Source organism: Mycobacterium sp. NGS64, assembly GCF_059812245.1.
The window spans coordinates 447,315-501,694 of the sequence record NZ_JCALCI010000001.1 but is presented as its reverse complement, the minus strand read 5'-3'; the positions used below and the strand labels follow the sequence as shown (position 1 = coordinate 501,694).

Here is a 54,380-nt window from a genome sequence, read left to right as displayed (position 1 = left end):
CGTGGACCATCGACGCCAACGTCTCGGCGCTTGCAGCGCTGCTCGACGACGCGGCCGCCTCTAAAGGAGGGGCGCCGGTGCTGGTGGTCGGGCACTCGTTCGGCGGGGCGCTGGCGCTGCAATTGGCCGCGGCTCACCCGGACCGGGTGGCGGCGCTGCTGCTGCTCGACCCGGCCGTCGGGCTGGACGGCGGCTGGATGCGCGACATCGCCGAGGCGATGTTCTCCTCCCCCGACTACCGCGGCGTCAGGGAGGCCCGCATGGAGAAGTCCGTCGGTTCCTGGTCGGACGTGGACCCCGCCTGGCTCGACACCGAGATCGACGAGCACCTGATCGAGCTGCCCAACGGGCGTTACGGCTGGCGCGTCAGCATGCCGGCCATGATGTCGTACTGGAGCGAGCTGGCCCGGGGGGCCGCGCTGCCGCGGGCCGGGACGGCGACGACGCTCGTGCGGGCCAAGCAGACGTCGCCGCCGTACGTCAGCGACGAGTTGATCGCGGGACTGCACGGGCGGCTGGGATCCGATTTTCGGCTGCTGGATTTCGACTGCGATCACATGGTGTCGCATTCCCGGCCCACCGAGGTCGCGGCGTTGATCCGCGAGCTGCTGGAAGACCACTGACCGTGGCGCCGGTGACCGACGAGCAGGTCGAGCGGGTGCGCGCGCTGGTCGCGGCGATCCCCTCCGGGCGGGTGGCCACCTACGGCGACATCGCCTCTGTCGCAGGGCTTTCCAGCCCCCGTATCGTCGGGTGGGTGATGCGGACCGACTCCTCGGACCTGCCCTGGCACCGGGTGATCACCGCGTCCGGGCGCCCCGCACGGCACCTGACCACCCGGCAGCTGGAGCTGCTGCGCGCCGAGGGTGTGCTGGCCGTCGACGGCAGGATCGCGCTGGACGAGGTCCGATACGATTTCCCGCGCGGGAGTTAGGCCGCCGCGCCGGGCACTTCTCGCTGAAGTCCAGTGTGCAATCACGGCTCTGAATGTGGGTCCACGGTGCAGATTTCGCGGATCTACCGCCCCCCAGACACACTCAAAGCCCTGGGTTCACACTCAAGCGAGTGACTAAGGCTAGAGCACCAGCCGGACCAGGGCCGCCGTGCGGGCCAGGCCCGGGAACGCCTCGGCCGTCGACCGCGGGTGCAGCGCATGCACCGCCAAGCGAAACATCAAGGCCCGCAACAACATCTGCGGCCACTCGGGCAGCGCGTTCCAGCGTTCGATGAGCCCGTCGTCGGCCTCGCCCCAGGACAGCGCGTCGACTACGACGACGCCCGCCGCCCACGACGCGGGCCGCCAGTAAGGGGTGATGTCGGTGATGCCCGGCGCCGCGGTTCCAATGAAAAGCACTGTGCCGTAAAGGTCTCCGTGGACCAGCTGGTTGGGGCTCTTGGTCGGCTTGCGCAGCGTGGCGAGCTGGTTGATCAGCTCGACCGACTTCTCGGCGTCCGATGACGGCGGTGCCGTGCGCGCGCCCGGCGGCACCGACGCCAGCGGCCGTTCTTCCCACGCGGCCCGGTCGGCGGCGATGAAGACGTCGACGTCTCCCCACGGCGCGGTCGGGCCCTGGGTCAGGAAGCGGGGGCGTTCCAGCTTGCCGGTCGCCTCGTGCAGGCGCACCGCGGCCGAGACGACCTCGTCATGCCGCGGTTCGGGCGTCCCCGCGACGAAGGTGTCGGCCCGCCACCCGGACACCACGTAGCGCCCGTCGGTGGAGCGAACCGGCCGGGCCAGCCGGACGCCGTCGACGAACAACGTCTCGCGCACCCGGGCCGACCAGGCCGCGCGGGCGTGGTCGGCGACGATCGACAGCACGACCTCGCCGCACCGCCAGCCGCCTTCCCAGCTCGCCCCCAGCGGGATGGGCTTCACGCCGGTCAAACCAAACGCCGCCAGCACATGCTCCGGCGGTGGCTCGACTGTCACACCGGTAGCGTAATGGAGCCGATCGGCGGTATCGGGTCAGTACATCACCATGTCGGGCTGCATCTGTTCGGCCCACGCCACGATGCCGCCCTGCAAATGCACCGCGTCCGAGAATCCGGCTTTCTTCACCGCGGCCAGCGCCTCGGCCGAGCGCACGCCGGTCTTGCAGTACAGCACCGCCTTGCGGTCGTGAGGCAGCCGCGCCAGGCCCTCACCGGAGCTGATCAGCGACTTCGGGATCAGCTGGGCGCCGTCGATGTGGTTGATGTCCCACTCCACCGGCTCGCGAACGTCGATCAGGGCCAGCTTCTCGCCGGAGTCCAGCAACGCGCGCAACTCTTGCGGGGTGATGGCCGATCCGCCGGCGGTGACGTCCGCGGGCGCCCCGCCGCAGAACTCCTCGTAGTCGGCGAGCCCGGTGATCGCGGGCGCCGTCGGGTCCTTGCGGATCTTGATGGTGCGGTAGGACATTTCGAGCGCGTCGTAGATCATCAGCCGGCCCAGCAGCGACTCGCCGATCCCGGTGATCAGCTTGATCGCCTCGGTGCCCATCACCGACGCGATGGACGCGCAGATGATGCCCAGCACCCCGCCCTCGGCGCAGGACGGGACCAGCCCGGGCGGCGGTGGCTCCGGATAGAGGTCGCGGTAGTTCAGGCCGCGCTTATTGCCGCCCTCATCGGCCGGCGCGTCCTCCCAGAACACCGACACCTGGCCCTCGAAGCGATAGATCGACCCCCAGACGTAGGGCTTGCCGGCCAGCACCGCCGCGTCGTTGACCAGATACCGGGTGGCGAAGTTGTCGGCGCCGTCCAGGATCAGGTCGTATTGGCGGAACAGGTCGACCGCGTTGGACGCGTCCAGCCGGAACTCGTGCAACCGCACGTCGACCAACGGGTTGATCGCGGCGATCGAGTCGCGCGCCGACTGAGCCTTGGACCGCCCGACGTCGGCGACGCCGTGGATGATCTGGCGCTGCAGGTTGGACTCGTCCACGACGTCGAAGTCGACGATGCCGATGGTGCCCACGCCCGCCGCGGCCAGGTAGAGCAACGCGGGGGCGCCGAGCCCGCCGGCGCCGATCACCAGCACCCGGGCGTTCTTCAGCCGCTTCTGACCGTCGACGCCCAGGTCGGGAATGATCAGGTGGCGGCTGTAGCGGGCCACCTCGTCGCGGCTCAGCTGGGCTGCGGGCTCGACCAGCGGCGGCAGTGACGTCTCGGATGTCGACACCGGACAACTCCTCGGTAGCTTCTCTTTTCCATCACAGCAGCTGGCCCAAGCAACGGCAAACAACCACGGTCGCTTCCCCGGGCGGGGCGCCGAGACTGCGTACAGATCGCGGTTTGCCGGCCAATTCACGCTCTGAGCGCAGTCTCGGCGACGTCGGCCGAGGCCCGACTCAGGCGATCGGATACGGCCAGGGGTTGAACCGGCAGGTCTTCCCGTCGGCCTTGACGAAATCGGGGTCGAACTTGGCGGCGTCGTCGTTCGACGTGGAGAACGTCTGCTGCATCATCACCGGCGCCAGGCCGCCCTGCTGCTCGCAGGGCTCGTGACGCACGTAGCCGATGGCGTGGCCGACCTCGTGGTTGATCACGTACTGCCGATACGAGCCGACGTCGCCCTCGAAGGGCACGGCGCCGCGCACCCACCGGGCCTCGTTGATGAAGACCCGCGCCTGCCGGTCGGGCCCGTAAACCGGGTTGTAGCAGGAGGTCTCCAGCCGGAATTCGTAGCCGCACCCGCCGCGCACTGTGACCGGGGACACCAGCGAGATCCGGAAGTCGGGCTTGCCGTTATCGATCCGGACGAAGGCGAACTGCGGGTTGTGCGTCCAGCCCTTGGGATTGGACAGCGTCTGGTCGACCATCTCGGCGAAGGCCTCGTCGCCGCCGAACATCGTTGGGTCGATGCCGTTTTCGACCTCGACGGTGTACTTAAACACCTTCGCGGTGCCCTGGCCCACCTGGGGCATCGTGCCGGGCACGACGTGCCAGGTCTTGTCGCCCGCCTCGGTGAACGGCCCGCCGTCCGGCAGCGTCCCGGCGGGCAGGTTGGCGTCGAAGGCGGCGAGCCCGCGGGGTGGCGCGTCGATGATCGACGTGCCCACCGCGCCGATGTCCGGTGTGCCCTGGATGGATTGCGCGGCCGTCGGTTTCGGCGCGCTGGTGCCGGTGACGGTCTGGTAGATCACCAGCCCGGTGAGCACCGTCAAAATGGGCAACGCGTACGCCCGCCAGCCGTAGGTGGAGACGAACCGACCCAGCCAGGTTTGCTTACGCCATTGGCGCGGCCGCTCGCGGTCGGCGCGGGCCCGTCCGACCCCCGGACCGATCGGGTCACGAAGCGCGCGAAGTGGTTCTCGCCACTCGTCGCGCACCATGGGAACCCGACCGGTGCCGCGCACAGGCCGCTGGGACGTCATTGCCCCAGGATTGCACAGCTGGCACGGTCACCGCCCTTGGCGCGCCCGAATGCGGCGCGCGACACCGTCTCTGCCAGCGGCGACGGCGGCGATGGCAATCGCGAACGGAGCACGGGTAGTAATGTCTTTGCGACGAGCCGCGAGCGGCGGCGACAAACCAGATGAGGACTCGATGAGCGATCTCGCCAAGCCGGCGGCGCGACGCGCCGTCCAACCGGCCGACCGTAGCCGGCCGGGCGATGGCGTCGTGGCCGCCAACCGGCGGGGCAACCGCTTGCCGCGCGACGAGCGGCGGGGCCAACTGCTGATCGTCGCCAGCGACGTCTTCGTCAACCGCGGCTATCACGCGGCCGGCATGGACGAAATCGCGGATCGGGCCGGTGTCAGCAAACCGGTTCTGTACCAACACTTTTCGAGCAAACTTGAGCTGTACCTGGCGGTGCTGCACCGGCATGTCGACAACCTGGTCTCCGGTGTGCAGCAGGCCCTGAGCACCACCACCGACAACCGGCGGCGGTTGCACGCGGCCGTGCAGGCGTTCTTCGACTTCATCGAGCACGACAGCCAGGGCTACCGGCTGATCTTCGAGAACGACTACGTCACCGAGCCCGAGGTCGCCGCGCAGGTGCGGGTCGCCACGGAATCCTGCACCGACGCCGTGTTCGATCTGATCAGCGCCGATTCGGGCCTCGACCCCCACCGCGCCCGGATGATCGCGGTGGGGCTGGTCGGCATCAGCGTCGACTGCGCCCGGTACTGGCTGGACTCCGACCGCCCGATCTCCAAGGCCGACGCCGTCGACGGCACGGTGCAGTTCGCCTGGGGCGGGCTGTCACACGTGCCGCTTACTCGCCCTTAGCGCCCTTTCCCGCGTGCTTGCCGGCCGTCTCGGCCCCGATCCCGAACCCGACCCGGCGGGCGTCCGCGACACCGATTTCGACGTAGGCGATCTTGGAGCTCTGAATCAGGAAGCGTCGGCCCCGCTCGTCGTTCAGGCTGAGCAGGCCCGAGCTGTCGCGCAGCGCGCCCGCCACGAGCTCTTCGACTTCGGCTTGCGTCTGCGTACTGGACAGGACCAGCTCCCGCGGACTGTCCGTGATACCAATCTTGACCTCCACGGTGGCCCCTTCCGTTCGTATCAATGGCGTTGAAGTCGTCAGACGTGTCAGCAGCAGGCTAGTGGACGCGCCTTCACCGCATGTCTCCCCGGCCCCCCGGTTCGCGGTAAGCGAACCGCGGCCCGACCGAAGATAACGATTCGCTCCCAGCTCGGCCAACATGGCGTTCGCCGCCCGGTCGCTCATAGTCACATCGGTAACATCGGCACCATCAGAAACATGCTCACCGATCGTCTCGGCCCCGTTTACGACTACCCCGACGACGACTACGACGGAGCCGACACCGAGGACCTGGGCGGCTACGACGACCTCGCCTGGCCGGCCGACACCCGCTGGCGCCCCGCCGCCGCGATCCTGGGCGCGGTGGTGGCCCTCGCGGCCGTCGCGACCGCCGTCATCATCAACAGCGGCGACAGCGCGTCGACGAAGGCGACCGTCGGGGCGCCGCCGCCCCGGACTTTGACCTCCGCGCCGCCCGCGCCCCGGCCCCCAGTCGCCCAGCCCAGTCCGTCGGCGACGCCGTTGCCGCCCGAGACGGTGACCACGCTGGCCCCACCGCCGAGCGCGTCCACCACCACGCTGCCGACGCCGACCCCGACCGCGGCACCGCCCCCGACGGGTGCGCCGCCGCCGGTCGCGCTGAACCCGCGCACCGTCATCTACAGCGTCACCGGCACGAAGCAGCTGTTGGACCTGGTCAACGTGGTGTACACCGACGCCCGGGGCTACCCGCAGACGGAGTTCAATGTGTCGCTGCCCTGGTCGAAGGTGGTCGTTTTGAACCCGGGTGTGACGACGGAGTCGGTGGTCGCGACCAGCTTCATGGGCCGGCTCAATTGCGTGATCGTGAACGCCGCCGGCCAGCCAGTGGTGGCGTCGGCCAATAACGGCGTGGTGGCGACCTGCACCCGCTAGATCAGCTCAGGCCGAGTTCGCGCATCCGCCGGTCGTGCGTCTGCTGCAGGCGGTCGAAGAACGCGCTGAGCTGACCCAGGCCGCCGGGGCCGGACACCACCAGGTCGACGAGCTCGTCGTGCTCGGCCAGCACGTACTGGGCCTGGGTGATCGCCTCCCCGAAGAGCCGGCGGGACCACAGCGCCAGCCGACTGCGCTGCTTGCCGCTGGCCGTCACCGCGGCCCGCACCTCGGCGACGACGAACTGCGAGTGCCCGGTTTCCGACAGCGCCGCCCGCACCACGTCGGCGATCTCGTCGGGCAGCCCGTCGGCGATCTCCAGGTACAGGTCGGCGGCCAGCGCGTCGCCCACGTAGGTCTTCACCAGCGCTTCCAGCCACGTGCTGGGCATGGTCAACCGGTGGTAGTTCTCCAGCGCCGAGACGTACTTCGCCATCGCCGACACCACGTCGACCCCGCGGCGTTCCAACGCGTCGCGCAGCAGCTCGTAGTGCTGCATCTCGGCGGCGGCCATGCTCGCCATCGAGATCCGTCCCCGCAGGTCGGGGGCCATCCGCGCCTCGTCGGTGAGCCGGTAGAACGCGGCGACCTCGCCGTAGGCAAGGACCGCGAACAACTCGTTGACGCCAGGGTGATCCGCCGACAGCCGGGAGGCGGGCGGACCGTCCACCTGATCGGCTTCCAGGTCGGCTCCGGAGGGCCCGGAAAGGGGCGGGGTCATGGCAACACTCTAGTCGGCGGGATTAGCAGGAAATGGGCGCCAGCTTTCGACCAGCTATCATGGATGCAGGTATTGGCTGAATTTTTATCGCCGCCAGTATCTGCGAAATGTGCGTGCACAGCTGGCCCAGGATCTTCGGGCCGCGACTCGGCGACGTATTCGTAGTCGGAACTCGTGCGCGCGTGACCGCGACAGAGAAACACCGACACAACAGGCGAATAGCGTCACCGAAAGGCTTTCATCCGCGTATGACCGCACCCACCAGCACAACTGAACTCACCTTTGCCAAACTCGGCGTCCGCGACGAAATCGTCCGCGCACTGTCGGAAAAGGGCATCGAGAGCCCGTTTGCCATCCAAGAACTGACCCTGCCGCTGGCCCTCGCCGGCGACGACGTGATCGGCCAGGCCCGCACCGGCATGGGCAAGACCCTCGCGTTCGGCGTGCCGCTGCTGCAGCGCATCACCGCCGGCGTCGGCGTCCGGCCGCTCAACGGCACCCCCCGCGCGCTGGTCGTGGTGCCCACCCGCGAGCTCTGCCTGCAGGTGACCGAGGACCTGGCGGCCGCCGCCAAATACCTGACCGCCGACGACGACCGCCGTCTTTCCGTCGTCTCGATCTATGGCGGGCGGGCCTACGAGCCACAAATCGAGGCGCTGCAGACCGGCGCCGACGTCGTGGTCGGCACCCCCGGCCGGCTGCTCGACCTGGCCCAGCAGGGCCACCTGCAGCTGGGCGGGCTGTCCATGCTGGTGCTCGACGAGGCCGACGAGATGCTCGACCTGGGCTTCCTGCCCGACATCGAGCGCATCCTGCGGCAAATCCCCGAGGACCGGCAATCCATGCTGTTCTCGGCGACCATGCCGGGCCCGATCATCACGCTGGCCCGCACCTTCATGAACCAGCCCACCCACATCCGCGCGGAGGCGCCGCACTCCGCGGCCACGCACGACACCACCGAGCAGTTCGTCTACCGGGCCCACGCGCTGGACAAGGTGGAGCTGGTCAGCCGCGTGCTGCAGGCCGATGGCCGGGGCGCGACGATGATCTTCACCCGCACCAAGCGCACCGCGCAGAAGGTCGCCGACGAGCTGGCCGAGCGGGGCTTCAAGGTCGGCGCCGTCCACGGCGACCTGGGTCAGATCGCCCGCGAGAAGGCGCTCAAGGCGTTCCGCACCGGCGACATCGACGTGCTGGTCGCCACCGACGTGGCCGCGCGCGGCATCGACATCGACGACGTCACCCACGTGATCAACTACCAGATCCCCGAGGACGAGCAGGCCTACGTGCACCGGATCGGCCGCACCGGGCGCGCCGGCAAGACCGGGGTCGCGGTCACCCTGGTGGACTGGGACGAGCTGCCCCGCTGGACGATGATCGACAAGGCCCTGGGCCTGGAGACCCCGGACCCCGCCGAGACCTACTCCAGCTCGCCGCACCTCTACGACGAGCTGGGCATCCCCACCGAGGCGCGCGGCACGGTCGGCTCGCCGCGCAAGTCACCGGTCAAGCGCCGCGAGACCGAACGCGACGGCCGCCAGGGGTCGGAAAAGGCGGAGAAGTCAGGCCGTCCGCGCTCCGGCGCGCGGCGACGGCGCACCCGCGGCGGCCAGCCCGTCACCGCGCACCCCGCCGCCACCAACGGCGAAGACCCCGCGGAGACGACTTCCGGCGCGCCCACCGGGACCTCCGGAAGCAGCCGGCGCCGCCGCCGGCGCCGCAAGCCCGCCGACACCCCAAGCACCGCAGCCGCCGCAGCCAACTGAGGCCCGCGCCGCCGCATGGTCAAACCGGAGCGCCGCACGAAGGGCGACATGTTGGCCGCGGCGGCGATCGCGGTCGTCGTGGCCGTGACGGCGGCGCTGATCTGGTGGACCAGCGACGCGCGGGCCACCATCAGCCGCCCCGCCGCCACCCCGGCACCGGCCCCAACGCCCGCCCGCGAAGTCCCGGCCACCCTGAAGCAGCTGTGGAGCGCGCGAAGCCCCGGCACCACCGCGCCCGTCGTGGTCAGCGGGACGATCGCCACCGCGGACGGCCGCCAGGTCGACGGGCGCGACCCCGGCACGGGCCAGTCCCGCTGGAGCTACGCGCGCGACACGGACCTGTGCGGGCTGTCCTGGGTCTACCACTACGCCGTCGCCGTCTATAAGGACGACCGCGGGTGCGGGCAGGTCAGCACGCTCGACGGCGCCACGGGCCGGCGCGGCGCCGCGCGCAGCGGCTACGCCGACCCAAGCGTGCGCCTTTCCTCCGACGGCACCACGGTGTTGTCGACCGGCGACACCCGGCTCGAGCTGTGGCGCTCCGACATGGTCCGGATGCTGGCCTACGGCGAGACCGACGCCCGGGTGAAGCCGTCGGCGCGCGGGCTGCACTCGGGGTGCCGGCTGATCTCGGCGGCGGCCAGCTCGTCGGCGGTGTCGGTGCTGGAGAGCTGCGCCCAGCAGGCCGACCTGCGGCTGGTCCTGCTGCGCCCGGGGAAGGAAGACGACGAGCCCCAGCAACATGTCGTGGCGGAACCCGGGATCGGGGCGAATTCGGGCGCCCGGGTGCTGACCGTCTGGGAGAACAACACCGCGGTGTATCTGCCGTCCCCGCAACCCAGGGTCGAGGTCGTCGACGACACCGGCACGACCGTGGCGAGCACGCTGCTGGCCAAGCCGCCGACGAAATCGGCGGCGGTGTCGCAGACGGGCAACCTGGTCACCTGGTGGACCGGCGATTCGTTGATGGTGTTCGAGGCGAGCAACCTGACCCTGCGCTACACGATCGCCGCAGGCGAGACGACCGCGCCGCTGGGCCCGGGCGTCATGATGGCCGGCCGGCTGCTGGTTCCGGTCACCGGGGCGATCGGCGTGTATGACCCGCTCAGCGGCGCGAACGAGCGCTACATCCCGGTGAACCGGGCGCCCGGCGCCGCCGCAGTGGTCCCGGCCGCTTCGGGATCGCGGGTGTTCGAGCAGCGCGGCGACACCGTGGTGGCGCTGGGCTGAGCCCGGCCGTTGCGTGTTAATCCTGGGCGGCGACACGCCGAGCGCCGGCGCCGTCAGCTCACCCTGAAAGCCGTCAGTTCACACTCAAGCTGTCAAATCTCGACGGCGAACGTCGGCAGCGGCTTGCCGGTCTTCCAGTGCTTGAGCAACGCCTTCGCCAACTCGGCGTACGCCACCGCGCCCTTGTTCTTGCGCCCCGCCATCACCGACGACCCCGAGGCGCTCGCCTCGGCGAACCGCACCGTGCGCGGGATCGGCGGGGCGAGCACCGGCATTTCGTAGCGGTCGGCGACGTCGAGCAACACGTCGCGGGTGTGGGTGGTGCGGGAGTCGTACAGCGTCGGCAAGGCGCCCAGCAGCCGCAGGTCCGGGTTGGTGATCTGCTGGACGTCGGCGACCGTGCGCAGGAATTGACCGACGCCGCGGTGCGCCAGCGTCTCGCACTGCAGCGGCACGATGACCTCGTCGGCCGCTGTCAGCCCGTTGAGGGTGAGCACGCCCAGCGACGGCGGGCAGTCGATGACGACCACGTCGAACTGGTCGGCGAGCTTGGCCAGCGCGCGTTTGAGCGCGTATTCGCGGCCGGCCCGCATCAGCAGCATCGCCTCGGCGCCCGCGAGGTCAATGTTGGCCGGCAGCAGCGTCATTCCCTCCATCGTGGTGACCAGCGCGGCGTTCGGTTCGACCTCACCGAGCAGGACCTCGTGCACCGACACCGGCAGCTTGTCGGGGTCCTGGCCGAGCGAGAAGGTCAGGCAACCCTGCGGATCCAGGTCCACGAGCAGCACCCGCCGGCCCTCGTCCGCCATCGCCGCCCCAATTGAGGCGACCGTGGTCGTCTTGGCGACCCCGCCCTTCTGGTTGGCCACCGCCAATACCCGGGTCTTACTCATGAGCGCGGCTCCTCCTCATCGCTTCGCTCTGCATCGTCACCGCGCGGTCACGAGCGCCCGCCCCTCCTTGTTGCCACGGTCACAGTGCCCATCCTGGCATGTTCGGTCGCCATGTGCTCTAAGCAACGGCCCGGGGATGTCGTCCGGCAGAATCGGTCGGCATGGGCATCTACAACCACCGGCTGGTGCTGCTCCGCCACGGCGAGACCCCGTGGTCCAAATCCGGCCAGCACACGGGTCGCACCGACCTCGAGCTCACCGATCACGGCCGGGTCCAGGCCGAGCTCGCCGGCCGCGTTCTCAGCGAACTGAACCTCGCCGACCCGCTCGTGGTCAGCAGCCCGCGCATCCGCGCGCTGACCACCGCCAAGTTGGCGGGCCTCACTGTCGATGAGGTGTCCCCCATGCTCGCCGAATGGGACTACGGCGACTACGAGGGGCTGACGACCCCGCAGATCCGCGAATCCGACCCCGATTGGCTGGTGTGGACGCACGGATGCCCGGGCGGCGAGAGCGTGGCGCAGGTCAGCGACCGCGCGGACAAGGCCGTCGAATTTGCGTTGGGGCACATGGGCACACGCGACGTGGTGTTCGTCGGCCACAGCCACTTCTCCCGCTCGGTGATCACGCGCTGGGTGGAATTGCCGCTCGTCGAGGGCAGCCGGTTCTGGATGCTCGCCGGGTCGATCGCCGTCTGCGGGTTCGAGCACGGCGTGCGACAGCTGGCCGCGCTCGGATTGACGGGCAACCCACAGGCGATCGCACCCGGGTGAGCGCCGAACCGCCGTTCGCGCTGTGCGGGCCCCGCGGGACGATGGTCGCCGACGGGGTGCTCACCAGCTACAGCGACGTCGCCGCCGCCCAGCAGGCGCTGCGCTCCGGATCCGCCCCAATAGTGTTGGGCGCGTTGCCTTTCGACGTGAGCCGGCCCGCGGCCCTGCTGGTGCCGGGCGCCGTGCGTTCCATCGACGGGCCGCCCGACTGGCCGGCGGGCCCGCTGCCGCCGGTGCGCGTCGCCGCCGCGGTGCCGCCGCCGGCCGACTACCGCGTCCGGATCATTCGCGCCCGCGACGAGTTGGCGGCAGAAGACAACCCGCTGCACAAGGTGGTGCTGGCCCGTGCCCTGCAACTGGTCGCCGACGCGCCGCTGGACGCGCGCGTGATCCTGCGCCGGCTGATCACCGCCGACCCCGCCGCCTACGGCTACCTCGTGGACCTGAGCGCCGCAGGCGACGACTACAGGGGCGTGGCCCTGGTGGGCGCCAGCCCCGAACTTCTGGTCGCGCGCACCGGCGATCGCGTGGTGTGCCAGCCGTTCGCCGGTTCGGCCCCGCGGGCCGCCGACCCGGAGGCCGACACGGCCAACGGGGCCGCGCTGGCCCGTTCCGCCAAGGACCGCCACGAACATCGTCTGGTGATCGACACCATGCGGGCGGCGCTGGAACCGCTGTGCGACGAAATGACCATCGCCGAAGAACCCCAGTTGAGCCGCACTGCCGCGGTCTGGCACCTGTGCACCCCGATCAGTGGCCGCCTGCGCGACAAGTCAACCACCGCAATCGATCTGGCGCTGGCGCTGCACCCGACCCCGGCGGTCGGCGGCGTTCCGACAAAGGCCGCGACCGAGCTCATCGCCGAGCTGGAGGGTGACCGCGGCTTCTACGCCGGCGCCGTGGGCTGGTGCGACGCCGGCGGCGACGGCCACTGGGTGGTGTCGCTGCGCTGCGCGCAACTGTCGGCCGACCGCCGCACCGCGCTCGCGCGCGCCGGTGGGGGCATCGTCGCCGAATCCGACCCCGACGCCGAAGTCGCAGAAACCACAACGAAATTCGCCACCATTTTGAACGCGCTGGGAGCCGGGCAATGACGGAAAACATCCGCCGCGCCAACACGGCGGACGCCGGCGATATTACCGACATGATTCACGCGCTCGCCGAATTCGAACGTGCCTCCGAGCAATGTACCGTCACCGAAACGCAAATTTCGACAGCGCTTTTCGGCCATTCACCCGTCGTGCACGGGCACGTGGCCGAGGTCGACGGCGAGGTCGCCGCGATGGCGTTGTGGTTCATGAGCTTCTCCACCTGGGACGGGGTGGCGGGCATTTACCTCGAAGACCTGTTCGTGCGGCCCGGTTTTCGCCGCCGCGGTCTGGCCCGCAAGCTCCTGTCGGCGCTGGCCCGCGAGTGCCTGGACAACGGCTACACCCGGTTGTCGTGGGCGGTGCTGAACTGGAACGTCGACGCGATCGCGCTGTACGACGGGGTCGGCGCCGCGCCGCAGCGCGAATGGACCACCTACCGGCTGTCGGGCCCGCCGTTGGCCGAGCTGGCGGGGCGGCCCTGATCGCGGCCGGCGGCCCAGCGCACGGCCGCCGGAGTGAAGAGCAAGACCAACACGCTCAGCGCCACGACGCCCAGCGGAACGCCGAACGCCGGCCGGTGCGAGCCGACCGCCAGGTACCACGCCACGGGTAGCAACAACAGTTGGGTGAAAACGCCCACCCCGCGGCCCCAGCGCTTGCCCAGGACCAGCGCGCGCCCCGCGGCAAGCACCACGGCTCCGACGAGGAGGAACCACACCGCCGTGCCCAGCCCGTTGACCACGCGTTGGTCGGCCCCCGCGATCCCCCGCACCACCAGCACCGCCGCCATGAGCAGCGCCGCCACACCCTCTACCGCGACGATCAAACCCGCCGCGCGGACGGTGGACGGGGCGCGCGGGTTCACAGCGCCAGCGTAGTCACGGGCCATTACCGCACAGCGTGGCCATAACGGGCCCGCCTCCCTTGATTGCGCTGCTCCTCCTCACGCCGACGAGCGGCGTGCATCGTCGCACCGCCTAAGCTCGTGGATCATGCGCGCCGTGCTGATCGTGAATCCCACAGCCACGTCCACCACCGCAGCCGGTCGCGACCTTCTCGCGCACGCGCTCAAGAGCCGCCTGCAGCTGACCGTCGAACACACCAGTCACCGGGGTCACGGCACCGAACTCGCGCACAAGGCGGTCGAGGACGGGGTCGACCTGGTCGTCGTGCACGGCGGCGACGGCACGGTGAGCGGCGTGGTGAACGGCCTGCTGGGCCGCCCCGGCACCGCGGCCTCGGGGCACGTGCCCGCCCTTGCGGTGGTGCCCGGCGGGTCGGCGAACGTGCTGGCCCGCTCGCTGGGCATTTCGCCCGACCCGGTCGCCGCGACCAACCAGCTCATCCAGCTGCTGGACGACTACCGCCGTCACCAGACGTGGCGTCGCATCAGCCTGATCGACTGCGGCGAGCAGTGGGCCGTGATCAACGCCGGGATGGGCGTCGATGCGGAGGTGGTGGCCGCGGTGGAAAGGCAGCGCGACAAGGGTGTCAAGGTCACCCCGTTGCGCTATTGGCGCGTGGCGATCCCCGTCACCTTGGCTTTTCGCCGTCGCGAGCCGATCCTGACGGTGGAGCTGGCCGGCCGCGAGCCCGTCAGCGGCGTGCACTTCGCGTGGGTGTCCAACACCAGCCCGTGGACCTACAGCAACAGCCGCCCGCTGGTCACCAACCCCGGCTGCAGCTTCGAATCGGGCCTCGGAGTGTTCGCGCTCACCGAGATGAAGGTGTTCCCCACGCTGCGGCTGGTCAGCCAACTACTGGGCAACGGCCCGAAGGGCGAACCGAAACAGCTCATCCGCGACGATGACGCCTCCTGCCTGCGGGTGACCTCGACCGATGGCCCGGTGGCGAGCCAGTTCGACGGGGATTACCTCGGCCTGCGCCAGACCATGACTTTCAGGACGGTCCCGGATGCGCTGCCGGTGGTCGCGCCGCCCGGGAAAAACCACCTCTGAGCTGCGGAGACGGGCCAACCGGACGAAAATCACAGCGGAGATCGCCGGGCAGTGTAGTACAACGGACTAAGGGCTCGAATAAGAAGTCTGTGAAGTGAGATAGCCCACGAGCTACGCACGACTATTGACATCTGTAGAGCCTGTGAAACGATCGAAAGGTTGCATGCAGAAATTCATGTAGGGGCGCGGACCCTTTTCTTGTGCACGCTTTAACAGCCGAAGAAAAAGACCGTGCGCCTTGCTGCGCACTCAGTGAGGAGTAACAACTTATGGATTGGCGCCACAAGGCGGTCTGTCGCGACGAGGACCCGGAGCTGTTCTTCCCGGTAGGGAACAGCGGCCCGGCGCTCGCGCAGATCGCTGACGCGAAACTGGTCTGCAATCGGTGCCAGGTGACCACGGAATGCTTGTCGTGGGCCCTGAACACCGGCCAGGACTCGGGCGTCTGGGGGGGCATGAGCGAAGATGAGCGGCGCGCACTCAAGCGTCGCAACGCCCGGACGAAGGCACGCAGCGGAGTCTGACGCAGTCTGCATACGGTGCGGCCCCGACGATTGTCGGGGCCGCACCGTTGTGTAGACCCAACTACAGCAGCAGCCGCGTCCGCCGCCCGATCGGCACCCGCAACACCACATCGGTGCCGCGGGCCGGGGCGTGCCGCATCCCCAGCGTGCCGTCCAGCTCCGCCGACACCAGGGTCCGCACGATCTGCAGGCCCAGGCTGTCGGAGTTGTCCAGGCTGAACCCGTCGGGCAGTCCGCGGCCGTCGTCGTGCACGACGACGTCGAGCCAGCGCGCCGAGCGCTCGGCGCGAATGGTGACGGACCCTTCCTGGGCGGCCGGGTCGAAGGCGTGCTCGATCGCGTTCTGGACGAGTTCGGTGATCACCATGATCAGGGCCGTCGCGCGGTCGGAGTCCAGCACGCCCAGGTCGCCGACCCGGTTGATGCGAATCGGCCGGTCTACCGACGCCACGTCGTTCATGATTGGCAGGATCCGGTCGATGACCTCGTCGAGGTTCACCTGCTCGTCCACCGACATCGACAGCGCGTCGTGGACCAGGGCGATCGACGACACCCGGCGCACCGACTCGATGAGCGCCTCCCGTCCCTCGGCATTGGCGGTGCGTCGGGCCTGCAGGCGCAGCAGCGCGGCCACCGTCTGCAGGTTGTTCTTCACCCGGTGGTGGATCTCGCGGATGGTCGCGTCCTTGGAGATCAGGGCCCGGTCGCGGCGCTTGACCTCGGTGATGTCGCGGATCAGCACCGCGGCACCGGCGCTGGCGCCGTGCACCACCAACGGCAGCGTCCGCAGCAACACCGTGGCTCCCCCGGCGTCGATCTCCATCCGCATGCTCCGCCCGCCGGCGAGCAGGTCGAGCACGTGCTCGGCCAGCTCCTGCGCCTCGAACGGGTCGGAGATCAGCGGCCGCGTCACCTTGACCAGGTTGCGGCCCTCCAACTCGGACGTCAGCCCCATCCGGTGGTACGCCGACAGCGCGTTGGGGCTGGCATAGGCGACGACGCCGTCGACGTCGAGGCGGATGAAGCCGTCGCCGGCCCGGGGGGTCGAGCGCGACATGACCACGTCGCCGACGTCGGGGAAGGTGCCCTCGGCGAGCATGTGCATGAGGTCCGTGGCGCACTCCTGGTAGGCGGTCTCCAGCTGGCCGGACGCGCGAACGGCAGCTTCCGCGGTTTGGTGCCGGGTCAGCACCGCGACCACGTTGCCGCCGTAGCGCACGGGGGACGCCTCGACGTGCGGGCCGGGCAGTTCCGACGAATGTTGTTGGCCCGCATGGTGTTCCTGCACGACGGCGCCGGTGTCGAAAGCCTCGGCGACAAGCGATAGCCGGTCGGCGGGGACGACGCTGCCCACGGCGTCGGTGAGCAGCACCGTGGGCGCGGTGTTCGGGCGGCACTGCGCCACGCACACGAGCACGCCGTCGTCGCGGCGAACCCACATCAGGTAGTCGGCGAACGACAGGTCGGCCAGCAGCTGCCACTCCCCCACCACCGCGTGCAGGTGGTCGACCGCGTTGCCCGGCAGCATCGTGTGTTCGGCGAGCAGATCACCGAGCGTGGACATCCATCACCCCCGCGTCGATTCCCGGCGGCAAAATACGAACGGCCCAAACGGCTAGCTGATGACGGCGATAAGGTCGCCCGCCTGAATGACGTCGCCCACCGACACGCTCACCTTGCTGACGGTGCCGTCGACTTCGGCCAGGACCGGGATCTCCATCTTCATCGACTCCAGCAGCACCACCGTGTCGCCCTTGCCGATCTGGTCACCCTCGCTGACAACGACCTCGAGCACGCTGGCCACGATCTCGGCGCGAACATCCTCCGCCATCTTCACCCCACTCATCCTGGCCGTTGGTGCATGCCGACTGCTGGTCTGTCGAGCTCATGTATATCGAACCACAGGACCGGTCGGGACCGCGGCACGCGGGGCGTGAGACAATGTGAGGCAAGCTAACGGGTGCGCGGCGCCCGACCAATCACGGAGGTTCGAAGAGATGGCCAAGCGTGGCCGAAAGAAGCGCGACCGCAAGTACAGCAAGGCCAACCACGGCAAGCGGCCCAACTCCTGACCGAGTAGCTACTCCCCGCCGCGGATGATGGTGGTCCGGCGGATTTCCAGCCGGAGGCGTTCCTTGAGGCCCTCGGGAGCCTTCTCGCCCGTGCACTTGGTCGCGATCAGCGCCTTGAGCCGCTCCTCGATGCCGTAATGCTGGAAGCATCCGGGGCACGCCTCGAGGTGCTGGCGCAGCCGCTCCTTCGCCTCGGGCGTGCACTCGCCATCGAGCAGGGTCCATACCTCGGCGATCACTTCGGCGCAGCCCAGGCCGTGGGAATGGCTGTCATCGGCGCGGGGCTCGGCAGGGCCGGCAGACTCGCTCATGACGGCACCTCCTCGTGCGCATGTTGGCCACGGTTGAATCCGCGCTCCTTGGCCACGTCGGCCAAGAGACCGCGCAGCTGACGTCTGCCGCGGTGCAGCCGAGACATTACCGTCCCGATCGGCGTGTCCATGATCTCGGCGATTTCCTTGTACGGGAAACCCTCGACGTCGGCGTAATAGACGGCCATCCGGAACTCCTCCGGCAACGCCTGCAGCGCCTCTTTGATCTCGTTGTCGGGCAGCGCCTCGAGCGCTTCGACCTCCGCCGAACGCAGGCCGGTCGAGGAATGCTCGGCGTTGGACGCCAACTGCCAGTCGGTGATCTCCTCGGTCGGGTACTCAGCCGGCTGGCGCTGCCGCTTGCGGTAGCTGTTGATGTAGGTGTTCGTCAGGATCCGGTACAACCAGGCCTTGAGGTTGGTGCCGGCCCGGAACGAGCGGAATCCCGCGTAGGCCTTCACCATCGTTTCCTGCAGCAGGTCCTCGGCGTCGGCGGGGTTGCGCGTCATGCGCAGCGCACCACCGTAGAGCTGGTCCAGCAGCGGAATCGCGTCGCGCTCGAATCGCGCCGTGAGTTCCTCGTCCGTCTCCTGCGGCGGTGCCGGTTCGGCAGCCCCCAGAGTCGCCTCGCCGTCGGTATCGGCCATCTTCAGTAACACGGTCCCTTCTGCAGCGATGTCGCCGGCCGGCACCCAGAAAGCCGCCGAGCTCGCAAGCGACCGGGTCAACTGCTCGTCCCGCTGGGCAGCGCCCATTAGGCACGTCGCGGTTGGCACCAGACTGCTCCTCCCAATCTAAAGGCTGCCCCTGACAGTGTCTGTCCGGGCCGCGCATCTGCATCAGAAACCGACTGTTTTAACAGCATGGGGCAGCCGGCTATTTCCCGGGCGGAATCGGGGCTGGTTCGGGCGTGGCGTTAATGTGACGCCATGTCCCTGAACGGCAAGACCATGTTCATCTCCGGTGCCAGTCGTGGAATCGGCCTGGCGATCGCCAAACGCGCCGCGCAGGACGGCGCCAACGTCGCGCTGATCGCCAAGACCGCCGAGCCGCACCCCAAGCTGCCGGGCACGGTATATACGGCCGCCAAGGAGCTCGAGGACGCGGGCGGGCAGGCCCTGCCGATCGTCGGGGACGTCCGCGACCCGGAATCGGTCGAGGCGGCGGTGGCCAAGACCGTCGAGCAGTTCGGCGGCATCGACATCTGCGTGAACAACGCGTCGGCGATCAACCTGGGCTCGATCACCGAGGTGCCGATGAAGCGGTTCGACCTGATGAACGGCATCCAGGTGCGCGGCACGTACGCCGTCTCGCAGGCCTGCCTGGCGCACATGAAGGGCCGGGAGAACCCGCACATCCTGACGCTGTCGCCGCCGGTGCTGCTCGGCAAGGAGTGGTTGAAGCCGACCGCCTACATGATGGCCAAGTTCGGCATGACGCTGTGCGCGCTGGGCATCGCCGAGGAGATGCGCGACGAGGGCATCGCGTCGAACACGCTGTGGCCGCGCACGCTGGTCGCCACGGCCGCGGTGCAAAACCTGCTCGGCGGCGACGAGGCGATGGGCCGGGCCCGCAAGCCCGAGGTGTACTCCGACGCGGCCTACGTCATCCTCAACAAGCCCGCCCGCGAGTACACCGGCAACATGCTGCTCTGCGAGGACGTGCTGGTGGAATCCGGCGTCACCGACCTGTCGGTGTACGACTGCATTCCCGGCTCCAAGCTCGGCGTCGACTTCTGGGTCGACGGCGTCAACCCGCCGGGGTATACGGGTCCCTAGCATGGCCGCCGCCGCCACACCGGGCATCGCGGCGCTCGTCAAAGCCGGTGTGCCGCATGAGATCGTCAAGTTCGGTCACGATCCGCGGGAAGCGTCGTTCGGCGTCGAGGCGGTCCACGCGCTGGGCCGCGCCGGCGTGGTGCCGGAGCAGATTTACAAGACGCTGATCATCGCCGTGCCGAACGGGCTGGCCGTCGCGATGGTGCCGGCGGCGTCGAGATTGTCGCTCAAGGCCGCGGCCGCGGCGCTGGGAGTGGCCAGGGCCGAGATGGCCGAACTCGGTGCCGCCCAACGGTCCACGGGATACATCGTCGGCGCGGTGTCGCCGTTCGGGCAACGCAAGCGCCTGCCCACGGTCGTCGACGCCGGCGCGCTCGCGTTCGACCGGGTGTACTGCAGCGCCGGCCGTCGGGGATGGGACGTCGCGGTGTCACCTCAGGACCTCATCCGGCTGACTGGCGCGGTCACCGCGGACATCCAGGCCTAGGCGCGTTCCCGGCTCCGCGAGCGTAACCGCACTGCGAAAATCCACGCCAAATTTCGCAGCCAGGTTACGCTCGCGCGCCAAAGGTGTTGCACCCTAGGCGCGTTCCCCCGGTTCGTCGAGGAACTTCTCGATGACGGGCGCGAGTTCGACCGCGTTGTGCACGACGTCGATGTGGCCGCCGGAATGCAGGTGCAGCCGCGAGTGCGGCAGCAACGCGTGCATGATGCGGGCGTTGACCACCGGGATGATCGGGTCGTCGGTGCCGGCCACGATCAGCGTCTCCTGCCGCAGCGCGGGCAGGGCGAACAGGCTGGTCCACACCGAGCCGGCGAGCAGCTGGTGCACGTAGCCGACCTTCGATCCGGCGTGCAGCTGCCGCACATACAGCCGCGCCACGTCTTCACCGTGAGCGCGGACGGTACCGCCGTAGAGCTCACTGGCGATGGCGGCGGCGTAGTCGGGATCCGAGAACCTTCGTGGCGTGGCCATTTTCGCCAGCACCGACGGGCGGGCCGGCACCATCAAGACGCCGGTGCCGGTTGCCACCAGCACCATCCGCCGGCAGCGGCGCGGGTTCTGGAACGCGAACTGCTGGGCGAGCGCGCCGCCCCAGGACAGCCCCAGAACGTCCACCACGCCGACGCCCAGCTTGGTCAGCACGCGGCCCAACACCCAGGCCAGGTAGGGGAAGCCGTACGGGAGCAGCGACGTCGGCGATCCCCCGGTCCCGGGCACGTCGAACCTGATGACCGTGCACTCCAACCGCTCCACCAGCGGATCGAGCACCTCGAGGCTTGCCCCAATGCCGTTGCACAGCACCAGCGGTACGCCCGTTCCCTGTCGCACGTTGACCCGGATCCGCTGGCCGCCCGCGGTGACATAGCGCTGTTCGCCGATCGTGCTGGGCGTTATCACGCGGAGGCGCCTTTGCGGTGCGCTGCGCTTCACTCACTTCTCCATCACGTAGCCGCCGGGGGCCGGCCCGAGCGGCGGGAGACCTTCTGCCCCAAGGGTTGTCGGTGCATCGACCTGCGCGCCGCTGCGCTCGGCGAGCCAGCCGGCGTAGTCCGGCCACCAGGAGTCGCTGGACTTCTGCGACGACTCCAGCCACTGCTTCGGGTCTTCGGCATCGACGGGACCGGTTCGGAAGGACGCCTTGGGGTTGCCGGGCGGGTTGACCAACGCGGCGATGTGGCCGCTGGTCGACAGCACAAAGCGGTTGTCCTTGCTGCCCAGCAGTCGCGCGCTGCGATAGGTGGCCTGCCACGGGCAGATGTGGTCGGCGATGCCCCCGACGACGTACGCGTCGGCGGTGACGTTCCCCAGGTCGACCGGGCTGCCCAGCATGGTGAGCGCGCCCGGGGTGACCAGGGCGTTGCGCTGCGCCATCAGGATCATGTCGCGGTGCAACGCGGCGGTCATCCGGGTGGTGTCGGCGTTCCAGAACAAGACGTCGAAAGCCGCCGGCTTGCGGCCCTGCACATAGTTGTTCACCCAGTAGCGCCACACCAGGTCGGTGGGCCGCAGCCAGGCAAACATTTCCGCCATGTCCCGCCCGTCCAGGTAGCCCTTCCGGCGCGAGACCCGGATCGCCGCCTGGGCCGCGCGGTCGCTCATCATGGCGGCCGCGAAACCGGCCCGGGTCTCGTCGAGCACGGTGACCGACAGGTTGAGGCCCGCGATCCGGTCGCCCTCTCCGATGTCTGCGAGGTGGGCCGCCGTCATCGCCGCCAGGATGCCACCCGAGCAGGTGGCCAGCAGGTGGGTGCTGTCGGTCCCGGCGGTCTTCTGCACCGCATCCATCGCCTCGACGATCGCGGCCCCGTACGCGTCGAAGCCCCAATCCCGGTGCCGCTTTTGCGGATTGCGCCACGAAATCGCGAAGACCTGTTGCCCTTGCTGGACGAAGTACTCGATCATGCTGCGCCCGGGGGCGATATCCATGATGTAGAACTTGTTGATCACCGGCGGCACCATCAACAACGGGATCTCGTTGACCTTCGGCGTTTGCGGCGCGTATTGGATCAGCTCGAACATCGACGTCCGCAGCACGACCGCCCCCTTCGTGACGGCCACGGTCTCGCCCACCACGAACGCGTCGGGCTCGACCATCGCGGGCACCCTGGGCTTCGAAAGCATGTCCCGCGCAAAGGCTTTCAGCCCGCGAACCGCGCTCAGCCCGCCGGTGTCGATCATCGCCTTCCAGCCCAGCGGGCTGATCAGCGGGTTGTTGCTCGGGGCCAGGCCCTCGACGAGGTTGTCGATGACGAACCGCATTCTCTCGTTGTCCCGCCAGTCCAGCTGGGCGTCGGCGAGCAGCCCCTCGGCGGCCTCGGCCGCCGCGAGGTAGGCCTGCATGATCCGGTGCAGGACCGGGTTGTCCTGCCAGGCGGGGTCGCTGAAGCGCTTGTCGGCCCGGGCCGGGACGCGCTCCGAATTGCCCGCCGCGACGGCGCCGAGCTCACGGGTGAGCGCGCCGACCCGGCCGGCGACCGCGCCGGGTTGCTTTGCGAGGTTGACACCGAAGCGGGTCCAGGTGTCGTCGGGCATCATCCGGCTGACGAACGGCTTGGTGGCGCTGGTCAGCAGCAGGTCGAGCGGGGCGGCGAGCTCGTCGGGTTTGGTCGTTTGGGTGGTCATGGCTATCGCGTGCTTTCGGTTGTCGGAGCGGTGATTTCGCGTTTGAGGAGCTTGCCGGTCGGTCCCTTGGGCAGCGCGTCGACGAGCCACACCAGGCGCGGGTACTTGTACGCGGCCACCCGCGCTTTGACGTAGTCGCGCAACTCTTCCGGCGTCGCGACCGCGCCCTGCTTGAGCGCAACCGCGGCGCCGACGTCCTCGCCGAGCGAATCGTGCGGGACGCCGATGACGGCGGCCTCGGCCACCGCGGGGTGCTCGTAGAGCACCTCCTCGATCTCGCGGGGATAGACGTTGTACCCGCCGCGGATGATCATGTCCTTGGTGCGGTCGACGATGTAGAAATAGCCGTCTTCGTCGACGCGCCCGACGTCGCCGGTGTTGAGCCAGCCGTCGGCGGTCACCGCGGCCCTCGTCGCGTCCGGAAGGTTCCAGTAGCCCTTCATCACGTTGTGGCCGCGGATCTGGATCTCGCCCGTCTCCCCCCGCGGGACCTCGACGCCGTCCGGGCCGACCACCCGCATCTCGACGCCCTCGATCGGGGTGCCGATCGAGCCCGCCTTGCGGGGCCGGTCCGGATGGTTGAACGCGGCCGCCGGGGAACTCTCGGAAAGCCCGTACCCCTCGAGAACCGTGCATCCGAAAGCCTTTTCGAAGTCGGTGAGGACCTGCAGAGGCAGCGCCGCGCCGCCCGAGACGCAGGTGCGCAGGCTCCGCGTCGCCCGGGACGCCGCCTCGTCCGCCACGCCGAGCAACGCCGAATACATGGTCGGCACGCCCTCGAACACCGTGACGGCGTCCCGCTCGATCACCTCGAGGGCCTTGGCCGGGTGGAAGCGCGGAATGAGCGTCAGCGTCGCACCGCTGAGGACGGAACCGTTGAGGGCGCACGTCAACCCGAAGACGTGGAACAACGGCAGGCACCCCATCACCACGTCGTCGGGGCCGAGCTTGACCAGCGTCCGGACACTGACCTCGGCGTTGCGGCCGAGGTTGCCGTGGGTCAGCATGGCGCCCTTGGGTTTACCCGTGGTCCCGGACGTGTGCAGGACGACCGCGACGTCGTCGTCGTCGCGCGGCACCGGGGCGTTCTGGGCGGGCAGGTCGGCGATGAGGTCCGCCAGCGCGGCGTCGTCGACGATCCAGCAGTGCGCCCCGGCCTCGGCCGCCCCGGCGGTCGCCTCCTCGGCGAAGGCCGGCGTGGCGAACAGCGCCTTGGCGGCGGTGTTGGACAGGTAGTAGGAGACCTCGCGGGCCTTGAGCAACGGGTTCATCGGGACCGCGACGGCGCCCCGATACATGATGCCGTAGAACGCGATGGCGAACGCCGGTGTATTGGGCAGCATCACGCCCACCCGGTCGCCCGGCCCGACTCCCGCGCGCTCGAGCAGCGTCGCGACCCGGGCCGCGGCGGCGTCGAATTCGGCGTAGCTGAACCGCAAGTCGTCGCAGCGCAGCGCCACCCGTTGCGGGTGACGATCTTTCGATGCGACGAGGTTGGCGCTCAACGTGGTCATGGGGTGCCTCCGGGACGTGGTTTCCTGCGTGCATCAAGCGTGATCCGGGCGGCCCGGGGGGACAATGTTTGCGGAAACAACGACCGTGCCGGTTGGCTGTGACCGGTCACATTCGCCGGCGCCCGGGCATAAGGTTTGCGGTATGGGCGTGGCATCGAAAAGCCGCGGCGTCCGGCCGGGCGCAACGGTGGACCCGCACGTCGTGGAACTCGGCAGGCTCATGCTGGCCCGCGCCCCGGCGTTGGGGACGGCGATGGCCGACCTGCTGTGCCGCGAGATCGCGGCCTATCGCGACGGCAGCGTCGTCACGAAGGAGCAAGTGGCCGAAAGCTGCGTCGCGAACGTGACGTTCATATTCGACTCGCTCACCGGCGGCGCCGATGTCGACGTCTCGCCCGCGGAGCGCACCGGCACCGAGCGCGCGCTCGCCGGTGTACCGCTGCCGGCGGTGATGACCGCCTACCGCATCGGTTTTCGTTCCGTGTGGGAGGAGACCCTGTCCGTCGCCCGTGCCGCGGCGATACCGACCGACGCCATCTTGGATGCCACCGCCCGGATCTTCTTCGCGCAGGACACCTTCACCCAGGCGATGGCCACCGCCTACCGCCAGCAGCTCACCACGCAGATTCTCGAGCGCGAGGAAGAACGGTCGGCGTTGGTGGAAGCGCTGCTGGCTCACCGGATCACCGACAGCCAAAGCCTTTGGGAGGCGGCGGATTTGCTGCGACTACCCACCTCGGGGCCCTACGCCGTGGTGGCGGCCGAGCTGCCCGCGATCGGGAAGCTGGGATTGCCGGCGATCGAAAACAAGCTGTCGGCCCGCGACATCCGGTCGGCGTGGCGGCTGCTGCCCGACCTGCAGGTGGGCATCGTCCACCTCCGGGGCCCCGAACCGACCGACGGGCTCAACGTCCTCGTCGAGGTGCTCCGCCAGGCCGCAACCGCGCGAGTCGGCATCAGCCCGGCGTTTAAGGAGCTTGCCGACACCAGCGACGCGCTGCGACTGGCCAGGGTCGCGGTCACCGGCAAACCCTCCGGCCAATCGCTGGTCTCCCTTTTCGATGACACCCCGCTCGCCGTCGCGGCGGTCAGCGCGCCCGAAGCGATGGCCAGGATCAAATCGATGGTGCTGTCGCGCGTCGACGAACTGCCCGACGAGGAACGCACCATCCTGATCGACACGTTCCGGGCCTGGGTCGAGGCGGGCGGCTCGGCCAACGACACCGCGACGAAGATCTTCTGCCATCCCAACACGGTGCGGCACCGGTTGCGCCGCATCGAGGAGCTGACGAGCCGATCCCTCTCGCGGCCAAGGGATCTCGCCGAGCTGTGCCTGGCCTTCGAGGTCGAACGGCGACTGCCCTAGCCGGTCAACGCCTTGGCCCGGCTGCGGGTTTGGAACGCCGTGATGACGTCCATGATGCCGATGACTATCAACCACCACCCGGCCACCAGGGTCAGGACCGCCATCGAATCGATCGGCGAGATGATCAGCACGCCGCCGCCGATCACGATGATCACACCGGAGAGCGCCTGCCAGCCGCGTCCGGGCATGTGATCGAAGGACAGCGCAGCGACGAGCAGGGTCATCCCCCGGAAAACCCAGCCAATGCCGATCCACAGCGCCAAGAGCCAGATCGCCTCGAATTTATCGCGGAAGCAGAAGAATCCCAGCACCAGCGACACGACGCCGGTGAGGAATGCCAGCACGCGCATTGCCGCGCCGGCGTGTGTGCCAAATGCAGCAAACATGTATCCGATGCCGGACACCACCAGGTAGATGCCGAACAGGACACCCGCCACCAGCAGTGTCTTGCCTGGCCAGACCAGCACGATGACGCCCAGGGCCACGGCAGCGAGGCCGATGAGCAGGAGCAGCTGCCACGCACTGCGAGCAAGCTGCCGTAACGGACCTTCAAACACGGTCTGATCGGTATTCGTCATGACAATATGATTCGCCCCCGTCGGCGTAAAGAAAATGTCTTTGGCAACACAATTCGGTATCGCACAATGGCGCGGCCAACACCGCGCAGCGCTCTGTGATAACGGATCGTCCGCGGCGCCCCATTGTCGCCGGAAGACAACAACGCGTCGCAAGTTCGTTGCTCGGCGACATCCGTGCGGCGCCGCAGCGCCGTTAAGTTCTGCCGCGAATCAGACCGCAACATCTTCGATTCCGCTCAGCGGGGAAACGCAGGCACATCATGTTCGAATCAATGCTGGTGATCGCGAGCTACGTGACGGCGGTCTTCGCCCCCGTGCTGATTCCGCTGACCGTCCACGCCGTCCACTTCTTCCGCGACCTGCGACCGACCTACCGGCCGATCCGTGCGGTCTCGGCGGTTCGCCTTCCGCGGCTCGCGGTGCCCCGTCGCGTCGCCGCTCCCGCGATGGGCTGACCCTCACGGCTGGCGCAGCACCGCGCTTCCGTACCAGTGGCAGGCGAGCAGCGCCACCTCCACGTCGAGCCGGTCGGTGCCGATCTCCCGCCCGCGCCTCGCGACGGCACGTCCGACCCGGTACTTGACCGAGTTGAAGTGCATGTTCAATTCCTCGGCGGCCAGCTTGTAGCTGGAACCGCAACCCAGAAAGACACGCAACGTCTCCCGCAGTCGCGCGTCGTTGTCGTTGTCGCTCGCGAGATCGCCGAGCACCGTGTCGACCCAGCCCCGCATCCGGTCGACGTCGCCGCCCAGTCCCGCCACGACCGACAGCCCCGGATCGGTGGCGGCGACCACCGTCGGAGCCGAAGCGTTCGGCCGCCGCCCGGCCGCCGCGACGCCGCGGGCCTCCATCGCGTCCCGGTGGGTGCGGCGAAAACCTTCGACACCGGCTCCGGCCGACCCGAGCGCCACGTTCGGCGAGTCCGGACGGGTCAGCACAAACCGGCGGATCTTCGTGACCACGTCGGCGGTGTCGGTCGGCGCGGCACGGTAGGGCAGCCACCCCCATGCGCAGCTTTGGTCGGCGGCCACGAACAGCGGCCCGGCGTCGACGGCGACGGCTTCGCCCAGCTCGCGCAGGAATCGTTGCAGCCTGGCCAGTTCGTCACCCGCGCCATCGCCCTCCGGGTACCACATGACGAGCCCCAGGTGGTACCAGCGCAACGGATAGCGGATCGCCGTGGTGGCCGCGTCGGCGTCGACGGCCTTGGTGGCGGCCAATACCTCGCGCACCCGCAGGCCGCGCAGGCTGTTCTGGTTCTCCAGCCACCGCTCGCGTTCGTCTTCGTAGACGGCGACGACCTGTTGGGACATCCAGTCGATGTAGGAGAACATCGCGGCGCTCATCGCCTCAATGACCGCCACCCGCAACCCGTCCGGGATATCGACCTCGCGCAACTCGGCGAAGATCAGCTCGTTCATCCGGCGCTGGCCGAGCCGGTAGGCCCGCACCAGCGCGTTGACGGGCACCCCGTGCTGCGCCAATCGGCGGGCATACTCCAGCGCCGCGGTGGGCGCCTCGACGCGCTCGACGGCGATGTCGTAGCGCAACGCGCGCAACATCGTGTCGACGTTGCCCTCGATGCTCGCACCGAGCAGCTCCATGATGCGAGGTTCCCGCGGCAGGTCCGGGATCTGGTTTTCCAGGGCGCGATGGATCTCCGCCGTCGCGTCGGCCAGCCGCCCGTGCAATCGGCTGGCGACCTCGGCGACGCAACCCCTCACCCCGACGACGTCGGCGTCCGGGGCGTCGACGTGCGATTTCTTCACCTCAATGACGTTAGACGCGACGTTGTCTTCTGGCGATAACTCCGGCGAGCGGTTTTGTCGATCGACGACTGTGTCCCGCCGCACACGGAACCTAGCGTTGCGGCCACGCTTACTCCCGACGCCGAAGGAGCGAAGGAAATGGGATTCACCAAGCCGGCTCTCCCAGCTGTCGACCCGGATAGCTTCCTCGGGAAGCCACTGACGGAGCGAATGCGGATCCTCGTCCTCGATTGGGGCGAAAACGGTTTCGGCGCACCGAGGATGGTGCACACCATCTACCTCCTGAAGTTGGTCGTGTTCTTCGCGATCGGAGGCATCACGGTCGCGACGGCGACCTCCGGGCTGCCCGCCTTCTGGGACGTCACCCAGTGGTGGAACCAACCGATCGTCTACCAGAAGGTGATCCTGTGGACGGTGCTGCTGGAAGCCATCGGCGTGGCCGGTTCATGGGGACCGCTGGCCGGCAAGGTCAAACCGATGACCGGCGGCATCCTGTTCTGGGCCCGGCCCGGCACCATCCGGCTGCGCCCGTGGAAGTGGGTGCCGTTCACCGCCGGTGACCGGCGGACCTGGTTCGACATCGCGGTGTACCTGGCGCTGCTGGGCAGCCTGGCCGTCGCGCTCCAGTCGCCCGGTGTGCACAGCGATTCGCTATCAAAGGCGTTGCCGCACAACACTTCCGGGCTGGTGAACCCCGCGCTGCTGGTCGCGCCGATCGCTCTGCTGATGCTGATCGGGCTGCGCGACAAAACCATCTTCCTCGGCGCCCGCGGCGAACAGTACTTGCCGGCGCTGTTCTTCTTCGCCGCATTGCCGTTCGTCAACATGATCATCGCGTGCAAGATGCTCATCGTGGTGGTGTGGATCGGCGCCGGGTTCTCGAAATTCGGCAAGCACTTCTCCAACGTCATCCCACCGATGGTTTCCAACACGATATTCACCCCCAAATGGGTGCGGCGGGCGCACTATCGCGACTTCGGGCGCGACATGCGGCCGTCACGGCTCGCGGACTTCATGGCGCACGTGAACGGCACCACCGTCGAGATCGCCGCTCCACTGGTGCTGTTCTTCTCGACGAACAAGTGGCTGACGCTGGCGGCGGTGATGCTGATGGTGGGATTCCACCTGTTCATCATCTCGACGTTCCCGCTGGCGGTGCCGCTGGAATGGAACGTCGCGTTCGCATACACCACGATCTTCCTGTTCCTCGGCTTCCCGAACTGGAACGGTTACGCCCCGTGGGACATGACCCCACCGTGGCTGGCCGCGGTCATCGCCGCCGCCCTGCTCGTCTACCCGGTGCTGGGCAACATCCGGCCCGACAAGGTTTCCTTCCTGCCGTCGCTGCGTCAGTACGCGGGCAACTGGGCGTCGGCGGTGTGGACCTTCACACCGGGCGCCGAACAGAAACTGAACCGGGTCACCCGCACCGCGTCCAACCAGATCGACCAGTTCATTGGGGCCGGCTACGAGCCGAAATGGGCGGAGATCACCCTGCAGAAGGTGGCCGCGTGGCGCTGCATGCACAGCCAGGGGCGCGGCCTGTACTCGCTGCTGTTGAGGCACCTGCCCGACGTCGACACCCGCGCCGTGCGCGACGGTGAGTTCGTCTGCAACTCTCTGATCGGCTTTAACTTTGGCGACGGTCACCTGCACAATGAAGACTTGATCAGTGCCGTGCAGAGTCAAGCCGCGTTCGAACCGGGCGAGTGTGTCATCGCCTGGGTCGAGTCGGAGGCCTTCGGCAGCGGTGTGCAGCACTACAAGCTGATCGACGCGGCGCTCGGGGTGTTGGAGCGCGGCACGTGGAAGGTGGCCGACGCGGTCGCCGAGCAGCCCTGGCTGCCGAACGGCCCGATCCCGACCGAGGCCGAATGGTCGCTGCACGACGCGGCCGTTGGGTCACTGCGCGGCCCGGCCGCGGTTAAGGAAAGTGCGCTGGCATGACTACCGCAGCGGTGGTGGGGGGCGGGCCGAACGGGCTCGCCGCCGCCATCTGCCTGGCCGCCGAGGGCGTGCAGGTCACCGTGCTCGAGGCCGCCGACGAGGTGGGCGGCGGTGCCCGCAGCAGCGAGGCGATTTTGCCGGGCCTGCTGCACGACCACTGCTCGGCGATTCACCCGATGGCCGTCGGCTCGCCGTTCCTGAGCCGTTTCGAGTTGGAGCGGTACGGCCTGACATGGCGATGGCCCGCAATCGATTGCGTGCATCCCCTCGACGGCGGCGGCGCCGGCGTCCTGCACCGCTCGGTGGGGCGGACCGCGGCCGGTCTCGGAGGCGACGGGTCGCGCTGGCGGCTCGCATTCGGCTATTCGGCGGCCCGGTTCGACGCGCTGAGTGAGGACATCATGCGGCCCCTGCTGCGGCCGCCGCATTACCCGTTGATGCTGGCCCGGTTCGGCGCACCCACCGTGCTACCGGGGTCGACGTTCGCCCGCTTCTTCCGCACCGACGAGGGGCGGGCGTTGTTCGGAGGCGTTGCCGCCCATGCCTTCAGGCCGCTGCACTACCCGATGACCTCGGCCATCGGGATGGGCATCCTCGCCGCCGGTCACCGGTACGGCTGGGCGGTCGCCGAAGGTGGGTCGCAGGCGATCACCAACGCGATGGTGGCGCTGCTGACCGACCTGGGCGGCAAGATCGAGACCGGCGTCCGGGTCCAGGCGGCGTCGGAGCTGCCGCCGGCGGACGTCACGCTGTTCGATCTCGCACCGGAGGCGGTGGCGGGTATTTTGGGCGAGCGGCTGCCGCGTCGAATCTCGCGCGCCTTCACCAAGTTTCGCCGCGGGCCGGGCGCGTTCAAGGTCGACTTCGCCGTCGAGGGCGGCGTGCCATGGACGAACCCCGATGCCCGTCGGGCGGGCACCGTTCACCTCGCCGGCACCTACTCCGAACTGGCGGCGACCGAGCGGGACATCCATGCCGGCCGCATGCCCGAGCGGCCGTTCGTGTTGGTGGGCCAGCAGTACCTGGCGGATCCGCAACGCTCGGTGGGCAATACGCATCCCGTGTGGAGCTACGCCCACGTGCCCAACGGCTATGCGGGCGACGCGACCGAGGCGATCATCGCCCAGATCGAGCGCTTCGCCCCCGGCTTCCGGGAGCGCATCGTCGGCCACGCGGTGCGCTCGACGACGCAGATGGCGACCTACAACGCAAACTATGCCGGCGGCGACATCATGACCGGCGCCAAGGACATTCGCCAGTTGACGTTTGGGCCGCGAATAACGTTGTCTCCCTATACTATTGGCGTGCCCGGCATGTACATCTGCTCGGCCGCCACCCCACCGGGGCCTGGAGCGCACGGAATGTGCGGCGCCAATGCCGCGGCGCAGGCGCTCGCCTACCTGCGCACCGGCGCCTGATCGCCGCCCCGCGACGCCAAGATCACCCAGATCTCCGAGGGCACCAACCAGATTCAGCGCGTCGTCGTGGCGCGCGCGTTGCTGGCGTGACGCTTCACTGGGCCGACTATTGCGCTAATGTAGTCGATTGACTACAGTACGCAATACGGTGCCACCTGAGGCATCACAGGAGGATTCGATGGTTACGTTTGTCAATGCGGCCGCCAAGCTGGTCGCCGCGGGCGTGCTGGCTTTCGGGGGTTTGATGACGGTCGGCGCCGGCGTCAGCCACGCTGACACCATCCAGACCGAGGGCAGCTATCCGACCCGGGAGGCCTGCCAAGACGCCGGCCCGGGCGTGAAGGCCTCGACGCCGGGGAACTGGAACAACTTCTGGTGCGTCCCCAACCATACGGCCGCCGGCCAGTGGCGGTTGGTGCTGAGCAACTGACGTCGCTCGGCCATTCTCAGGGATCGCCCGGGCGGCTCATCGTGCTGACCGGGCCGCCCGGAGCTGGGAAGACGACCGTCGCCGCGCTCCTCGTCCAGCGCCACGCCCTCGCCGTGCACTTGCACGCCGACGACTTTTGGCACTTCATCCGTAGCGGCGCCATCCCGCCGTATCTTCCGGAGGCGCACGGGCAAAACACCGTTGTCATCACGGCGCTTGCGCGCGCGGCAGCCGAGTATGCCGCCGGGGGTTACCAGGTAATCGTGGACGGCATCGTCGGCCCCTGGTTCATCGAACGCTTCTGCGCCGCCTTGGATCCCGCGCTCGGGCAAATCCACTACGTGGTCCTTCGCCCGGACGAGGCCACCACCTTGCAGCGCGCGCTAAACCGCGGTCCTGATGCGCTAACCGCAGCCGAACCGATCCGGAGCATGTATCGACAATTCACCGACCTCGAACGCTACGAGCGCCACGTCGTCGACACGACCGCCCTCGACCCGACGGCGACCGCTGATCGTATCGAGCAGGCTTTGGACACAAGACAATTCATCGTCGGCACTACGAATACCGGTAGAAGCCCTCGCCGCTCTTAAGGCCGAGCTTGCCGGCATCAACATAGGACTGCAGCAACTCACGCACGTGCTTCGGTAGGTGCGGAAACTCTTGGGCGTAATGGTTTTCGATGTCGAGCACCACGTCGAGCCCAACCAGGTCCATCATCTGGAACGGCCCGGCGGGCACGCCCCAGTTGACCCGAAACATCCCGTCGACGTCCTCCGGCCGGGCCACGCCCTCGGCGACCACGGCCAGCGACTCGCGCTTGATGGCCGCCCAGATGCGGTTGAAGATGAAGCCGGTGGACTCCTTGCGCGCCTCGAAGGGGAAGACGCCGAATTCCGGCAGCACGGCCAGCAGCGTGTCGAGGAGCCCGCGGTCGGTCTGACCGTCGGACATCAGGTCGACCGCGTTGACCTCCGGCGGCATGTAGAAGTGCACGTTGCACAACCGGGTTTTGTCGCGGACGCCGGCGGCCATCAGGCGCGACGGGTACGACGAGGAATTGGTGCCGAAGATGGTGTCGGGCGGCGCGGCTTGGTCAATCTGCTCCCATGTCGCGATCTTGATCTCGAGCTTCTCCGGGACGGATTCGATGACGAGCCAGGCGTCGGCCAATGCCTCCTCGAGCGATCCCGCGCCGGCCGCGCTGCCCACTTCGCCGAATCCGCGGTCGGCCACTACCTTCGGCAGCGTCTCGGTCACGTATTGCACGGCGGCGGCGCGCTGTTCGGCGCGGGGCGCGAAGATCCGAACGGTTCCGCCGCGGGTGGCGAACATGAGCGCGATGCGCCGGCCCAATGTTCCGGCTCCGATCACCGCGACCGGGCGGTGCTGGATGTCCTCGAACGTGTACGTGTACGAACCACTCACACGAACACACTAAGCCGCGCCCGCACGCGAAGCTCCGTCGCCGAAACACAAACGATGCGCCGAGGATTGTCGCGCGAAGACAGCCGATTACTACAGCACGATCCCGGCGGCGTTGCCCAGGATGATCTGCTGGCCGCCGGGCGGCAGGTAGCCGCCGGTGGGCCCGTAGACGCCGTAGATCGGGTCGGTGGGGCCGGCCCCGGCATAGATGTCGTTGATCCAGCCGGTGGCCAGGGTGTACACGGCCGCGGTGTTTCCGGGCGGGGAGAACCGGGTGATCAGCTGGGCGGCGAAGTCGACAAGGGGATGGCCGCCGATCATCGAATCGACGTGCGAGCCGTTGACGAGTTCGACCCCGACGAACTGCCCCGGATACAGGCTGATCAGTTGATTGGTGGTGGCGCCGAACGCGTTCCACGGCTGGGGCGGCGCGGCCACCACGTAGTCGGGAATGTGCAACGTCTGCAGGTTGGCCACCGCCGTCGCGAACGCCGAGGAATCCATCGCGACCCCGTCGAACATCACCACGCCGAGGAGGTGGTTGCTGGCGGTGTTCGTCCCGAGGTCCGCGATGTAGTCGCCGGCGGCGATCGTGGCGAGGCCGCCGCCGGCGGAGTGTCCGGTCAGGATGAAGTCCTGCGGGAGCGTGCCCTGATAACCGGCGTGGTTCGCGCTGATGTTCAGCGCCGTCTCGCTGCCGAGGAACAGCGAGGCGACGCCCTGCTGCAGCTGCGGGCCGCCCAACCAGGCGCCGAACGGCAACGGAAGCGACGGCACGGTGGGCACCACCACGATGCTGTCGGTCTGCTGGGCCAGCTGCATGGCCAGCGGGTCGTAGAACCACCCGATCGCCCCGAAGCCGTGCTGCAGGTAGATGACGCCGTTGGCGTGCACGGAGCCGTCGGCCTGGGTCGGGAAGTACCAGTGCGCGGGGGCGGGCAGGCTGAGCTGACCAAGCGGAATTCCGAAGATCGAGGCTTCACCAAGCGGAATTTGCAGGAAGGAAAACCCCGTCTTGACCCCGGTCACCCCGTTGGTGGTCGGCGCGGTGGTCACCGCCCCGCCGGTGGGCGTCGTGGCGAGCAGCGACTCGGTTTGACCGGTGCCGGTGCCGCTGGCGAACAGCGGGTGCCCGAGCATCCGTTCGATGGGCGACAGGACTCCCAGGCTCTCCACCTGTTGCTCCAGCGCCTGCAGCGGCGCCATGTTCGCAGCCTCGGCCGTCGCGTACGCGGCGCCGGCCGCGCTCAACGCCCGCACGAACTGGGTCTGCAATGCCATCGTCCGCGCGGTCAGGGTCTGAAACTCTTTGGCGCAGCTGCCGAAAACGTTCGCGACGGCCGCCGAAACCTCGTCGCCCGCCGCGGCGACGATCCCCGTCGTCGGCGGCGCCGCCCCGGCGGCGGCCCCCTTGACCGCCTCCACGATCCCGGTCAGGTCCTGCGACGCGTCGACGAGGGCCACGGGCGCTGCGATCACGTACGACATCGGTGGCTCCCACCCCCTGCGGCGCGCCAGGCTCAGGACTGCTGCAGATGGCAGCGAGGTCGCGCGCTACAGGAGCTTCATTTGCTCCGACTGCTCTTCGACCGGCTCGAGCAGCTGCGGCCCGTTGTTGCGCACGCTGTTGACCAGCGTCGACACCTCGCGCATGCGGATGTCCCGGACGTCGGGTGGTCGGGTGAGCAGCTCCTCGTCGATGGGGGCGTCCGGGTCCAGCCAGCGGTCCCAGTCGCGTTCGGGCAGCGCCAGCGGCATGCGGTCGTGGATCTCGGCGAGTTCACCGGGCGCGTCGGTGGTGATGATCGTGCAGCTCAGCAGCGGCGAACCGTCTTTGGCCGGTTTCCAGACCGACCACAACCCCGCCATGAACAGCGGCTCGCCGTCCTCGCGGTACATGAAAAACGGCGTCTTGGCCGACTTCTTGCCGGTGCCGTCGGAGTTGACGCGCCACTCGTAATAGCCGTCCATCGGGATCAGGCAACGCTTCGACTTGGCGCTCGAGCGAAAGGCGGGCGAACTGGTCACCTTGTCGGCGCGGGCGTTGATCAGCAGCGGGCCCTTGCCCTCCGGCGCCCCGTCGGGCCCGGCCTTGACCCACGGCGGGATCAGGCCCCAGCGCATCAGCCGGACGCGCCGCGTGGGGTCGTCGTCGGGGTCGGTGTGCCGGGTGACGACGGTCGCGATGGTCGCGGTCGGGGCCACGTTGTAGTTTGGCTCGCCCGCGCGTTCAGACGCCCCGGTCGCCTCGTCGATCGCCTTGATCTTCTCGGCCAGCTTGGCCGGATCGGTCGTCACGGCAAAACGTCCGCACATAACCTCCATAGTGCTCCGCACCCGATCCCTGAGTGCCCGGTACGGCAGGATGAAGCACGTGAGCTCGTGGATGGCCCCCCAGACGACCGCACCGGTGCACGCGACCGTCACGGTTCCCGGCTCGAAGTCGCAGACCAACCGGGCGCTGGTGCTGGCGGGGCTGGCGGCCGCGCAGGGGCAGGGCACCTCGACCATCACGGGCGCGCTGCGCAGCCGCGACACCGACCTCATGATCGGGGCGCTGCGCACCCTGGGCCTGCGCGTCGACGGGCCCGGCTCCGACCTGACGGTGGGCGGCGCGATCGCCCCGGCACCCGGCGCCACGGTGGACTGCGGCCTGGCGGGCACGGTCCTGCGTTTCGTTCCGCCGCTGGCGGCGCTGGCCGATTCGGTCGTCGAGTTCGACGGCGACGAGCAAGCCCGCGCCCGGCCCATCGCGCCGCTGCTGGACGCCCTGCGCGGCCTGGGCGTGAAGATCGACGGGAGCGGTCTGCCCTTCCGGGTGCACGGCGGCGGGTCCGTCGCCGGCGGCACCGTCGCGATCGACGCCTCGGCGTCCTCGCAATTCGTTTCGGGCCTGCTGTTGTCCGCGGCGTCGTTCACCGACGGCCTGACCGTCCAGCACACCGGCGCGGCGGTGCCGTCCGCCCCGCACATCGCGATGACGATCGTGATGCTGCGCCAGGCCGGGGTCGACGTCGACGACTCCGTCGCCAACCGCTGGCGGGTACCCGCCGGCGCGGTCGCGGCCCGGCACTGGGAAGTGGAACCCGACCTGACCAACGCCGTCCCGTTCCTGGCGGCGGCCGTGGTCAGCGGCGGAATGGTGCGCATCACCGGCTGGCCGTCGACCAGCGTGCAACCCGCCGGTGACATCCTGAGCGTCCTGGGCAAGATGAATGCCGTTGTGACGCAAACCGATTCGTTCCTCGAGGTGAGCGGGTCGGCCGATTACGCCGGGTTTGACGTCGGCCTGCGCGCGGTCGGAGAGCTGACGCCGTCGGTGGCGGCGCTGGCCGCCCTGGCCACCCCGGGATCGGTGTCACGCCTGTCCGGCATCGCCCACCTGCGCGGCCACGAGACCGACCGGCTGGCCGCGCTGAGCGCCGAGATCAACCGCCTGGGCGGCGACTGCGCCGAGACGCCCGACGGCCTGGTGATCACCGCGAAACCGTTGCACGCCGGCACCTGGCGCGCCTACGCCGATCACCGGATGGCGATGGCCGGCGCGATCGTCGGGCTGCGCGTCGCCGGGGTCCAGGTGGACGACATCGGCTCCACCGGCAAGACGCTGCCAGAGTTCCCGCAGCTGTGGGCGCGCATGTTGGAGGGTTCCGGCGGTTGAGGCCCGGCGACTACGACGAGTCCGACGTCAAGGTCCGCTCCGGCAGGGGCTCGCGACCGCGAACGAAGACCCGCCCGGAGCACGCCGACGCCGAGGCCGCGATGGTGGTCAGCGTCGACCGCGGGCGCTGGGGGTGCGTGCTGGGCGGCCGGCCCGATCGCCGGGTCACGGCCATGCGGGCGCGCGAGCTGGGCCGCACCCCGATCGTCGTCGGCGACGACGTCGACCTGGTCGGCGACCTGTCCGGGCGCACCGACACCCTGGCCCGCATCGTGCGCCGCGGCGAGCGGCGAACGGTGTTGCGGCGCACCGCCGATGACACCGATCCCACCGAACGGGTGGTGGTCGCCAACGCCGACCAGCTGCTGATCGTCGTCGCGCTCGCCGACCCGCCGCCGCGGACCGGGCTCGTCGACCGGGCGCTGATCGCCGCCTACGCCGGCGGGCTGACGCCGATCTTGTGCCTGACCAAGACCGACCTCGCGCCGCCGGGGCCGTTCGCCGAGCAGTTCGTGGACCTGGACCTGACGGTGGTCGCCGCCGGCGTCGACGACCCGCTGCTGGCGGTGGCCGGCCTGATCGCCGGGAAGATCACCGTGCTGCTGGGGCATTCCGGCGTCGGCAAGTCGACGCTGGTGAATCGCCTTGTGCCGGAAGCGGATCGGGCCGTCGGTGAGGTAACCGAGATCGGCAGGGGCCGCCACACGTCCACCCAGTCGGTCGCCCTGCCGCTGGAAGGCTCCGGGTGGGTGATCGACACGCCTGGGATCCGCTCCTTCGGCCTGGCCCACATCCGGCCCGACGACGTGCTGGACGCGTTCTCCGACCTGGCCGAGGCGATCGACGATTGCCCGCGGGGCTGCGGACACATGGGGCCGCCGGCCGACCCGGAATGCGCGCTGGACACCCTGTCCGGGCCGGCGGTGCGCCGCGTGGCCGCGGCCCGCCGGCTGCTGGCGGTGCTCAGGGAGACCTGACGGCCTATCGAGCGCGCGTGTTTGCACGACCACACGCCGCGTAAGGCGTACATTTGCGGACCCTCGCGACGGGCGGCGCTCAACCAGACTTAGCCAGCCGCATGCCGAGCTCGCCCGGCGGCACCAGATGTCCCTCAGCGCAGCGGATTTCGACGCTCACCTCGGCGTCGCAGCCCACGTGCGTGAGCCGCAGCCGGTGACGGCCCGGCAGGTGGCGGCGGCCCCACTCGAACATCGCCCAGACCACCGGCATGAAATCAACGCCGGCCTGGGTCAGCACGTACTCTTCGCGGGCGCGCTGCCCCGGCTCGCGGTAGGGCCGCCGCTCTAGCAGGCCCAGCTCGACGAGCTCGGCAAGCCGCGCCGACGTGGCCGCCTTCGTGATGCCGACCCGGCGCGCGAAGTCGTCGAACCGGGTGGTGCCGTAATACGCCTCGCGCATGATCAGCATCGCGGATTTGGTGCCGACCACCGCCATGGTCTTCTCGATCGCGCACTCACCGACCGGCGACCACTTCTCGCGGTCCGCCAGAGCGCCTTGAAGGAATGTCATGTAGATCACCTCCCGGTCTGGGTTGATTTTAGTGTACCCAGATGTTTACCTGGGTACAGCTAGCAATACCTAGCTAATAGGTCTCAAGGAGGAGCCATGGTTCAAGGTCGCGACGCCGTCATCGTCGGTGCCGTACGCACCCCGATCGGCAAGGGCAAGGCCAGCGGCGCGCTGCACGACGTGCTGCCCGCCGACCTGCTGGCACACAGCCTGCGCGAACTGGTAGCCCGCACGGGCGTCGACCCGGAGCGCATCGACGACGTCATCGCCGGCGCTGTCACCCAGGCCGGCGACCAGGCCGTCAACATCGCGCGCAACGCGCTGCTGGGCGCGGGATTCCCCGAGTCGGTTCCCGGCGTCACCATCGACCGGCAGTGCGGCAGCAGCCAGCAGGCGATCAGCTTCGCCGCGCAGGGCGTGCTCGCCGGCGCCTACGACCTCGTCGTCGCGGGTGGCGTCGAGTCGATGAGCCGCGTCCCGATGGGGAGCTCGGTGCTGCCCGGCAGCGACCCGTTCGGTCACGACATGGCGCAGCGCTACCCTGACGGGCTTGTCCCGCAGGGCATCAGCGCCGAGCTGATCGCCGCCAAGTGGGGCTTCTCGCGCACCCAGCTCGATGAGTTCTCGGCCGGCAGCCACGACAAGGCCGCCCGGGCCACCAAGGACGGGCTGTTCGACAACGAGCTGATCCCGATCGCGGGGCTGGCCACCGACGAGATCATCCGGCCCGGCACCACGGTCGAGACGCTGGCCGCCCTGCAGCCGGCGTTCTACAGCGACGCGATGAACGAGCGCTTCCCGCAGATCAATTGGGAGATCACGCCCGGTAACTCCTCGCCGCTGTCCGACGGCAGCGCGGCGGTGTTGATCACCACCAGCGAGGTCGCCAAGCAACTCGGGCTCCGTCCGCTGGCGCGCATCCACACCACCACCGTGGTGGGCTCCGACCCGCTGTACATGCTGACCGGGGTCATCCCGGCCACCGAGAAGGTGCTGCGTCGCGCCGGTCTGACGCTGGCCGACATCGACCTGTTCGAGGTGAACGAGGCGTTCGCGCCCGTCGTCCTGGCCTGGGCGCACGACACCGGGGCCGACCTGGCCAAGACCAACGTCAACGGCGGCGCCATCGCGATCGGCCACCCGCTGGGCGCCAGCGGCGCGCGCATCATGACCACCCTGGTCAATGCTTTGGAGCAGCGCGGCGGGCGCTATGGGCTGCAGACGATGTGCGAGGGCGGCGGCATGGCCAACGCCACCATCATCGAGCGGTTGGGCTAACAGCAGCCATGCCAAGGATCCTGGTGACCACCGCCAACGGTGATACCGGCCGTCCGATGGTCGAGTACCTGCTCGACCGCGGACTGCCGGTCACGGCGATGGTCCGCCAGGATGACGATCGCGCCCAAAGTCTCCGCGACGCCGGTGCCGAAGTTGTCGTCGGCGACCAGCTCAACCTGCGCGATGTGCGCGCAGCACTCGACGGCGTGCGGCGCGCCTACTTCAATTTCCCGGTCGGTGAAGGACTCGTGGAGGCGGCGGTGATGTTCGCCCAGGCGGCCAGGGAGCAAAGCCTCGACCTGATCGTCAACATGAGCCACATTCAGTCGCGACCGCGGGCCCGGAGCAAGGCCACGCAGAACCACTGGCTGTCCGAGCAGGTATTCGACTGGTCGGGGATTCCGACGACCAATCTGCGGGTCACGTTCTTCATGGAATGGCTGACGTACATCGCCGCGTTGATCCGCGGCGGCCGCTATGTCATGCCCTTTGACGCCGACAGTCGCTTTGCCCCAATCGCCGCACGAGATATCGCGTTGGGCGCCGCCACCATCTTGAGCGATCCCCACGAACACGGCGGCCGCACGTACACCTTGACTGGACCCGTCGAGTACAGCCATTGGGAGTTGGCCGCCGAGGTCGGGCGCGTCCTCGGTCGAGAACTTCAGTTCGAAAGTGTCAGCGCGACAACGTTTCTGGATCTCATCGGAATCCCTGACGACACCGCCAAGCTGAGGCACTTCGAGGCTGTGGCAATCGACCAACGGGAAGGGCGACTGGCCGGCGTCAGTGATGCGGCGATCACGATCATCGGCCGCCCGCTCACCACGGTCGAGGAGTTCGTCAACGACCACCGCTCGATGTTCGAACAAAACCACGACAGGGAGGCCGAACATGTCTGAGCGCACCGAAATCAAGTTCGACGGCGTGCGGGTCCGCTACGACAGCACCAAGGGTTTCGACGAGCTGGTCTCGGCGCTACTGGACGATATCGGCGAGAAACCGGTACCGATCAACGAGATCGCCAAGGCGCATGACGATTGGGAATCGTATCGGCAGGAGGTCGAAAAATGCGTCGGGCCAAGCGGATTCATGTTGTTCGGCTTGTTCGACCACGGCGCATGGATCGGCCGGGCCGGCATTGACCGCAAGGCGTTGCGGGTGATCCTCGGCAACCCGCTGATTGCCATCACGATGCTGCGCCACGACGTGACCGCGGGCTTGTTCGCCCCGGTCGAGCTGTTCCTGACCGACGAGGACGACGGCAGCAGCCTGACCTACGTCCAGCCGTCATCGCTGATGGTCGTCGAGGAAAATCCCGAATTGCTCAGCGCGGCAGAGGCGCTGGACGCGAAGCTGGACGCGCTCGCCGAAAAGGTGGTCGCACGCTGATGCGATTCGACAAGCGTGTCAGATTCGAAGCGACGAGCTCCCCAGCGTAGCGGTGCCCCAGTGCGCGAAGGCGGCCCAGTAACCGCGCGTCTTGCGAGCCACGTCGGCGTCAATGGGGTTGGGTTCGGGACCGAGCATTGGCGCGTCGGCCCAGCACTCCGGCGAGCCGAACAGCAACGGCAGCTCGATGCAGTGGCATGCGCGAAACGGCGCGGCTGGCGGTGACCAGTCCACGCGGAACGTCGCGGCGGCACCGCCATGTGAAATCCAGGATTTGGCGAGTTCAAGCGCCGGCCGGCCAAATATCCGCCGGGTCAGCACGTCGCCGAGCAGTCGGGCGGCGGCCCGACCCGGTGGGCCAAGACGCTGGAGTCGTTGCCCTCGCGAGTCCATGGCGACGAACGCGTCCGCGTCATTGCGGGCGTAGCCGACGAGCATCTCAACTCGGGCTGCCGCGTCGGCGAGTTTGCGACTTTCGTCGCGGGCGGGAGGTAGCGGGTCCATGCCAGCGATCGGTGCGAACGGGAACCCGCCGACCAGTCCGAATCGCTGTGCCGTTGTCACAGCGGCGGTTTGAGCGTCGAGCAGTTGCTCGACGCTGGCCTCGCCCGGGGCCACACCGCCAAGCGCGCCGGTCACCGCCTCTCGCATTGCCGCCGTCATCGCCTCCCTGCCGCTTCGCACACCGAGCGGGGCGCTTTGCAGAATGGCGCGGTGGAACAGACCCGTCGCCTCCTCACTGAGGATCAGTGACAACACCGAATCTCCGCCTGCCGACTGGCCGAAGATCGTCACTTGCGACGGGTCGCCGCCGAACGCCGCGATGTGCTGCTGGGTCCAGCGCAACGCCATGATCTGATCGCGCAGACCCAAGTTCTCTTCCCCGCCCGCGTTGGGGTTGAGGTATCCGAAGATACCGAGCCGGTAGCTGACGGTGACGACGATGACGCGGTCCTCCCTGACCAGCGCATCGGGGTCGTACTTGGGCGCCTCTCCGCTGCCCGACAGGTACGCCCCGCCGTGGAACCACACCATCACCGGGAGCCCCCGAGCGTCGCAAGGCGCTGTGACGCTGAGTATCTGACATTGCTCGCTGACGGCGAGGCCGTCGACCACCGGACCGTTCACGAAGTCCAAACGGGACGGCAACTGCGGACACACCGGACCGCGCCTCGTCGTATCGCGCACATCGGTATGCCGTGGAGCGGGAACCGGCGCGGCGAATCGTTCGGCGGTCGCGTAGGGAATGCCGTGCGCCCTGATCAGAACGCCGTCATCGTCGACAAGCAGCGGACCGCAACCCACTTCAAGGCGTCTTTGCGCCACCAGGTCACCGTACCGGCCCGGGAAGGCACGCGAATCGCCAGAGCCTATGGTCTTCTTCGACAACTGACTAAAGAAGGTCCGACACCGTGATGGCACATGGTTGCATGGTCAGCCTGGCAAGATCAGTCGTGGAGGCGCGGCCGTGGGGCTCGCTTCGTTTGCGGGAGGAGTCATCCATGAGCGACGCCGATGCGGCATCGATCCGAGCGGCGCGCAGTGACTGGATCAGCGAGCACCTCGAGACGTACCTGACCTCCGGGGGCACGCGCGGCCACATCATGGATGTGAGTGCGGTCGGTGGACGTGAACTGACCACGCACTGCTTGATCAAGGTTGTCGGTCGCAAATCGGGTAAGACCTATGTCAGACCGTTGATCTACGGCAACGTCGGCGGGGAGATCGTGATCGTCGCATCCAAGGGAGGCGCCGACACGCACCCGGAGTGGTACTTGAATGTCTTGCAGAGCAACATGATTGGCGTTCAGATCGCCACCCAGGCATTCGAGGCCACCTGGCGGGAGCCCGAAGGCCAGGAACGCCATGAGGTGTGGGCATACATGGCGCACCTGTACCCGCCGTACCTCGCCTATCAGAAATCAACTAGTCGTCAGATCCCGCTGGTGATGTTGACGCCCGTGCGTGCGATCGACGTCTTCTCCGCGGAACACTCAGGCTAGCGGGCTCTAGGCTCACCTAAGTCAGGACGTCGTCGCCGATGGTGGTCGAGCCCAACCCCGAATTACCGAGAGCGGCCGAACAACTCGGCGCGAAGCGGGATGCCCTGGCCATCAAGGTGGCCGACGGCACGCCGAACGATATGGGCCGCGTTCAACCAGAGACCATCTCGCGGGCGTAGGGCAGCGTGGTCGACAAGTAGCGCCTCCCTCGAAACCCGGTCAGGCCGGCCGGACGCCGCGCTTGCTCAGTCAAACTTGCTCGAGTACTGCGGGCAGTAAACCCCCGTCGCCGCACCCATGATCTTGGCCAGCGAGGTGTCCTGCAACTGCGGGAGCCCCTGTTTCGCATCGGCGAAGGTCTGCTCGAACGTGAACCCATGAGCCCAGTCGGTGCAAACCGCATGCCCGATTTGGACCATCGTCTGGTCCGAGCCGCTCGCCCAGGTGATTCCCTTGTCCTTCAGGGTCTGCAGGTAAGCGTCATCCGACGAGTCGGCGTTCGCGATCGCGGCGGTGAAGACCGCGATACCTCCCAGAACGGCGGCGAGCGGGGCGGTCAAGCGTGCGGTCTTCTTCATTTGCTGGCTCCTCAGTATGGGCGGCAGCAGTTAGATTATCCGGAACCTGCCGGCTAGCAAATCGAAACGGATCAAAGCCACCCGGTGCGCGCGGCGGCGACGGGTTCGGCGGGCGCCGGGGCCAGTTCGCCGGCCCGCACGCCGTCCAGCATTCGCTTGACCGCGCCCACGATCTCCGGGGCCGTCGCCGCAAGGCCGGCCAGATCGGCCTCGCTGACTTCGCTCACGTCGACGCCGGCCCGCTCCAGCACGGCGGCCGGGTCGGCCAGCTGGCCGGCCAGCCACGACACCGGGTCGGCGGTCAGTTCGGGGACGAAGTTCCGGCGGCCGGGCTCCCAGCCGTCGAAGCGCGGGTGGTGATGGGCCCGGTCGAGCGTGCCCGGCGGGCTCTCGGTGGACCCGAAGAGGTCCACCCGCCACACCGGCCGGGTGAAGGCGATCGGGACGCCGGCGTAGATCGATCCCTGCGGCTCGCCCCGGTCGACGAGGCGCAGTTCGAGCCTGACCCCCCGTTCCGGCGTCTCCTGACCGGCGAGCGGGCGCGGGTCGACGAAGTACATGTCCCCGACGACGACACCGAGGGTTTCGAATCCGAACGCTGCGAACATCACGTGCCTCCTAGTCCCGACCGCGGTCCCGCATCGAGCCTAGGGCCCAGGCGCCGAATGTGCACTCACCGCGAGGATTTGGGTAAAAATCCGCGCTGGGTGCACGGTCGGCGAAGCACGCTAGGCGGCCAGGTCGTCCCTGCGGCCCTGCTTCGCTTCCTTCTTGGCGCGCCGCCAATCCCGCACGGTGGCGATGGCGGTCTTCAGCCCGCGCCGGCGTCCGGTCGCCGGATCGGTGCCGGCAAAACCGGGCTCCAATTCGGCGAACATCCGCTCGCTGCGCGTCTCCGGCGCGTTGTCGGCGTCGTCGCGCAGGTACTTGTTCGGCAGCGACAGCTTGGCCAGCGTGCGCCACGTCTTGGCGTACTGCACCAGGAAAGAGCCCGTGGTGTAAGGCAAGTCGTACTTGTCGCACAGCGCGCGCACCCGGACCGAGATCTCGTGCAGCCGGTTGCTCGGCAGATCGGGATACAGGTGGTGCTCGATCTGGTGGCACAGGTTGCCGCTCATGAACCGCAGCGCGGGGCCGGCCTCGAAGTTGGCGCTGCCCAGCATCTGGCGCAGGTACCACTGGCCCTTGGTCTCGCCGATCATGTCGGTCTTGGTGAATTTCTCTGCGCCATCGGGGAAGTGGCCGCAGAAGATCACGGCGTTCGCCCACACGTTGCGGATGATGTTGGCGACCGCGTTGGCCGTCAGCGTGGACCGATAGGTCGCGCCGGGCGACAGCGCGGTCAGCGCCGGGAACGCGACGTAATCCTTGACGACCTGCCGGCCGGCCTTGGCGAGAAACTCGTCGATGCGTTGCCGGGCGTCGTCGTTGTCCATCCGCTTCTTGACGATCTTGCCCAATTCCACGTGCTGCAGGCCGACGCCCCACTCGAAGAGCAGCGCCAGCATGGTGTTGTAGAACAGGTTCAAGACGTTGAAGCGCTTCCAGCGCTGGTCCCGGGTGACGCGCAGCAAGCCGTAGCCGACGTCGTCGTCCATCCCGAGGATGTTGGTGTACTTGTGGTGCACGAAGTTGTGCGTGTAGCGCCAGTGCTTGGACGACCCGCTCATGTCCCACTCCCACGTCGAGGAGTGAATCTCCGGGTCGTTCATCCAGTCCCACTGGCCGTGCATGACGTTGTGGCCGATCTCCATGTTCTCGACGATCTTGGCCACGCCCAAGGTCACGGTGCCGGCCCACCACGCCGAGCGGCGCGAGCTGGCGGCCAGCAGCACGCGGCCGGCCACCTCCAGCGCGCGCTGCGCGGCGATGGTGCGACGGATGTAGCGGGCGTCGCGCGCCCCTCGAGAGTCCTCGATGTCCTGGCGGATGGCATCCAGCTCCACGGCCAGGCTTTCGATGTCAGCGTCCGTCAGATGGGCGAATACGTCGACGTCTGTGATTGCCACTCGTCGTCATCTCCCTAGCGGTCGTCTCGTCGGTGCAATACCTACGCTATCGTAACCTACGAATCCGTAGGTTACCTGTGAGTAATCTTTAAATGTCGAGCACGCAATCGCCGGACGCGGCCGACACACAGGTCTGAATCCGACTTCCCGGCTCGTGTTCGGCGCCGGTTCGCAGATCGCGGACGTGCCCGTCCACCAGGCTTACCACGCAGGACTGGCAGATACCCATCCGGCAGCCGAAGGGCATCTGCACACCCGCGCCCTCGCCGGCATCCATCAACGGCGTCGCCCCGTCGGCCGCGACGGCGCGCCCGCTGCGCGCGAACGTCACCGTGCCGCCGGCCCCGGCAGGCGCCGCCTTGGACACGGCGAACCGCTCCAGGTGCAGCCGGTCGCCGATGCCCGCCGCCGACCACACCTTCTGCGCTTGGTTGAGCATGCCCTCCGGCCCGCAGGCCCAGGTCTGCCGCTCGCGCCAGTCCGCGACCTGTTGATCCAGGGCGGCCAGGTCGAGCCGGCCCTGCTTGCGGGTCTCTCGCACCTGCAAGCGGTAGCCCGGCTGGTTGGCGGCCAGCGCGGCCAGCTCCGCGCGGAACATCACGTCGGATTCGGTGGGTGCCGAATGCAAATGCGTGACGTCGCCGATCTGGTTGCGGCGCACCAACGTTCGCAGCATCGACATCACCGGCGTTATCCCCGAACCGGCGGTCAGGAACAGGATCGACGACGGCGCCGGGTCCGGAAGGACGAAGTTGCCCTGGGGCGCGGCCAGCCGGACGATGGTCCCGGGCTCGACGCCGGCCACCAGGTGGGTGGACAGGAAACCCTCGGGCATCGCCTTGACGGTGATGGTCACCGTGCGGGGTGAGCCGCTGGTCTCGGCCGGGCTCGAGGTCAGCGAATACGACCGCCACCGCCAGCGCCCGTCGACGAGCAGCCCGATCCCGATGTACTGGCCGGGCTGATAGTCGAAGCTGAAGCCCCAGCCCGGTTTGATCACCAGGGTCGCGGAATCCTCGGTCTCCCGGCGGACCTCGAGGACGCGGCCCCGCAGTTCCCGCGCGGACCACAGCGGGTTGGCCAGATGCAGGTAGTCATCGGGCAACAGCGGGGTCGTGATCCGCGCCGCGAGCTTGCGTAGCGCGTGCCAGCCGGGGTGCCGCTCGGCGCCGGCCACAACGGGTCGCTTGGTGTCGACGACGTTGCCCCTGATCGATGGGTTACGTCTGCCCAGCGGAAGCTCCTGCTCACTAGCCGGCGTCTGGCTTACGCCCAACATTGTCGCCGATTCTGTGCGCTCCACGAAACCTACGGTAGCGTAACCTACGGTGTCGTAGCTAGTCGGAATTCGTCACATTCGGTGCGTCAGAGCAGGTCAAGCAGGAACGGCAACTCCTGGTTCGCATACCAGGCCAGGTCGTGGTCCAGCGCGTCGCCGACGATCAGCTCGGCGTCCTCGTCGCCCAGGTCGGCGGCGTCGATGATCTCGATGGCCCGGATGACGTCCGGCTCGGCGGCGGCGTTGTCGACGTAGGCGGCGACGACCTGGTCGAGCGTGACCGGCGCGGCGAGGCGCACGACGGCGTCGTCGAGATCGGGACGGAATTTGGCCTCCTCGACCTCGGCGGCCAGCACGGCGCGCCGGGGCGGCAGACCGGTGTCGGCCCCTTCCGCTGGGCCGGCCGCGAGCAGTCGCAGCGACGCCAGCGCCGCCTCGCGCAGCGCCACGTCGGCGAGTTCGTCGTCGTCGCCCTCGGCGTAGGCCTCGCGCAACGTCGGCGTCACCGCGAACGCGGTGCCGTTGACCGGCCAGAGGGAGCCCTCGGCGACGAGCCGCTGCAACATCTCCAGCGTGGCCGGGATGTAGACCTGGATCATCAGCCCCCGACCAACGTGGCCGCGTAATCGTCGACGTAGTTCGACAGCTCGCGCGGCGGGCGCTGGTAGTTCTCAGACACCACCGGCTCCTTGGGCAGCTTGACCTTGGGCCGGCCCACGTCGTAGTACTCGATCGTGGACAGCAGGTGGGCCATCATGTTCAGCCGCGCGTGCTTCTTGATGTCGGATTCCACTATGTACCAAGGGCTTACCGGGGTGTCGGTGTGGACCATCATCTCGTCCTTGGCGCGCGAGTAATCCTCCCACCGATACAGCGACTCCATGTCCATCGGGCTGAGTTTCCATTGGCGGACAGGGTCATTCAGGCGCGCCCTGAACCGGTGCAGCTGCTCGGCCTCGGACACGGAGAACCAGTACTTGCGCAACAGGATCCCGTCGTCGATCAGCATCTGCTCGAAGATGGGCGTCTGGCGCAAGAAGAGCACATACTCCTGCGGCGTGCAGAATCCCATCACCTTTTCCACGCCGGCGCGGTTGTACCACGACCGATCGAAGAGCACGATTTCGCCCCTGGCGGGCAGGTGCGCGATGTAACGCTGGTAGTACCACTGGCCCCGTTCCCGATCGCTCGGCGCGGGTAGTGCCGCGATCCGGGCGACTCGCGGGTTCAGGTATTCGGTGATCCGTTTGATCGTTCCGCCCTTGCCGGCCCCGTCCCGGCCCTCGAAAAGGATCACGATGCGCGCGCCGACGTGGCGCGCCCACTCCTGCAACTTCACGAATTCCGTTTGCAGCCGGTATATTTCGGTTTGGTAGACATCGTCGGAGATTTTGCGCGTGGTCGCGGTGCTCGATTTCTTCCCGCTCGCCTTCGCCGATTTTCCGTCATTTGTCGCGGTGCTCACAATTACGAATCATAGAACCAGGCACCGATTTTCACCCCGACTAATCAGCGGGAAGCGTCGAGAAGTTCCTCGAGAGATTGGCTCAATAGTCCGGGCAGCAAGTCGACGTCGCTCATCGCCTCGCGGTCGGCGTTGATCCCGAAATACAGCATGCCGTTGTAGGACGTCACGCTGATCGCCAGCGCCTGATTGTGCAGCAGCGGTGGGACGGCGTAGGTCTCCAGCAGCTTGGTGCCGGCGATGTACATCTGCGACTGGGCGCCCGGGGCGTTGGTGATCAATAGGTTGAACGTCCGCTTGGAAAAGCTCGGGAAGCCGGTCGCGACTCGGATGCCCATGGCGTGCAGCGTCGGTGGCGCGAAACCCGAGAGGGTCACGATCGTCCGGGCGTCCACCAGGCTCCCGGCGGTCGGGTTGGACTCGGTGGCGTGCGCGATCTGCGACAGCCGCACCACCGGGTTGGCCTCCCCCACCGGCAAATCCACCAGGAATGGCGTGACCTGACTGATCGTCTGGCCCGGGCCGGTCGAGTCGAGGTCGTCGTCGGCGTAGATGGACAGCGGCGCCATCGCGCGGATCGTCGCGGTCGGTGACACCGCCACGCCGCGGGACAACAGCCAGTTGCCCAGCGCGCCGGCCACAACGGCGAGCACCACGTCGTTGATGTCGCAGTCGTAGCGCGCGCGCACGGCGCGGTAGTCCTCGAGGTTGCCGCGAGCGACCGTGAACCTGCGGTGCCGCGAGACGGTCGCGTTCAGCGGGCTGCTGGGCGCGGTGCCCCGCGCCACCGCCCGCGCGATGTCGACGGCGCGCCGGCCCGCTTCGAGCAGCTCGTCATAGCTCGTGACCAGTCCGGCCACCGCGGACCCGACGGCCTGCAGCTGCGCGCCGGGCCTCGCGATCCAGTCGCCGATCGCGCCCAAGGCCAACCGTGTGTTACCGGGGTCGCGTTCCGGTATCCAAATGTCCTCGGGAAACGGCGGCGGGCGGCGCGTCCGGTCGGCGATGACGTGGCCGATCTCCACCGCCGTCATGCCGTTGATCAGCGCCTGATGCGACTTCGTGTACAGCGCGATCCGGTTCTTGGAGAGGCCCTCGACCAGGTACATCTCCCACAGCGGCCGCGACTTGTCCAGCGGCCGCGCGGCCAGCCGCGCGATCAGTTCGTGCAGCTGCTCGTCGCTGCCCGGGGAGGGCAGCGCCGACCGCCGCACGTGATAGGTGATGTCGAAGTCGTTGTCGTCCAGCCACACCGGCCTGGCCGTGCCGATCCGCACCTCCCGGACCTTCTGGCGGTAACGCGGTATCTGGGGCAGTCGCTGCTCGATGGTGGCCAGCAGCGCCTCGTAGCTCAACCCGGCGCGCGGACGCTGCAGGATGGACAGCGATCCCACATACATGGGGGTGGCGGTGTTCTCCAGCCGATAGAAGGACGCGTCCGTCGGGGACAACCGGGTCACCATTACGGCGCGTCCCTCCTGGTCAAATTCGTCCTCGGTTCCTTGGGTGAACGGATGTACCCGCCCACGGTAATCGAGCGGATACGCGCGGGACCGAGCTGTGCCATGATGACCACTTACCAGCCCCCGTCTGCCACTCTCCAGCAGGCCAATCCATGGAGAGTGCGCGTTGACCGTTTTCGCCGTGACGCCCGTCGTCGACTACGAGCCGCCCAGGCGGGACGTTCCGCAGTGCCGGCAGCCAGCCCATCCGACGCCGCGCCGGCGCGCGCGTGCGCCCCGCCGGCCCCTCGTCGGGCAGCCGGCCAGACCGCCGAATCCGTCCGCGCCGATGCGTCAGGCGGCCGCCTTCGCCGACGCCGCGCTGCGCCGGGTGCTGGAGGTCGTCGACCGCCGCCGTCCCGCGGCGCAGCTGCGCCCTATGCTGGCGCCCGGCCTGGTGGACTCGGTGGTCGCGATCGGCGCTGCGGCGGCCGGCCGCGCGCGTGGGCGTGACGGGACGGCGGTGCTGCGCCGGATGCGGCTGCAGCCCTCCGGGCGCCACGACCCCGAGGCCGCGGCCGAGGTCTTCGGGTCCTACAGCCGCGGCGGCCGGATCCACGCCATCGCGTGCCGCGTGGAACGCGTGCCCTCCAGCGGCCAGTGGCAGATGGTGGCCCTGCACATCGGTTAGTTGGGGGTTAGTTGGGGGCCGCGACCGCCCGCGTACCGGGCCAACACCGGGCCCATGATCGCCATGACGAAGACGTAGGACGTCGCCAGCGCGGCGACGGCGGGGATCGAGGTGCCCACCAGGCCGATGATGATCAGCGAGAACTCGCCCCTGGCGATGAGCGCGGCACCCGCACGCAGCTGCCCGCGCCGCGCCACGCCGTCGCGCCGGGCGGCGAGCATTCCGGTGGCCACCTTGGTGGCCGCGGTGACGGCGGCCAGGACCAGCGCCACCGGGAGCATCGGCAAGAGCTCGTGCGGGTCGACCGACAGGCCGATCGCGAGGAAGAAGATGGCGGCGAACAGGTCCCGGAGCGGGCCGAGCACCTGGCGGGCCCGCTCGGCCGTCGCGCCGGTCAGGGTCAGGCCCACCAGGAAGGCGCCGACGGCGGCCGACGCGTGCAGGACCTCCGCCACCGCGGCCACCATCAGGGTGATGCCCAAGACCCGCAGCAACAGCTGCTCGGAATCGGGGTGTTCGACCAGCCGGCCGACGTGGTGGCCCCAGCGGTAGGAGGCGGCGAACGCGGCCAGCAGCGCGCCGACCGCGGCGGCCATCCCGACGACGGCGTGCACCCAGCCGCCGCCCGACGCCAGCACCGCGAACAGCGGCAGGTAGGCCGCCATCGCGAAGTCCTCGAGCACCAGCACCGAGAGCACCGCCGGCGTTTCCCGGTTGCCGAGCCGGCCCAAGTCGACCAGCACGCGCGCGATGACGCCCGACGACGAGATGTAGGTGACCCCGGCCAGGGCCAGGATGGCGACGCCGTCCAGCCCCAGCAGCCAGCCGGCCACCGCGCCGGGGGTGGCGTTGAGGACGATGTCGACCCCGGCGGAGGGCAGGTGGTGCCGGAGGCTGGCCGCGAACTCGGTCGCCGAGAATTCGAGGCCGAGGGTCAGCAGCAGCAGCACGATGCCGATGGGCGCGGCCGTCGCGATGAACTCGCCGGCCGCGGCCACCGGCAGCAGGCCGCCCTTGCCCAGCGAGAGGCCCGCCAACAAATAGACCGGTATGGGGGACAACGCGAAACGCCTTGCCACGGCGCCCAATACGGCAAGAGTGGCCAGGAGGGCGCCGAGTTGAAACAGCAGCGCCCCCGAAACCTGCATCGGCTCAACCCTTGTCGATGATGCGCTCGACACCGGCGATGCCGTCTTCGGTGCCGATCACGATCAAAACGTCTCGCGCGCGCAACATTTCGGCCGGGCCGGGCGAGGCGAGCACTTCCTCGTTGCGCACGATGGCGACGATCGACGCCCCGGTGCGTGTGCGGGCGTGGGTGTCGCCCAGCGGGTGTCCCACGAACGGGCTGCCGGCGACGATGTGGACCTGTCCCGTCTCGATGCCCGGCAGCCCCCGGGAAAGCTCGGTGAACCGCTCCGCGATGCGCGGCGCGCCCAGGATCTGGGCCACCGCCTCGGCCTCGGCGTCGGTCAGGTGCAGGACGGGCCTGGCCTGGTCGGGATCGTCGGGGCCATACAGGACGACGTCGAAATCGCCGCCGCGGCGGGCGATGATCCCGATCCGGTCACCGGTGTGGCTGGTGAACTCGTACCGAAGACCGACCCCGGGCAGCAACACCTCCTTGACATCCATGCCGTCCATCCTTCCAGCCGGACGGGCATAGCTACATCTGAGCTACACCTGAATGCGCGCGCCCATGACCACCGTCCGGTCGATGGGCAGGCCGAAGTATTCGGCGGCGTCGGCGGCGATGTAGGCGGTGGCGATGAAGAGGCGCTTGCGCCAGGGCGCCATGGTCGGCGCGGGGCCGGCCCTGAGCTCCAGCTTCGACAGGAAATACGAGGCCTCGTCGACGGCGATCCGACCCTCGGTCTGCTTCGGGTCGAGCAAGCGCAGGGCGGCCGGGATGTTGGGCCGTTCCATGTATCCGAACTTCGCGGTGACGTGCACGACCCCGTCTTCGGCATAGCCCAGGGAATCGACCTCGATTCGATCCTCGTCCGCCACCCGGGGCGCCGGCAACGTCTCGATCGACATGAGCACCGAATGCTCGTGCAGCACCCGGTTGTGTTCGACGTTGGCCCGCATCGCCAGCGGTGCGGTCTGTTTGCCGCGGTTGAGGAATACGGCCGTCCCGGGTGTTCGCACCAGCGGTGGCTTGCAGCCGGCCAACTGGTCGACGAATTCGCGCAACGGTCCCTCCGCTTTCGCCCGCGCTTGAGTGACGAGATCGCTGCCCCGCTGCCATGTCGTCATCACGGTGAAAGCCGTGGCCGCGATCAGAAGCGGTAGCCAGGCCCCGTGCACCAGCTTGGTCAGGTTCGCCGCCAAGAACAGGAGGTCGACCGTCAACAACGCGCCGGCGCCCGTCACGATCAGCCACAGGGGGGTCTTCCACCGTTCGCGGGCGACGAAGAAAAAGAGCAGGGTGGTAATGGTGATCGTCCCGGTCACCGCCATGCCGTATGCGAACGCCAGTGCCGCCGAGCTGCGGAACGCGAACACCAGGATGAGCACCGCGACCATCAGCAGCCCGTTGATCCACGGCACGTAGATCTGGCCAATCGTCGACTCGGACGTGTGGACGACCCGCACCCGGGGCAGGTAGCCAAGCTGAGCGGCCTGTGACGCCACCGAGTAGGCCCCGGTGATCACCGCCTGGGAGGCGATCACCGTTGCCGCGGTCGCGAGCAGCACCATCGGCAAGCGCGCCCAGCCCGGTGCGAGCAGGAAGAAGGGCGCATCGGTGACGCTGTTGTTGCCCAGCAACAGCGCGGCCTGGCCAAAGTAACTGAGCATGCACGCGGGAAGGACCACGAACAGCCACGCCCGGGTGATTGCCGGTCGGCCGAAGTGGCCCATGTCCGCGTAGAGCGCTTCGGCGCCCGTCACCGCCAGCACGACCGCGGCGAGCGCAAAAAATGCCGTGCGGGGGTAGGTGACCATGAACGTCACCGCATACTCGGGTGACAACGCCTTGAGGATGACCGGATGCGTGGATATGCCCTCGATGCCGCAGACCCCAATCGCGATGAACCACACGATCATGACCGGCCCGAACAAGCGTCCGATGGCGGCGGTGCCGCGGCTCTGAAAGGCGAAGAGAATAACGATGATCACCGCGGTGATCGGCACGACCAGGTCACCCAATCGCGGCTCGACAACCTTGAGACCCTCCACCGACGAGATCACCGAGATGGCTGGAGTAATCATGCTGTCGCCGAAAAACAGTGAGGCGCCGAAGATGCCGAGCGCCGCCAGAATCACGACCATGCGACGACTCCGGTTGACGCCCAGCCGGCGCACGAGGGTGATGAGCGCCATGATGCCACCCTCGCCGTCGTTGTCGGCACGCATCACCAGGGTGACGTAAGTGAGGGTGACGATGATCATCACCGCCCAAAAGACCAGGGACACAACACCATACAGGTTGGCGGTGGTGATCGGTATCGGGTGCGGGTCGTGCGGGTCGAAGATCGTCTGAATCGTGTAGATCGGGCTGGTCCCGAGGTCACCGAACACGACACCGAGCGCGCCGATGACGAGCGACGAGCGGGCCTTGTCGGTGCCGAAGACGGCGCGAAGCGGCGACGCGGGCTTGGCTTGCGTGGGCATGGCGCGGTTCCTCCACCGAGGGCTAGCGGGAGGTCGATCGTAAGGCCGTCAACGGCGGAAGACCACCCAGCGCATCGCGCAGTACATGTACACCGCCTCGCAGACGCCCGCCAGCACTCGGGACAGCTGGTATTGCACCCCGATCGCGGTCAGCGCGCTGGACACCCCGAGGATCAGCGCCAGGTAGTTGACGACGACCACCACGACGTACACGGCGAGCTGTTGTCCGACCGGCGCGTGGGACTGAAAGTTGAAGGTGCGATTGAGCACGTAGCTGAGCGCGAAGGCGCACGCGTAGGCCACGGTGACGGCGATCGGCACCGGAAGACCGAGCCCGCCGCGCAGCCCC

60 protein-coding genes and 1 pseudogene (2 of these 61 cut by a window edge) are annotated in these 54,380 nt (G+C 68.5%); 29 read left to right on the top strand and 32 right to left on the bottom strand.

The features are described 5' to 3' along the window. Both AC5Y4S_RS02530 and AC5Y4S_RS02525 read left to right on the top strand, forming a co-directional pair. Nucleotides 1–623, top strand: partial view of an alpha/beta fold hydrolase gene (locus AC5Y4S_RS02530; protein ID WP_500029482.1) — the 3' portion only. The gene continues 175 nt to the left of window position 1, outside the view; 623 of the gene's 798 nt are visible here — the last part of the coding sequence; its start codon lies beyond the left edge, outside the window; the stop codon is at nt 621–623. Nucleotides 624–625: 2 nt separating this feature from the next. After that, nucleotides 626–934 (top strand): MGMT family protein, encoded by a 309-nt coding sequence (locus AC5Y4S_RS02525; protein ID WP_500029481.1) that lies wholly within the window; start codon nt 626–628, stop codon nt 932–934. A gap of 141 nt (nt 935–1,075) precedes the next feature. On the opposite strand, the gene AC5Y4S_RS02520 is transcribed toward AC5Y4S_RS02525, so the two are convergent. The 3 genes from AC5Y4S_RS02520 to AC5Y4S_RS02510 all read right to left on the bottom strand — a co-directional run bounded on the left by AC5Y4S_RS02520 (nt 1,076) and on the right by AC5Y4S_RS02510 (nt 4,358). Next, nucleotides 1,076–1,930 carry a TIGR02569 family protein gene (locus AC5Y4S_RS02520; RefSeq protein WP_068112877.1) on the bottom strand — a complete coding sequence of 285 codons (855 nt, stop codon included), beginning with the start codon at nt 1,928–1,930 and terminating at the stop codon, nt 1,076–1,078. A 36-nt stretch (nt 1,931–1,966) separates the two neighbouring features. Continuing rightward, nucleotides 1,967–3,163 carry an adenylyltransferase/sulfurtransferase MoeZ gene (gene moeZ, locus AC5Y4S_RS02515; protein WP_500029480.1) on the bottom strand — a complete coding sequence of 399 codons (1,197 nt, stop codon included), beginning with the start codon at nt 3,161–3,163 and terminating at the stop codon, nt 1,967–1,969. 169 nt (nt 3,164–3,332) lie between these two features. Then, entirely contained in the window at nt 3,333–4,358 is a 1,026-nt protein-coding gene (locus AC5Y4S_RS02510) for a DUF3152 domain-containing protein (RefSeq protein ID WP_500029479.1), read from the bottom strand. Nucleotides 4,359–4,530: 172 nt separating this feature from the next. Between AC5Y4S_RS02510 and fasR the strand changes: the two genes are divergently transcribed. Then, nucleotides 4,531–5,217 (top strand): HTH-type transcriptional activator FasR, encoded by a 687-nt coding sequence (gene fasR / locus AC5Y4S_RS02505; protein ID WP_500029478.1) that lies wholly within the window; start codon nt 4,531–4,533, stop codon nt 5,215–5,217. Here fasR and AC5Y4S_RS02500 read toward each other — a convergent pair. Beyond that, entirely contained in the window at nt 5,204–5,476 is a 273-nt protein-coding gene (locus AC5Y4S_RS02500) for a DUF3107 domain-containing protein (protein ID WP_068112228.1), read from the bottom strand. The genes fasR and AC5Y4S_RS02500 overlap by 14 nt on opposite strands. 201 nt (nt 5,477–5,677) lie before the next feature. Between AC5Y4S_RS02500 and AC5Y4S_RS02495 the strand changes: the two genes are divergently transcribed. Continuing rightward, the gene (locus tag AC5Y4S_RS02495) at nt 5,678–6,391 is read left to right on the top strand and encodes an MmpS family transport accessory protein (RefSeq protein ID WP_500032068.1); all 714 of its coding nucleotides are present in this window, start codon (nt 5,678–5,680) and stop codon (nt 6,389–6,391) included. A gap of 1 nt (nt 6,392) precedes the next feature. Here AC5Y4S_RS02495 and AC5Y4S_RS02490 read toward each other — a convergent pair whose 3' ends face one another. Beyond that, on the bottom strand, nt 6,393–7,112 hold the full coding sequence (locus tag AC5Y4S_RS02490; protein ID WP_500029477.1) for a ferritin-like fold-containing protein: 720 nt from the start codon (nt 7,110–7,112) through the stop codon (nt 6,393–6,395). Between the two features lie 248 nt (nt 7,113–7,360). On the opposite strand from AC5Y4S_RS02490, the gene AC5Y4S_RS02485 reads away from it, so the two are divergent. Continuing rightward, entirely contained in the window at nt 7,361–8,878 is a 1,518-nt protein-coding gene (locus AC5Y4S_RS02485) for a DEAD/DEAH box helicase (RefSeq protein ID WP_500029476.1), read from the top strand. Between the two features lie 15 nt (nt 8,879–8,893). Beyond that, on the top strand, nt 8,894–10,108 hold the full coding sequence (locus tag AC5Y4S_RS02480) for an Rv3212 family protein (protein WP_500029475.1): 1,215 nt from the start codon (nt 8,894–8,896) through the stop codon (nt 10,106–10,108). A gap of 92 nt (nt 10,109–10,200) precedes the next feature. On the opposite strand, the gene AC5Y4S_RS02475 is transcribed toward AC5Y4S_RS02480, so the two are convergent. Continuing rightward, a complete protein-coding gene (locus AC5Y4S_RS02475; RefSeq protein WP_500029474.1) occupies nt 10,201–11,001 on the bottom strand; it encodes a ParA family protein in 801 nt (266 codons plus the stop codon). 161 nt (nt 11,002–11,162) lie between these two features. On the opposite strand from AC5Y4S_RS02475, the gene AC5Y4S_RS02470 reads away from it, so the two are divergent. From AC5Y4S_RS02470 to AC5Y4S_RS02460, 3 genes are read left to right on the top strand one after another with little or no spacing between them, the layout of a single operon-like run. Beyond that, the gene (locus AC5Y4S_RS02470) at nt 11,163–11,774 is read left to right on the top strand and encodes an acid phosphatase (RefSeq protein ID WP_500029473.1); all 612 of its coding nucleotides are present in this window, start codon (nt 11,163–11,165) and stop codon (nt 11,772–11,774) included. Between the two features lie 41 nt (nt 11,775–11,815). Further along, the gene (locus AC5Y4S_RS02465) at nt 11,816–12,868 is read left to right on the top strand and encodes an isochorismate synthase (RefSeq protein WP_500032065.1); all 1,053 of its coding nucleotides are present in this window, start codon (nt 11,816–11,818) and stop codon (nt 12,866–12,868) included. Then, nucleotides 12,865–13,347, top strand: coding sequence for a GNAT family N-acetyltransferase (locus AC5Y4S_RS02460; RefSeq protein WP_500029472.1), 483 nt, complete (start codon nt 12,865–12,867; stop codon nt 13,345–13,347). Before AC5Y4S_RS02465 ends, AC5Y4S_RS02460 begins: the two co-directional genes overlap by 4 nt. Here AC5Y4S_RS02460 and AC5Y4S_RS02455 read toward each other — a convergent pair. Beyond that, nucleotides 13,299–13,754, bottom strand: a complete 456-nt coding sequence (locus tag AC5Y4S_RS02455; protein WP_500029471.1) for a hypothetical protein — start codon at nt 13,752–13,754, stop codon at nt 13,299–13,301. The genes AC5Y4S_RS02460 and AC5Y4S_RS02455 overlap by 49 nt on opposite strands. Nucleotides 13,755–13,857: 103 nt before the next feature. On the opposite strand from AC5Y4S_RS02455, the gene AC5Y4S_RS02450 reads away from it, so the two are divergent. Both AC5Y4S_RS02450 and whiB1 read left to right on the top strand, forming a co-directional pair. Next, nucleotides 13,858–14,823, top strand: a complete 966-nt coding sequence (locus AC5Y4S_RS02450; RefSeq protein WP_500029470.1) for a diacylglycerol/lipid kinase family protein — start codon at nt 13,858–13,860, stop codon at nt 14,821–14,823. A gap of 269 nt (nt 14,824–15,092) precedes the next feature. Further along, nucleotides 15,093–15,347, top strand: a complete 255-nt coding sequence (gene whiB1, locus AC5Y4S_RS02445) for a transcriptional regulator WhiB1 (protein ID WP_066932419.1) — start codon at nt 15,093–15,095, stop codon at nt 15,345–15,347. 61 nt (nt 15,348–15,408) lie between these two features. On the opposite strand, the gene AC5Y4S_RS02440 is transcribed toward whiB1, so the two are convergent. Continuing rightward, the gene (locus tag AC5Y4S_RS02440; protein ID WP_500029469.1) at nt 15,409–16,911 is read right to left on the bottom strand and encodes a sensor histidine kinase; all 1,503 of its coding nucleotides are present in this window, start codon (nt 16,909–16,911) and stop codon (nt 15,409–15,411) included. Between the two features lie 51 nt (nt 16,912–16,962). Beyond that, on the bottom strand, nt 16,963–17,178 hold the full coding sequence (locus AC5Y4S_RS02435) for a biotin/lipoyl-binding carrier protein (protein ID WP_067159260.1): 216 nt from the start codon (nt 17,176–17,178) through the stop codon (nt 16,963–16,965). 166 nt (nt 17,179–17,344) lie between these two features. Here AC5Y4S_RS02435 and AC5Y4S_RS02430 point away from each other — a divergent pair, with 166 nt between their 5' ends. Further along, a complete protein-coding gene (locus AC5Y4S_RS02430) occupies nt 17,345–17,419 on the top strand; it encodes a 50S ribosomal protein bL37 (protein ID WP_003416889.1) in 75 nt (24 codons plus the stop codon). Nucleotides 17,420–17,427: 8 nt separating this feature from the next. Here AC5Y4S_RS02430 and rsrA read toward each other — a convergent pair whose 3' ends face one another. Both rsrA and AC5Y4S_RS02420 read right to left on the bottom strand, forming a co-directional pair. Next, a complete protein-coding gene (gene rsrA / locus AC5Y4S_RS02425) occupies nt 17,428–17,730 on the bottom strand; it encodes a mycothiol system anti-sigma-R factor (RefSeq protein WP_085188302.1) in 303 nt (100 codons plus the stop codon). Continuing rightward, nucleotides 17,727–18,377 carry a sigma-70 family RNA polymerase sigma factor gene (locus tag AC5Y4S_RS02420; protein ID WP_173817447.1) on the bottom strand — a complete coding sequence of 217 codons (651 nt, stop codon included), beginning with the start codon at nt 18,375–18,377 and terminating at the stop codon, nt 17,727–17,729. Before AC5Y4S_RS02420 ends, rsrA begins: the two co-directional genes overlap by 4 nt. 282 nt (nt 18,378–18,659) lie before the next feature. Between AC5Y4S_RS02420 and AC5Y4S_RS02415 the strand changes: the two genes are divergently transcribed. Both AC5Y4S_RS02415 and AC5Y4S_RS02410 read left to right on the top strand, forming a co-directional pair. Further along, nucleotides 18,660–19,508 (top strand): SDR family oxidoreductase, encoded by an 849-nt coding sequence (locus tag AC5Y4S_RS02415; RefSeq protein WP_500029468.1) that lies wholly within the window; start codon nt 18,660–18,662, stop codon nt 19,506–19,508. Between the two features lies 1 nt (nt 19,509). Beyond that, complete coding sequence (locus tag AC5Y4S_RS02410; protein ID WP_500029467.1) at nt 19,510–19,995, top strand: aminoacyl-tRNA deacylase; 486 nt, start codon at nt 19,510–19,512, stop codon at nt 19,993–19,995. A 93-nt stretch (nt 19,996–20,088) separates the two neighbouring features. On the opposite strand, the gene AC5Y4S_RS02405 is transcribed toward AC5Y4S_RS02410, so the two are convergent. The 3 genes from AC5Y4S_RS02405 to AC5Y4S_RS02395 are packed head-to-tail and all read right to left on the bottom strand — an operon-like array spanning nt 20,089 to nt 24,149. Continuing rightward, complete coding sequence (locus AC5Y4S_RS02405) at nt 20,089–20,910, bottom strand: alpha/beta fold hydrolase (protein ID WP_500029466.1); 822 nt, start codon at nt 20,908–20,910, stop codon at nt 20,089–20,091. Between the two features lie 33 nt (nt 20,911–20,943). Next, nucleotides 20,944–22,635 carry a PHA/PHB synthase family protein gene (locus AC5Y4S_RS02400; protein ID WP_500029465.1) on the bottom strand — a complete coding sequence of 564 codons (1,692 nt, stop codon included), beginning with the start codon at nt 22,633–22,635 and terminating at the stop codon, nt 20,944–20,946. 2 nt (nt 22,636–22,637) lie between these two features. Beyond that, nucleotides 22,638–24,149, bottom strand: coding sequence for a long-chain-fatty-acid--CoA ligase (locus tag AC5Y4S_RS02395; protein ID WP_500029464.1), 1,512 nt, complete (start codon nt 24,147–24,149; stop codon nt 22,638–22,640). 142 nt (nt 24,150–24,291) lie between these two features. On the opposite strand from AC5Y4S_RS02395, the gene AC5Y4S_RS02390 reads away from it, so the two are divergent. Continuing rightward, nucleotides 24,292–25,515 (top strand): PucR family transcriptional regulator, encoded by a 1,224-nt coding sequence (locus AC5Y4S_RS02390; protein WP_500029463.1) that lies wholly within the window; start codon nt 24,292–24,294, stop codon nt 25,513–25,515. On the opposite strand, the gene AC5Y4S_RS02385 is transcribed toward AC5Y4S_RS02390, so the two are convergent. Further along, nucleotides 25,512–26,093, bottom strand: a complete 582-nt coding sequence (locus AC5Y4S_RS02385) for an HdeD family acid-resistance protein (protein WP_500029462.1) — start codon at nt 26,091–26,093, stop codon at nt 25,512–25,514. The genes AC5Y4S_RS02390 and AC5Y4S_RS02385 overlap by 4 nt on opposite strands. Nucleotides 26,094–26,353: 260 nt before the next feature. Between AC5Y4S_RS02385 and AC5Y4S_RS02380 the strand changes: the two genes are divergently transcribed. Continuing rightward, nucleotides 26,354–26,548: a hypothetical protein gene (locus AC5Y4S_RS02380; RefSeq protein WP_500029461.1), complete on the top strand. Its 195-nt coding sequence runs from the start codon at nt 26,354–26,356 to the stop codon at nt 26,546–26,548. A gap of 3 nt (nt 26,549–26,551) precedes the next feature. On the opposite strand, the gene AC5Y4S_RS02375 is transcribed toward AC5Y4S_RS02380, so the two are convergent. Beyond that, complete coding sequence (locus AC5Y4S_RS02375; protein ID WP_500029460.1) at nt 26,552–27,862, bottom strand: PucR family transcriptional regulator; 1,311 nt, start codon at nt 27,860–27,862, stop codon at nt 26,552–26,554. 138 nt (nt 27,863–28,000) lie between these two features. On the opposite strand from AC5Y4S_RS02375, the gene AC5Y4S_RS02370 reads away from it, so the two are divergent. The 5 genes and pseudogenes from AC5Y4S_RS02370 (at nt 28,001) to AC5Y4S_RS02350 (ending at nt 32,250) form a co-directional block, all read left to right on the top strand. Further along, a complete protein-coding gene (locus AC5Y4S_RS02370) occupies nt 28,001–29,809 on the top strand; it encodes a DUF3556 domain-containing protein (RefSeq protein WP_500029459.1) in 1,809 nt (602 codons plus the stop codon). Next, nucleotides 29,806–31,227: a phytoene desaturase family protein gene (locus AC5Y4S_RS02365; protein ID WP_500029458.1), complete on the top strand. Its 1,422-nt coding sequence runs from the start codon at nt 29,806–29,808 to the stop codon at nt 31,225–31,227. Before AC5Y4S_RS02370 ends, AC5Y4S_RS02365 begins: the two co-directional genes overlap by 4 nt. Nucleotides 31,228–31,236: 9 nt before the next feature. Beyond that, a pseudogene (locus AC5Y4S_RS02360) lies at nt 31,237–31,317 on the top strand (acyl-CoA dehydrogenase family protein); the annotation flags it as partial. Between the two features lie 88 nt (nt 31,318–31,405). Beyond that, complete coding sequence (locus tag AC5Y4S_RS02355; RefSeq protein WP_500029457.1) at nt 31,406–31,657, top strand: hypothetical protein; 252 nt, start codon at nt 31,406–31,408, stop codon at nt 31,655–31,657. Nucleotides 31,658–31,698: 41 nt separating this feature from the next. Continuing rightward, entirely contained in the window at nt 31,699–32,250 is a 552-nt protein-coding gene (locus AC5Y4S_RS02350) for an AAA family ATPase (protein WP_500029456.1), read from the top strand. On the opposite strand, the gene AC5Y4S_RS02345 is transcribed toward AC5Y4S_RS02350, so the two are convergent. From AC5Y4S_RS02345 to AC5Y4S_RS02335, 3 genes are all read right to left on the bottom strand, one after another. Beyond that, complete coding sequence (locus tag AC5Y4S_RS02345; RefSeq protein WP_500029455.1) at nt 32,216–33,085, bottom strand: 3-hydroxyacyl-CoA dehydrogenase family protein; 870 nt, start codon at nt 33,083–33,085, stop codon at nt 32,216–32,218. The two genes, AC5Y4S_RS02350 and AC5Y4S_RS02345, sit on opposite strands and share 35 nt — an antisense overlap. Nucleotides 33,086–33,175: 90 nt before the next feature. Next, nucleotides 33,176–34,573, bottom strand: coding sequence for a PE domain-containing protein (locus AC5Y4S_RS02340; RefSeq protein WP_500029454.1), 1,398 nt, complete (start codon nt 34,571–34,573; stop codon nt 33,176–33,178). A 66-nt stretch (nt 34,574–34,639) separates the two neighbouring features. Beyond that, a complete protein-coding gene (locus tag AC5Y4S_RS02335) occupies nt 34,640–35,401 on the bottom strand; it encodes an SOS response-associated peptidase (protein WP_500029453.1) in 762 nt (253 codons plus the stop codon). Nucleotides 35,402–35,459: 58 nt separating this feature from the next. Here AC5Y4S_RS02335 and aroA point away from each other — a divergent pair, with 58 nt between their 5' ends. Together aroA and rsgA are read left to right on the top strand one after the other, a co-directional pair. After that, a complete protein-coding gene (gene aroA / locus AC5Y4S_RS02330) occupies nt 35,460–36,746 on the top strand; it encodes a 3-phosphoshikimate 1-carboxyvinyltransferase (protein WP_500029452.1) in 1,287 nt (428 codons plus the stop codon). Beyond that, entirely contained in the window at nt 36,743–37,723 is a 981-nt protein-coding gene (gene rsgA, locus AC5Y4S_RS02325; protein ID WP_068103323.1) for a ribosome small subunit-dependent GTPase A, read from the top strand. The genes aroA and rsgA overlap by 4 nt, the downstream gene beginning before the upstream one ends. 79 nt (nt 37,724–37,802) lie before the next feature. Here rsgA and AC5Y4S_RS02320 read toward each other — a convergent pair whose 3' ends face one another. Continuing rightward, on the bottom strand, nt 37,803–38,276 hold the full coding sequence (locus tag AC5Y4S_RS02320) for a winged helix-turn-helix transcriptional regulator (protein WP_500029451.1): 474 nt from the start codon (nt 38,274–38,276) through the stop codon (nt 37,803–37,805). A 96-nt stretch (nt 38,277–38,372) separates the two neighbouring features. Between AC5Y4S_RS02320 and AC5Y4S_RS02315 the strand changes: the two genes are divergently transcribed. The 3 genes from AC5Y4S_RS02315 to AC5Y4S_RS02305 are packed head-to-tail and all read left to right on the top strand — an operon-like array spanning nt 38,373 to nt 40,946. Next, nucleotides 38,373–39,554 carry a thiolase family protein gene (locus AC5Y4S_RS02315; protein ID WP_500029450.1) on the top strand — a complete coding sequence of 394 codons (1,182 nt, stop codon included), beginning with the start codon at nt 38,373–38,375 and terminating at the stop codon, nt 39,552–39,554. A 23-nt stretch (nt 39,555–39,577) separates the two neighbouring features. Further along, nucleotides 39,578–40,456, top strand: coding sequence for an NmrA family NAD(P)-binding protein (locus tag AC5Y4S_RS02310; RefSeq protein WP_500029449.1), 879 nt, complete (start codon nt 39,578–39,580; stop codon nt 40,454–40,456). Further along, nucleotides 40,449–40,946 carry a DUF302 domain-containing protein gene (locus tag AC5Y4S_RS02305; RefSeq protein ID WP_500029448.1) on the top strand — a complete coding sequence of 166 codons (498 nt, stop codon included), beginning with the start codon at nt 40,449–40,451 and terminating at the stop codon, nt 40,944–40,946. Before AC5Y4S_RS02310 ends, AC5Y4S_RS02305 begins: the two co-directional genes overlap by 8 nt. A gap of 18 nt (nt 40,947–40,964) precedes the next feature. Here the strand turns inward: AC5Y4S_RS02305 and AC5Y4S_RS02300 are convergent, their stop codons facing one another. Then, complete coding sequence (locus AC5Y4S_RS02300) at nt 40,965–42,335, bottom strand: carboxylesterase family protein (RefSeq protein ID WP_500029447.1); 1,371 nt, start codon at nt 42,333–42,335, stop codon at nt 40,965–40,967. 113 nt (nt 42,336–42,448) lie between these two features. On the opposite strand from AC5Y4S_RS02300, the gene AC5Y4S_RS02295 reads away from it, so the two are divergent. Together AC5Y4S_RS02295 and AC5Y4S_RS02290 are read left to right on the top strand one after the other, a co-directional pair. Further along, nucleotides 42,449–42,949 (top strand): nitroreductase/quinone reductase family protein, encoded by a 501-nt coding sequence (locus AC5Y4S_RS02295; RefSeq protein ID WP_500029446.1) that lies wholly within the window; start codon nt 42,449–42,451, stop codon nt 42,947–42,949. 38 nt (nt 42,950–42,987) lie between these two features. Continuing rightward, on the top strand, nt 42,988–43,128 hold the full coding sequence (locus tag AC5Y4S_RS02290) for a hypothetical protein (protein ID WP_500029445.1): 141 nt from the start codon (nt 42,988–42,990) through the stop codon (nt 43,126–43,128). A 66-nt stretch (nt 43,129–43,194) separates the two neighbouring features. On the opposite strand, the gene AC5Y4S_RS02285 is transcribed toward AC5Y4S_RS02290, so the two are convergent. The 7 genes from AC5Y4S_RS02285 to AC5Y4S_RS02255 form a co-directional block, all read right to left on the bottom strand. Further along, entirely contained in the window at nt 43,195–43,527 is a 333-nt protein-coding gene (locus tag AC5Y4S_RS02285; protein ID WP_500029444.1) for a DUF732 domain-containing protein, read from the bottom strand. A gap of 71 nt (nt 43,528–43,598) precedes the next feature. Next, nucleotides 43,599–44,135, bottom strand: a complete 537-nt coding sequence (locus AC5Y4S_RS02280; protein ID WP_500029443.1) for a hypothetical protein — start codon at nt 44,133–44,135, stop codon at nt 43,599–43,601. 120 nt (nt 44,136–44,255) lie between these two features. Beyond that, complete coding sequence (locus tag AC5Y4S_RS02275; RefSeq protein ID WP_068181919.1) at nt 44,256–45,536, bottom strand: fatty acid desaturase family protein; 1,281 nt, start codon at nt 45,534–45,536, stop codon at nt 44,256–44,258. A gap of 88 nt (nt 45,537–45,624) precedes the next feature. Further along, on the bottom strand, nt 45,625–46,812 hold the full coding sequence (locus tag AC5Y4S_RS02270) for a ferredoxin reductase (RefSeq protein WP_500032062.1): 1,188 nt from the start codon (nt 46,810–46,812) through the stop codon (nt 45,625–45,627). Between the two features lie 89 nt (nt 46,813–46,901). Further along, nucleotides 46,902–47,414 (bottom strand): DUF6912 family protein, encoded by a 513-nt coding sequence (locus AC5Y4S_RS02265; RefSeq protein WP_500029442.1) that lies wholly within the window; start codon nt 47,412–47,414, stop codon nt 46,902–46,904. Further along, a complete protein-coding gene (gene ppk2 / locus AC5Y4S_RS02260; protein WP_500029441.1) occupies nt 47,414–48,280 on the bottom strand; it encodes a polyphosphate kinase 2 in 867 nt (288 codons plus the stop codon). The genes AC5Y4S_RS02265 and ppk2 overlap by 1 nt, the downstream gene beginning before the upstream one ends. Before the next feature lie 44 nt (nt 48,281–48,324). After that, complete coding sequence (locus tag AC5Y4S_RS02255; protein ID WP_500029440.1) at nt 48,325–49,743, bottom strand: WS/DGAT/MGAT family O-acyltransferase; 1,419 nt, start codon at nt 49,741–49,743, stop codon at nt 48,325–48,327. Between the two features lie 166 nt (nt 49,744–49,909). Between AC5Y4S_RS02255 and AC5Y4S_RS02250 the strand changes: the two genes are divergently transcribed. Continuing rightward, nucleotides 49,910–50,413: an Rv3235 family protein gene (locus AC5Y4S_RS02250; RefSeq protein ID WP_500029439.1), complete on the top strand. Its 504-nt coding sequence runs from the start codon at nt 49,910–49,912 to the stop codon at nt 50,411–50,413. Here the strand turns inward: AC5Y4S_RS02250 and AC5Y4S_RS02245 are convergent. The 4 genes in view from AC5Y4S_RS02245 to AC5Y4S_RS02230 are tightly spaced (at most 48 nt apart) and all read right to left on the bottom strand, a layout consistent with a single transcriptional unit that may run on beyond the window. Further along, nucleotides 50,410–51,561, bottom strand: coding sequence for a cation:proton antiporter (locus AC5Y4S_RS02245; RefSeq protein WP_500029438.1), 1,152 nt, complete (start codon nt 51,559–51,561; stop codon nt 50,410–50,412). The genes AC5Y4S_RS02250 and AC5Y4S_RS02245 overlap by 4 nt on opposite strands. A 4-nt stretch (nt 51,562–51,565) precedes the next feature. Then, on the bottom strand, nt 51,566–52,048 hold the full coding sequence (locus AC5Y4S_RS02240) for a cation:proton antiporter regulatory subunit (RefSeq protein ID WP_085188329.1): 483 nt from the start codon (nt 52,046–52,048) through the stop codon (nt 51,566–51,568). Between the two features lie 42 nt (nt 52,049–52,090). Further along, nucleotides 52,091–54,031: a potassium transporter Kup gene (locus AC5Y4S_RS02235; protein WP_500029437.1), complete on the bottom strand. Its 1,941-nt coding sequence runs from the start codon at nt 54,029–54,031 to the stop codon at nt 52,091–52,093. 48 nt (nt 54,032–54,079) lie between these two features. Beyond that, nucleotides 54,080–54,380: the 3' portion of a GtrA family protein gene (locus AC5Y4S_RS02230; protein WP_500029436.1), read on the bottom strand. The gene runs 173 nt beyond the window's last position; only the last 301 of its 474 coding nucleotides appear in the window; the start codon falls outside the window, past its right edge — the gene reads right to left on this strand; its stop codon occupies nt 54,080–54,082.

Coding starts and splice junctions, on each gene's coding strand:
- AC5Y4S_RS02510 (WP_500029479.1), bottom strand. CDS start 4,358: ATGACGTCCCAGCGGCCTGTGCGCGGCACCGGTCGGGTTCCCATGGTG.
- fasR (WP_500029478.1), top strand. CDS start 4,531: ATGAGCGATCTCGCCAAGCCGGCGGCGCGACGCGCCGTCCAACCGGCC.
- AC5Y4S_RS02490 (WP_500029477.1), bottom strand. CDS start 7,112: ATGACCCCGCCCCTTTCCGGGCCCTCCGGAGCCGACCTGGAAGCCGAT.
- AC5Y4S_RS02485 (WP_500029476.1), top strand. CDS start 7,361: ATGACCGCACCCACCAGCACAACTGAACTCACCTTTGCCAAACTCGGC.
- AC5Y4S_RS02480 (WP_500029475.1), top strand. CDS start 8,894: ATGGTCAAACCGGAGCGCCGCACGAAGGGCGACATGTTGGCCGCGGCG.
- AC5Y4S_RS02475 (WP_500029474.1), bottom strand. CDS start 11,001: ATGAGTAAGACCCGGGTATTGGCGGTGGCCAACCAGAAGGGCGGGGTC.
- AC5Y4S_RS02470 (WP_500029473.1), top strand. CDS start 11,163: ATGGGCATCTACAACCACCGGCTGGTGCTGCTCCGCCACGGCGAGACC.
- AC5Y4S_RS02465 (WP_500032065.1), top strand. CDS start 11,816: ATGGTCGCCGACGGGGTGCTCACCAGCTACAGCGACGTCGCCGCCGCC.
- AC5Y4S_RS02460 (WP_500029472.1), top strand. CDS start 12,865: ATGACGGAAAACATCCGCCGCGCCAACACGGCGGACGCCGGCGATATT.
- AC5Y4S_RS02455 (WP_500029471.1), bottom strand. CDS start 13,754: ATGGCCCGTGACTACGCTGGCGCTGTGAACCCGCGCGCCCCGTCCACC.
- AC5Y4S_RS02450 (WP_500029470.1), top strand. CDS start 13,858: ATGCGCGCCGTGCTGATCGTGAATCCCACAGCCACGTCCACCACCGCA.
- whiB1 (WP_066932419.1), top strand. CDS start 15,093: ATGGATTGGCGCCACAAGGCGGTCTGTCGCGACGAGGACCCGGAGCTG.
- AC5Y4S_RS02440 (WP_500029469.1), bottom strand. CDS start 16,911: ATGTCCACGCTCGGTGATCTGCTCGCCGAACACACGATGCTGCCGGGC.
- AC5Y4S_RS02435 (WP_067159260.1), bottom strand. CDS start 17,178: ATGGCGGAGGATGTTCGCGCCGAGATCGTGGCCAGCGTGCTCGAGGTC.
- rsrA (WP_085188302.1), bottom strand. CDS start 17,730: ATGAGCGAGTCTGCCGGCCCTGCCGAGCCCCGCGCCGATGACAGCCAT.
- AC5Y4S_RS02420 (WP_173817447.1), bottom strand. CDS start 18,377: ATGGCCGATACCGACGGCGAGGCGACTCTGGGGGCTGCCGAACCGGCA.
- AC5Y4S_RS02415 (WP_500029468.1), top strand. CDS start 18,660: ATGTCCCTGAACGGCAAGACCATGTTCATCTCCGGTGCCAGTCGTGGA.
- AC5Y4S_RS02410 (WP_500029467.1), top strand. CDS start 19,510: ATGGCCGCCGCCGCCACACCGGGCATCGCGGCGCTCGTCAAAGCCGGT.
- AC5Y4S_RS02400 (WP_500029465.1), bottom strand. CDS start 22,635: ATGACCACCCAAACGACCAAACCCGACGAGCTCGCCGCCCCGCTCGAC.
- AC5Y4S_RS02395 (WP_500029464.1), bottom strand. CDS start 24,149: ATGACCACGTTGAGCGCCAACCTCGTCGCATCGAAAGATCGTCACCCG.
- AC5Y4S_RS02390 (WP_500029463.1), top strand. CDS start 24,292: ATGGGCGTGGCATCGAAAAGCCGCGGCGTCCGGCCGGGCGCAACGGTG.
- AC5Y4S_RS02385 (WP_500029462.1), bottom strand. CDS start 26,093: ATGACGAATACCGATCAGACCGTGTTTGAAGGTCCGTTACGGCAGCTT.
- AC5Y4S_RS02380 (WP_500029461.1), top strand. CDS start 26,354: ATGTTCGAATCAATGCTGGTGATCGCGAGCTACGTGACGGCGGTCTTC.
- AC5Y4S_RS02370 (WP_500029459.1), top strand. CDS start 28,001: ATGGGATTCACCAAGCCGGCTCTCCCAGCTGTCGACCCGGATAGCTTC.
- AC5Y4S_RS02365 (WP_500029458.1), top strand. CDS start 29,806: ATGACTACCGCAGCGGTGGTGGGGGGCGGGCCGAACGGGCTCGCCGCC.
- AC5Y4S_RS02355 (WP_500029457.1), top strand. CDS start 31,406: ATGGTTACGTTTGTCAATGCGGCCGCCAAGCTGGTCGCCGCGGGCGTG.
- AC5Y4S_RS02340 (WP_500029454.1), bottom strand. CDS start 34,573: ATGTCGTACGTGATCGCAGCGCCCGTGGCCCTCGTCGACGCGTCGCAG.
- AC5Y4S_RS02335 (WP_500029453.1), bottom strand. CDS start 35,401: ATGTGCGGACGTTTTGCCGTGACGACCGATCCGGCCAAGCTGGCCGAG.
- AC5Y4S_RS02320 (WP_500029451.1), bottom strand. CDS start 38,276: ATGACATTCCTTCAAGGCGCTCTGGCGGACCGCGAGAAGTGGTCGCCG.
- AC5Y4S_RS02315 (WP_500029450.1), top strand. CDS start 38,373: ATGGTTCAAGGTCGCGACGCCGTCATCGTCGGTGCCGTACGCACCCCG.
- AC5Y4S_RS02305 (WP_500029448.1), top strand. CDS start 40,449: ATGTCTGAGCGCACCGAAATCAAGTTCGACGGCGTGCGGGTCCGCTAC.
- AC5Y4S_RS02295 (WP_500029446.1), top strand. CDS start 42,449: ATGAGCGACGCCGATGCGGCATCGATCCGAGCGGCGCGCAGTGACTGG.
- AC5Y4S_RS02290 (WP_500029445.1), top strand. CDS start 42,988: ATGGTGGTCGAGCCCAACCCCGAATTACCGAGAGCGGCCGAACAACTC.
- AC5Y4S_RS02285 (WP_500029444.1), bottom strand. CDS start 43,527: ATGAAGAAGACCGCACGCTTGACCGCCCCGCTCGCCGCCGTTCTGGGA.
- AC5Y4S_RS02280 (WP_500029443.1), bottom strand. CDS start 44,135: ATGTTCGCAGCGTTCGGATTCGAAACCCTCGGTGTCGTCGTCGGGGAC.
- AC5Y4S_RS02265 (WP_500029442.1), bottom strand. CDS start 47,414: ATGATCCAGGTCTACATCCCGGCCACGCTGGAGATGTTGCAGCGGCTC.
- AC5Y4S_RS02255 (WP_500029440.1), bottom strand. CDS start 49,743: ATGGTGACCCGGTTGTCCCCGACGGACGCGTCCTTCTATCGGCTGGAG.
- AC5Y4S_RS02245 (WP_500029438.1), bottom strand. CDS start 51,561: ATGCAGGTTTCGGGGGCGCTGCTGTTTCAACTCGGCGCCCTCCTGGCC.
- AC5Y4S_RS02240 (WP_085188329.1), bottom strand. CDS start 52,048: ATGGATGTCAAGGAGGTGTTGCTGCCCGGGGTCGGTCTTCGGTACGAG.
- AC5Y4S_RS02235 (WP_500029437.1), bottom strand. CDS start 54,031: ATGCCCACGCAAGCCAAGCCCGCGTCGCCGCTTCGCGCCGTCTTCGGC.